The organism is Staphylococcus sp. HMSC071G07 (assembly GCF_001811435.1).
GTDB classification, from domain to species: Bacteria; Bacillota; Bacilli; order Staphylococcales; family Staphylococcaceae; genus Staphylococcus; species Staphylococcus pettenkoferi.
Map to the genome: position 1 here is coordinate 219,136 of NZ_KV804768.1, position 42,838 is coordinate 261,973.

The 42,838-nt window shown below is 39.2% G+C and carries 36 protein-coding genes (1 of these 36 cut by a window edge); 8 read left to right on the forward strand and 28 right to left on the reverse strand.

All coding sequences use genetic code 11. The features are described 5' to 3' along the window. The 5 genes in view from mgtE to HMPREF2802_RS05360 are tightly spaced (at most 30 nt apart) and all read right to left on the reverse strand, a layout consistent with a single transcriptional unit that may run on beyond the window. A protein-coding gene (gene mgtE / locus HMPREF2802_RS05340; RefSeq protein ID WP_070503007.1) for a magnesium transporter crosses the window boundary here: on the reverse strand, nucleotides 1-310 show its 5' portion. Its footprint begins 1,076 nt before the window's first position; the window shows 310 of its 1,386 coding nt (coding positions 1-310); the start codon lies at nucleotides 308-310; the stop codon falls past the left edge of the window. A gap of 25 nt (nucleotides 311-335) precedes the next feature. After that, entirely contained in the window at nucleotides 336-1,187 is an 852-nt protein-coding gene (locus HMPREF2802_RS05345) for an RluA family pseudouridine synthase (protein ID WP_070503008.1), read from the reverse strand. Further along, nucleotides 1,187-1,996 (reverse strand): NAD kinase, encoded by an 810-nt coding sequence (locus tag HMPREF2802_RS05350; protein WP_070503009.1) that lies wholly within the window; start codon nucleotides 1,994-1,996, stop codon nucleotides 1,187-1,189. Before HMPREF2802_RS05350 ends, HMPREF2802_RS05345 begins: the two co-directional genes overlap by 1 nt. A gap of 12 nt (nucleotides 1,997-2,008) precedes the next feature. Further along, nucleotides 2,009-2,644 carry a GTP diphosphokinase gene (locus HMPREF2802_RS05355; RefSeq protein WP_049406696.1) on the reverse strand — a complete coding sequence of 212 codons (636 nt, stop codon included), beginning with the start codon at nucleotides 2,642-2,644 and terminating at the stop codon, nucleotides 2,009-2,011. A 30-nt stretch (nucleotides 2,645-2,674) separates the two neighbouring features. After that, nucleotides 2,675-3,022 carry a UPF0738 family protein gene (locus HMPREF2802_RS05360; RefSeq protein WP_070503010.1) on the reverse strand — a complete coding sequence of 116 codons (348 nt, stop codon included), beginning with the start codon at nucleotides 3,020-3,022 and terminating at the stop codon, nucleotides 2,675-2,677. 284 nt (nucleotides 3,023-3,306) lie between these two features. Between HMPREF2802_RS05360 and HMPREF2802_RS05365 the strand changes: the two genes are divergently transcribed. The 3 genes from HMPREF2802_RS05365 to yjbH all read left to right on the forward strand — a co-directional run bounded on the left by HMPREF2802_RS05365 (nucleotide 3,307) and on the right by yjbH (nucleotide 5,200). Beyond that, entirely contained in the window at nucleotides 3,307-3,888 is a 582-nt protein-coding gene (locus HMPREF2802_RS05365; RefSeq protein WP_070503011.1) for a CYTH domain-containing protein, read from the forward strand. 135 nt (nucleotides 3,889-4,023) lie between these two features. Further along, entirely contained in the window at nucleotides 4,024-4,395 is a 372-nt protein-coding gene (locus HMPREF2802_RS05370) for a truncated hemoglobin YjbI (protein ID WP_049411997.1), read from the forward strand. Between the two features lie 16 nt (nucleotides 4,396-4,411). Then, nucleotides 4,412-5,200 carry a protease adaptor protein YjbH gene (yjbH, locus tag HMPREF2802_RS05375; RefSeq protein ID WP_070503012.1) on the forward strand — a complete coding sequence of 263 codons (789 nt, stop codon included), beginning with the start codon at nucleotides 4,412-4,414 and terminating at the stop codon, nucleotides 5,198-5,200. Nucleotides 5,201-5,765: 565 nt separating this feature from the next. Here the strand turns inward: yjbH and pepF are convergent. The 4 genes from pepF to spxA form a co-directional block, all read right to left on the reverse strand. Continuing rightward, nucleotides 5,766-7,574: an oligoendopeptidase F gene (gene pepF / locus HMPREF2802_RS05380; protein ID WP_070503013.1), complete on the reverse strand. Its 1,809-nt coding sequence runs from the start codon at nucleotides 7,572-7,574 to the stop codon at nucleotides 5,766-5,768. A 74-nt stretch (nucleotides 7,575-7,648) separates the two neighbouring features. Continuing rightward, nucleotides 7,649-8,623, reverse strand: coding sequence for a competence protein CoiA (locus HMPREF2802_RS05385; RefSeq protein WP_070503014.1), 975 nt, complete (start codon nucleotides 8,621-8,623; stop codon nucleotides 7,649-7,651). A 271-nt stretch (nucleotides 8,624-8,894) separates the two neighbouring features. Next, nucleotides 8,895-9,608, reverse strand: a complete 714-nt coding sequence (gene mecA, locus HMPREF2802_RS05390; RefSeq protein ID WP_002472268.1) for an adaptor protein MecA — start codon at nucleotides 9,606-9,608, stop codon at nucleotides 8,895-8,897. Nucleotides 9,609-9,890: 282 nt separating this feature from the next. Next, nucleotides 9,891-10,286, reverse strand: coding sequence for a transcriptional regulator SpxA (gene spxA / locus HMPREF2802_RS05395; protein ID WP_002472203.1), 396 nt, complete (start codon nucleotides 10,284-10,286; stop codon nucleotides 9,891-9,893). A gap of 483 nt (nucleotides 10,287-10,769) precedes the next feature. On the opposite strand from spxA, the gene trpS reads away from it, so the two are divergent. After that, nucleotides 10,770-11,762 carry a tryptophan--tRNA ligase gene (gene trpS, locus HMPREF2802_RS05400; RefSeq protein ID WP_070503015.1) on the forward strand — a complete coding sequence of 331 codons (993 nt, stop codon included), beginning with the start codon at nucleotides 10,770-10,772 and terminating at the stop codon, nucleotides 11,760-11,762. Nucleotides 11,763-11,878: 116 nt separating this feature from the next. Here trpS and HMPREF2802_RS05405 read toward each other — a convergent pair whose 3' ends face one another. From HMPREF2802_RS05405 to opp3b, 5 genes are read right to left on the reverse strand one after another with little or no spacing between them, the layout of a single operon-like run. Continuing rightward, nucleotides 11,879-13,549 carry a peptide ABC transporter substrate-binding protein gene (locus HMPREF2802_RS05405; RefSeq protein WP_070503016.1) on the reverse strand — a complete coding sequence of 557 codons (1,671 nt, stop codon included), beginning with the start codon at nucleotides 13,547-13,549 and terminating at the stop codon, nucleotides 11,879-11,881. Continuing rightward, nucleotides 13,530-14,504 (reverse strand): ABC transporter ATP-binding protein, encoded by a 975-nt coding sequence (locus HMPREF2802_RS05410; protein ID WP_070503017.1) that lies wholly within the window; start codon nucleotides 14,502-14,504, stop codon nucleotides 13,530-13,532. The genes HMPREF2802_RS05405 and HMPREF2802_RS05410 overlap by 20 nt, the downstream gene beginning before the upstream one ends. Next, nucleotides 14,494-15,576 (reverse strand): ABC transporter ATP-binding protein, encoded by a 1,083-nt coding sequence (locus HMPREF2802_RS05415; RefSeq protein WP_070503018.1) that lies wholly within the window; start codon nucleotides 15,574-15,576, stop codon nucleotides 14,494-14,496. The genes HMPREF2802_RS05410 and HMPREF2802_RS05415 overlap by 11 nt, the downstream gene beginning before the upstream one ends. Before the next feature lie 17 nt (nucleotides 15,577-15,593). Continuing rightward, on the reverse strand, nucleotides 15,594-16,655 hold the full coding sequence (gene opp3C, locus HMPREF2802_RS05420; RefSeq protein WP_070503019.1) for an oligopeptide ABC transporter permease: 1,062 nt from the start codon (nucleotides 16,653-16,655) through the stop codon (nucleotides 15,594-15,596). After that, entirely contained in the window at nucleotides 16,652-17,581 is a 930-nt protein-coding gene (gene opp3b, locus HMPREF2802_RS05425; protein ID WP_049406664.1) for an oligopeptide ABC transporter permease, read from the reverse strand. Before opp3b ends, opp3C begins: the two co-directional genes overlap by 4 nt. 207 nt (nucleotides 17,582-17,788) lie before the next feature. Here opp3b and HMPREF2802_RS05430 point away from each other — a divergent pair, with 207 nt between their 5' ends. Next, the gene (locus HMPREF2802_RS05430; protein ID WP_070503020.1) at nucleotides 17,789-18,166 is read left to right on the forward strand and encodes a DUF3899 domain-containing protein; all 378 of its coding nucleotides are present in this window, start codon (nucleotides 17,789-17,791) and stop codon (nucleotides 18,164-18,166) included. Between the two features lie 89 nt (nucleotides 18,167-18,255). Here HMPREF2802_RS05430 and HMPREF2802_RS05435 read toward each other — a convergent pair whose 3' ends face one another. The 3 genes from HMPREF2802_RS05435 to HMPREF2802_RS05445 all read right to left on the reverse strand — a co-directional run bounded on the left by HMPREF2802_RS05435 (nucleotide 18,256) and on the right by HMPREF2802_RS05445 (nucleotide 21,831). Next, nucleotides 18,256-19,488 carry an MFS transporter gene (locus HMPREF2802_RS05435; protein WP_070503021.1) on the reverse strand — a complete coding sequence of 411 codons (1,233 nt, stop codon included), beginning with the start codon at nucleotides 19,486-19,488 and terminating at the stop codon, nucleotides 18,256-18,258. 144 nt (nucleotides 19,489-19,632) lie between these two features. Beyond that, on the reverse strand, nucleotides 19,633-20,877 hold the full coding sequence (fabF, locus tag HMPREF2802_RS05440) for a beta-ketoacyl-ACP synthase II (protein WP_070503022.1): 1,245 nt from the start codon (nucleotides 20,875-20,877) through the stop codon (nucleotides 19,633-19,635). Nucleotides 20,878-20,889: 12 nt separating this feature from the next. Beyond that, nucleotides 20,890-21,831 (reverse strand): beta-ketoacyl-ACP synthase III, encoded by a 942-nt coding sequence (locus HMPREF2802_RS05445; protein WP_002472194.1) that lies wholly within the window; start codon nucleotides 21,829-21,831, stop codon nucleotides 20,890-20,892. A 401-nt stretch (nucleotides 21,832-22,232) separates the two neighbouring features. On the opposite strand from HMPREF2802_RS05445, the gene HMPREF2802_RS05450 reads away from it, so the two are divergent. Beyond that, nucleotides 22,233-22,427, forward strand: coding sequence for a YjzD family protein (locus HMPREF2802_RS05450; protein WP_002472229.1), 195 nt, complete (start codon nucleotides 22,233-22,235; stop codon nucleotides 22,425-22,427). A 346-nt stretch (nucleotides 22,428-22,773) separates the two neighbouring features. Here HMPREF2802_RS05450 and HMPREF2802_RS05455 read toward each other — a convergent pair whose 3' ends face one another. From HMPREF2802_RS05455 to HMPREF2802_RS05465, 3 genes are all read right to left on the reverse strand, one after another. Continuing rightward, complete coding sequence (locus tag HMPREF2802_RS05455) at nucleotides 22,774-24,264, reverse strand: aldehyde dehydrogenase family protein (protein ID WP_070503023.1); 1,491 nt, start codon at nucleotides 24,262-24,264, stop codon at nucleotides 22,774-22,776. Nucleotides 24,265-24,641: 377 nt separating this feature from the next. Next, nucleotides 24,642-27,254: an ATP-dependent chaperone ClpB gene (gene clpB / locus HMPREF2802_RS05460; protein WP_070503024.1), complete on the reverse strand. Its 2,613-nt coding sequence runs from the start codon at nucleotides 27,252-27,254 to the stop codon at nucleotides 24,642-24,644. 353 nt (nucleotides 27,255-27,607) lie between these two features. Next, on the reverse strand, nucleotides 27,608-27,916 hold the full coding sequence (locus tag HMPREF2802_RS05465; RefSeq protein WP_002472252.1) for a metal-sulfur cluster assembly factor: 309 nt from the start codon (nucleotides 27,914-27,916) through the stop codon (nucleotides 27,608-27,610). 158 nt (nucleotides 27,917-28,074) lie between these two features. Here HMPREF2802_RS05465 and HMPREF2802_RS05470 point away from each other — a divergent pair, with 158 nt between their 5' ends. Together HMPREF2802_RS05470 and HMPREF2802_RS05475 are read left to right on the forward strand one after the other, a co-directional pair. Further along, nucleotides 28,075-28,914 carry a Cof-type HAD-IIB family hydrolase gene (locus HMPREF2802_RS05470; protein WP_070503025.1) on the forward strand — a complete coding sequence of 280 codons (840 nt, stop codon included), beginning with the start codon at nucleotides 28,075-28,077 and terminating at the stop codon, nucleotides 28,912-28,914. A gap of 18 nt (nucleotides 28,915-28,932) precedes the next feature. Beyond that, complete coding sequence (locus HMPREF2802_RS05475) at nucleotides 28,933-30,255, forward strand: CoA-disulfide reductase (RefSeq protein WP_070503026.1); 1,323 nt, start codon at nucleotides 28,933-28,935, stop codon at nucleotides 30,253-30,255. 208 nt (nucleotides 30,256-30,463) lie between these two features. Here the strand turns inward: HMPREF2802_RS05475 and HMPREF2802_RS05480 are convergent, their stop codons facing one another. The 8 genes from HMPREF2802_RS05480 to lepB (HMPREF2802_RS05510) all read right to left on the reverse strand — a co-directional run bounded on the left by HMPREF2802_RS05480 (nucleotide 30,464) and on the right by lepB (HMPREF2802_RS05510) (nucleotide 42,656). Beyond that, entirely contained in the window at nucleotides 30,464-31,504 is a 1,041-nt protein-coding gene (locus HMPREF2802_RS05480) for an NtaA/DmoA family FMN-dependent monooxygenase (RefSeq protein ID WP_256277930.1), read from the reverse strand. Between the two features lie 12 nt (nucleotides 31,505-31,516). Then, nucleotides 31,517-31,762 carry an LLM class oxidoreductase gene (locus tag HMPREF2802_RS12315; protein ID WP_242249938.1) on the reverse strand — a complete coding sequence of 82 codons (246 nt, stop codon included), beginning with the start codon at nucleotides 31,760-31,762 and terminating at the stop codon, nucleotides 31,517-31,519. 213 nt (nucleotides 31,763-31,975) lie between these two features. Continuing rightward, nucleotides 31,976-32,368: a YisL family protein gene (locus tag HMPREF2802_RS05485; protein ID WP_002472215.1), complete on the reverse strand. Its 393-nt coding sequence runs from the start codon at nucleotides 32,366-32,368 to the stop codon at nucleotides 31,976-31,978. A 143-nt stretch (nucleotides 32,369-32,511) separates the two neighbouring features. Next, nucleotides 32,512-33,426, reverse strand: a complete 915-nt coding sequence (locus tag HMPREF2802_RS05490; protein WP_070503027.1) for a fumarylacetoacetate hydrolase family protein — start codon at nucleotides 33,424-33,426, stop codon at nucleotides 32,512-32,514. A gap of 240 nt (nucleotides 33,427-33,666) precedes the next feature. Continuing rightward, the gene (gene addA, locus HMPREF2802_RS05495) at nucleotides 33,667-37,335 is read right to left on the reverse strand and encodes a helicase-exonuclease AddAB subunit AddA (protein WP_070503028.1); all 3,669 of its coding nucleotides are present in this window, start codon (nucleotides 37,333-37,335) and stop codon (nucleotides 33,667-33,669) included. After that, on the reverse strand, nucleotides 37,332-40,793 hold the full coding sequence (gene addB / locus HMPREF2802_RS05500; protein ID WP_070503029.1) for a helicase-exonuclease AddAB subunit AddB: 3,462 nt from the start codon (nucleotides 40,791-40,793) through the stop codon (nucleotides 37,332-37,334). The genes addA and addB overlap by 4 nt, the downstream gene beginning before the upstream one ends. Nucleotides 40,794-41,548: 755 nt before the next feature. Beyond that, nucleotides 41,549-42,118, reverse strand: coding sequence for a signal peptidase I (gene lepB / locus HMPREF2802_RS05505; protein ID WP_002472196.1), 570 nt, complete (start codon nucleotides 42,116-42,118; stop codon nucleotides 41,549-41,551). A gap of 10 nt (nucleotides 42,119-42,128) precedes the next feature. Further along, nucleotides 42,129-42,656, reverse strand: coding sequence for a signal peptidase I (gene lepB / locus HMPREF2802_RS05510; protein ID WP_070503030.1), 528 nt, complete (start codon nucleotides 42,654-42,656; stop codon nucleotides 42,129-42,131). Nucleotides 42,657-42,838 lie beyond the last annotated feature (182 nt).

Below are 42,838 nucleotides of genomic sequence, written 5' to 3' on the forward strand. Positions count from 1 at the left end.
AAGACATGTTCTCTAATACTTTACTTGCATAGTTGGCATTCATCGTATCAAATAGAGGATCGTATTCTTCCTCTTCAAATTCGAGTTGTTCAAAGAAATCAGCAACTTCTTCAGGAGATAACACTTCGAAGATACGCTGTCTAATCTCGTCATCACTATCCTCGAAGTATTCACTCTGCTCATATGTATGCATGCCGAGGAATTCATCTCTAAATGCATCAATATCATTATCCAGCAAATGCTGATCTAACAGAGATTTATTGTAAACTTCTTCCTCATCAATATATTTATTATCGCGTTCGTTCGCCACAATACTCACCTCCGAATCACCACTATTATACCATATTAAATATAGTTTCTATTGAGTGGTAATTATCTTTAATTTCTATTTTTTTAGTCGTTATTGGATGTTGAAAATGCACACAAACACATCTTAGTAATTGGGTTGAATATTTAGGATGTGCTTCGCCATATAATGAGTCACCTACGATAGGGTGATTGATATGTGCGAAATGTACTCTCAACTGATGTGTACGCCCTGTGATAAGCTGAGCTTTACACAAACTATAGTTCTCGGTCGTCTGTAGCGTTTCATATTGAGTTAAAGCGCGCTTACCTTCAGCACACACTTGTCGTTCAATGATACTATTCTTGCGTCGACCAATAGGGGCATCAATGCGTTCTTGTGAAGGTGTTTGTCCCTCACAGACTGCTAAATACCACTTCTTTAAGTGACAAGAAGACATAAGGTGATGGATAAAGCCATGTTTAGCAAAGATAACTATTCCTAAAGTGTTACGGTCTAACCGTGTCACAATATGAGGTACCGTTCCATCTGTAGCTTGTAAGTACCCTAACACCTGTTCAATCAAACTGCCATGTGGATGTTCTCTCGATGGCGCACAGTTTTGATGTGCTCCTTTTGAAACAATCAGCAGAAATTGATCTTCGTACAGTATCTTTAAATCTTGTTGAAAAGGTTGAAGATAATCACTGTACTGTTCTTCTTGCAAGTGCACTTCGACGACATCACCTGGCTGTAACCGCTCTCTCACTGTAACGAAACGATTATTAACAAATAGAGCGCCATTACGTTTAATGGCGCTCAAAGTCTTCTTAGAATAGCGTTGTGCTTGAAGGAACTCACGCAATAATTGCGCAGACTCCACACGATAGCTTAACTTCATCACTCATCTTCCTCACTAGATATAAACGAGTCATGCACACGTTTCCAGAACGGGAAGGGTCTGAAACGCGCAAAACGGATCTTCTCATCAGCTACCCGGAATTGTATAGCATTGACATTCTTATGACGGATACTCACATGATCAATCGTCGTAAGAATGGTATCGATATTCACAGGCTTAATGAGACACGTATGATGCTTCGGTAACACGAGAGGTGAACCGACTGTTCTAAAGACTCTATTATTAATAGAAGCGATTTCTGTTAATTGCATCGCTTCAAGAGATGGATGGATGAGTGCGCCACCAAGCGCTTTATTATATGCTGTTGAACCAGAAGGCGTCGATACACAGAGACCGTCCCCTCTGAAACGCTCGAATTGCTTACCTCGAATGTTAACGTCCACTACAAGTGTCGAACCATTTTCAGTCTTCATCGTAGCTTCGTTAAGCGCGAGATGACGGGTTTCATAACTGTTGTCATTATAGCGTACAATCAGCTCGAGTAAAGGGTATTCAATCACTTGAAATTCTGAGTTCGTAATCTCTATGATTAGCTTTTCTACTTCGTGGGGTAACCAGTCAGCGTAGAATCCTAGATGTCCCGTATGTACACCGACAAATGCACATCGCGACAACATATGACTGTATTGATGAAAGGCCTGAAGTAATGTACCGTCTCCCCCTACTGAAATCACAATTTCAGGGTTGTCTACATCTTCGACCATTTCAAAGTCTTGCATATAATTCATCATCTTATGCTTTAACGCATTAGACTTTGAATCCCCTTTCGATAAGATTGCATAACGCATATTCACACCCCACTACTCATTATCATGCTTTTTTGCTCTTTTTTTCGAATAATATTTCTGCGCTTCTTGAATTTCATCTTTAATCTCTGACATTTCTTCATCAAGCAAATACGCCGCTTCTGCCGCCCTTTCAAGACGATGTTGAATTTCTGGTGGGTAATCCCCATCATACTTATATCGTAGAGTATGCTCGATTGTTGCCCAGAAATTCATCGCTAACGTGCGAATTTGTATTTCAGCTAAGATCTCAGTTCCCCCATTGAGTGTTTCTATAGGGTAACCAATGATGACATGATATGACCGATATCCACTTTGTTTAGTATTATTAATATAATCTCTTTCTTCAACTACACGGAAATCCGTTCTTTGACGTAGTAAATTTACCACGACATCGATATCATCGACAAATTGACACATAATACGCAATCCAGCGATATCGTACATTTCTTCATGTAAACGATCGAACGGGATACGGCGTTTATTCGCTTTATCGATAATACTCGTCATGGGTTTCACACGTCCTGTGACGAATTCGATCGGAGAAGCTTGCTCAGTGACATCGTATTGCTTTCGTAAACCTTTTAACTTTATCTTCAGTTCATCTACAGCTTGCTTATATGGAGCTAGAAACTGATCCCATTGATTCATAATGCTCACTCCGCTTCGTACTACTTATCTTTAATTCAATTCAAATGTTTCTTCTACAGCACTGACAAATTCTTTGCCGTAGTTAGAATTACCTTCAATATTATCTAATATATAACTTAATTCTTCATCGAAATGTTCAAGTTCTAAGTCGTCGTTAACAATCACTTTCTTACCTTTATTATTATGTAACATCGACCAAGTCTCTTGAACGAATAGTAAATAAGAATAGGTTTGTCCATCATCAAGAATATAGGCAAAGGCATAGTTATCACTATCGACTAACATTTGCCCCGCTTCAGTTAATCCTTCAGTTGGTTCTTCTGTATAGCAACGAATACTATCATCAGTTATTTTAATCTCATTAACATATATACGCATGCTCTTCCTCCTTATTCGTAAATCATTTTAACATAATTTAATCTTACATAACACGTAACATGTCATGCGTTTAATATAAGATTATAGTGTATGTTAGTTAAGTAAAAATCACTTCACAGTCGCTTTCTAAAGTTAAAAATATTTAATGTATCTCCCGATTATACTTTATCCACTCATCAAATAACTATGCTTCAATGATGAGAATATGCTACGCTACATCGCATGAAGCGATTCCTATATAATATGATTAAGTGCGAATATACTAACATAGAGGAGTGAAGTTTATGGCTACTAATAATGAAATCGAATTTAAACAGCTTCTATCTGAAACGCAATACACACAGCTCAAAGAAGCATACTTTCAACAGGCAACCCCCTTTACACAAACGAATTACTATATAGACACACCCGATTTCGTACTTAAAGAACATCTATTTGCACTGCGCATTCGTGAGAAAGATGACAGCCTTGAGATGACACTTAAAGTTCCAGCAGAAGTGGGATTACTTGAATACAATTTCGAGACGACGATACGCCCTGAAATGAATGATGTGCTCGACCCGAGTGATGTACCCCAAGATATCATTGACGAATTGAAATCAATCGATGCAGATATCGAGCGTCTCACTGTTCTGGGCTCTCTTACTACACAACGTATGGAAGTTCCTTTAGATGAGAATTTTTTGGTACTGGACCGAAGTGAATATCTAGATATGACAGATTACGAACTCGAATTTGAAGTTGAGAATCATGATAAAGGTCGCAAAGAATTCGAACGTATATTAAATCAATTTAATATTGATTATCACGAACCAGATAACAAAGTGAAACGTTTCTTCGACCGCAAATCTGAACTTTTAAATTAGATTCTTGTGAGTCGGGTCGCATATTGTCCTAGTCGGTTAAACCTTGTAACCGCCTAGTCTATGCAGAGTCGAATTACTTCCATATGTAAAAATTCATGTTATATTAGTAGTAGATTAATTAAATTTGGTGAGGTTATGGCACAAACACCCTATAATATTATTGGTCAAGATGCATTGTATGCAATGATTGATCATTTCTATAGATTGGTCGAACAAGACGATCGAATTAATTATTTATTTCCTGGAGATTTTAAAGAAACGAGCCGAAAACAGAAACAATTTCTCACGCAATTTCTAGGCGGTCCACAACTCTACACAGAAGAACATGGGCATCCGATGTTAAAGATGCGCCACATGAACTTTCACATTTCACCTTACGAACGTGATGCATGGCTTGAAAACATGCATGAAGCGATTCAAACTGCTGACTTTCCTGCAGGCGTAGGTGACTACTTGTATGAACGCCTGAAGTTAACCGCTAATCACATGGTCAATTCCGAAAAATAATTGTAGGTGAAACCACATGACTGGAGAATTAAAAATGTTACAACCGAATAGTCGTGAAGATACGAATCTTTCACCTGTGACTAAGATAGAGATATACTCATTTTTCGATCCATTTAGCAAAGATTGCTTTAAACTCTCCGCTATACTATCCAAACTCCGTATAGAATATAAGCAATATATACGCGTGAGACATATTCTTAATCCTTCGTTACGCGTCTTAACGAAATGCCAAGCACAAAGTACTTCAGAACTCGATAATATTGCCTTAGCTTATAAAGCAGCCGAACTTCAAGGACGTGTGAGAGCTGAACGCTTTATCCATCTCATCCAGAATGAGATTATTCCGAAGCGCGATATTATCACTGAAGAAATGGTGAACGATTGCATTTGTAATGCAGGATTAGACTACAGTGTATTCAAAGAAGATTTGAAGCACAATAAACTTAAAGAAAGCTTGCAAGTTGATTTGCATATTGCACGAGAAATGGAAATTAATGAGGCACCTTCCCTCGTCTTCTTTAGTGAAGATGTTCATGAAGAAGGATTGAAGGTAGAAGGACTTTATCCATATCATATTTATACTTATATCATTAATGAACTGATGGGACATTCTATTGAGAAAGAATTGCCACCATCTATTGAAAGATATATTCAATATCAACAATTAGTAACGAAAGAAGAGCTTTTAACGATTTATGAGTGGCCTGAAAAGGTTCTTGATAAAGAGTTGAAAAAGTTAGCGTTACAACAAAAAGTTGAAAAGATGGATTGTTTAGAGGGTAACTTCTGGAAATCAAAGATCTAATTATCGCTAGTTAATAATAAAAGCCAGATGTCCAAATCGACATATAAAATAAATCGTTAATGTTGGAAAGCCGCTCCATAATGAAAATGGAGTGGTTTTTTTTTGCCTGTCTTTAGTAGAAATGCGGACCCGAGCAATCACAGGAGTCACCTTATAAGTGTCTATGCTCTGAGAGTCACTTTATGATTGAAAGATTTCTTTTACTCTGACCAGAGAATATCTTAAGTTGTTGCGACGATCGCCATAAGTAACAGAAAAATTTTAAAGTGTAGTCATTTACTCAATACATTAAAACTGTAATTTATTTCCACACGCATGCATATACATCTATGTGAATAAGCAGGACAGCATTTAAAAAAGGATATAAAAAAACGCCGTGTCTGTTATACACGGCGCTAAACAAAGGGGATGGGAGAAATTTTTCACTTCAAACAAAGGGGTATGTTTGTTATGTGATTAATTTCATGTTCATAATATAACACGCCCCCAACCCCTTTTCAACCTAAAAATTAACTTTCATTGTATTTGTCACAAACTGTTCATATTGTAAGCGAATACAATGAAATTAAGCTTTCATAAGCTTTTCAAAAGCATCTAATTTTTCTTCAAATACCTGACAAGCTTGTTCGATAGGTTCTGGAGTTGTCATATCTACGCCAGCGTTTTTCAGAATTTCAATTGGATAGTTAGAGCTACCTTTTTTCAAGAACTCATTAATATATCTTTCAACTGCAGGTTGACCTTCAGTTAAGATTTGATGACTTAAACTTTGAGCCGCACTGTATCCTGTTGCATATTGATACACGTAATAGTTCATATAGAAATGAGGAATACGTGACCATTCTTTACTAATCGCTTCATCCGTTTCAACTGCATCGCCGAAGTAAGTACGGTTTAATTCTGCATACTCTTGATTCATGCGCTCAGCAGTTAGTGGTTCACCTGCTTCTTCGATTTGGTGAATCTTATGCTCAAATTCCGCGAACATTGTTTGACGGAATAACGTCGCACGGAAACGTTCTAACTCTTGGTTAAGTAAGAGTAAACGACGATCGTCATCTAAATGTTTATCCATATAATCACTTAATAATGCTTCGTTACATGTAGATGCTACTTCTGCTACGAAGATTGTATAGTCACTTGAGTTAGACGGTTGATGTTTACGACTGAAGTAACTGTGTGCTGAATGACCAAATTCATGCACAAGCGTATATAAATCTGAGACAGTATTAGACCAGTTTAGAAGGATGAATGGATTCGTTAAGTGAGCACCAGAAGAATAACCGCCTGAACGTTTACCTTTATTCTCGTAAACGTCGACCCAGCGATTCTCTAATCCTTCTTTAACCACTTCCATATACTCTTCGCCCATAGGTTGAAGCGCTTCTAACATCCATTTCTTCGCTTCTTCATATGGCATTTCAAATTTAACGTCTTTAACGAGTGGTGTATAAAGGTCATACATCTTCATATCATCGAGACCAAGTAACTCTTTTCTCAATTGAGTATATCGGTGTAATAATGGAAGATATTTATGAACTGTTGCAACTAAGTTGTCATAAACTTCTTCAGGAATATGGTTATTACTTAATGCTGCTTCACGTGCAGAGTTATAGTTATGTGTACGCGCATTAAAGACATTCTTCTTAACTTCACCAGCAAGCGTTGAGCTTAACGTGTTATTGTATGCACCATATTTAGCATATAAATTATCATAAGCTGATTGACGTAACGTACGATCATCAGATTCTAAGCACTTGATAAATGTACCTTGTGTTAGAGGATGACGTTGTCCATCAGAGTCTACAGCGTCTTCAAATTCTAAATCTGCATTACTAAACATTCCATAGACATTCTCTGGTGTAGATAAGGCATCTTGTGCTTCTGTAAGCAATTTCTCTTTATCCGCACTTAACACGTGTGGACGTTTCTCATTGATGAGTTTCAAATCAAACTCATAGCGTTGAAGTCCTTCATGTTCTTTAACGAACTGTTCAATCTTCTCTTCATCGATTTGTAAGATTTCTGGAATTAAGAAACTCCAACTTGAGCTAAACTTAATCACAAGTTGATGCGCGCGTGCTTCAAAGCCCGTATATTTACTATTAGCCGTATCTTGGTCTTGCTTTAAGTGCGCATAAACGTAGACTTTCTCAAGTTTAGATACAAGCTCATCTTCAAGTGCTAACGCTTGATACAACGTTTCTGCACTATCTCCGAGATGACCTTTAAACTCTTGTTCTTCACCAATTTGCTCTTCAACTTCTTTAAAAGCTTCTTCAAAAGCTTCGTCACTTTCAAATATTGTAGTTAGATCCCATGTATATTCTGGATATTTACGTTCTTGTTCTTCTCTCGTTAATTGTTGACTCATAACTGTAAACCTCCTACATATTCATATTAATACAATTTTCTCACGTCACTCTGATTTTTGCACGTTAAAAGCGACTATTGTCTCATTCCTATACTTTGAATCACGCTACGATAACTATCAAAGAGTTCTTTCTCAATTTCTTGGTAATTCGGGCTTGGATGAATAAAATGACGAAATTGAAATAACCCATGAGCATGATGAGATGGTGCTATCCCTAACTTCCGCATATAACAGTATTGCAATTGCCAAGCGACAGAATGCGTTCGAATGTACAATTGATGAGGTAGGATAAAGCCTGTCATTGTATTCACTTGTCGTTGGCTCCACTGCAAATGATACATCGCATTTAAAGTAGGTTCATGTACGTTGTTCTGACGTCGACACATTTGTATATAGCGCTCCACCCGTCGGTCACTTAATTTGTACAGTCTCGTTGTCGCTGCTTCCTCACTTTTACGAAATAACTCTTCCACTGTCATCGGCCGTTTATTACCTATAAACCACTGGCCACCTATATATTGAATTTCCGAAATACCCACAAGACTCTGGTGTTCATCCGACCACGCTATTAATCGCCTTGTCACAGGATTTAAACATGCGCTTTGAAATTGCTGTAGTTTCATTCGCCTTTGATAAATCTTTGGCTCAGGCACAATCCACATCACTTCATAACCTTGATCTTCCAACCCTGTCGTTCGCGCTTGCAGAACTTCTAGAGGGATGGAAGAGAATTGGATTTCAATCGCATATGTACCATTGACTATGAGATCAGGTCGCTGTTGTATTTGAGCTATAGGTTGTTCCACTGCCACATGATACCCTTTTTGTAACAACCGTTGCGCAAGTACGTATTTCGCATTATAGTGCGCCATAGATTCTGAACTGTTGTTTAAACATACATTTTTTACTTTGTGCGCAAAATGGGGCTTCACCTTTGTTCCTCTTCTAAAAATCACCGTACCTCGACAGTCTGGGCAACAATAGCGCTCTCCTTTCATTGCATTAAAAGCGAATACTACTTCTCCTCCTGTATTCAATGCACATAACATTGTGTCTCACCTCACTTATATACACGGAGAAGTGACGCAAATTACTTTTACAAAAATTAACTTTCTTAAAATGATGGAGAATAGCGATTCGCCGCGCCTGCTCAACTCTCCCAAAACATAAAAAAAGTGGAAGTGAGACAGAAATCTAATTGATTTCAAAGTCTCACCCCCACAAGGATGTCTAGAATCGAGACAGCGATAGCTATCTCAAGTGCAGACAGCTACGGCACGAAATATCAGTTTCGCACACTTAGTCATCTATATTGATTTATTATTCTGCATTATCGTCAAAGTAACGTCTTACCTGTGCAGTGACATTGTGACTCATAATAATCTTAGCATAGTCGTTTAAGAATACTTCGGTCTTGTCAGATGGACTCGCAAATTCGAGCAACTGACTATAACTGTCATTAATAACTTCTTGGTTAACCGTATCGTCGAAGTGAATCATATAATAGTATTCGTTATCTAAGCTATAGAGTAAGTCTTCGAAGTCACGCGTTGGTAAGTTGTGATGATGTGCAAAGTAAATTAATTCTTCTAAGTCATTGAACTTCACGAGTAAAGTTTGAACACTTCGTGGTTGTGAAGCTTGTTCTTCTGATTGACCTTTAGAAGATGAAGATTGTTTCTGTTCAAAGATATCTTCTAAGCTTGCGTCTTGATCAAGTGTTTGAGACAGTAAGTCCGTCACTTGATGGTTAAGATTGTTAGCGTCATCATCAGACATGTTCATCATATCATCATTTTTAGATTTAGAAATTGTTACTTCTACGCCCTTTTCAAATGCATGTACTTGTATCCATAATGGGCCTTCCACTACGAAGTCTTCTTCCTCATTAATCTCTTCCATCATATTCCAGAAGAACTCTTCTCCGCGTTTACGGTCTGCCCATAAATCTTCTTTTTTAAAACCTCTGGCTTCGATATCACTATAAGTTATATATAATTTGACTGTTGTGTCATCAACGCGTTCTATTCTCATTATCATCTCACTCCTTAACAGTCGATGAATAGTATCATTATTGTATTAGAACGTTCGGAGAAATACAATTGTTTTGTTTGATTAAATTTCACTATTGATTTATGACTTCTCACTATAACATATACCCTTCGCATCGCCCAAAAAAACAGCACTTCCTACTGAGTGCTGTCGACAGAAGAGACGTGCTATATGCTTGTTAAAAATCTTAAAACAATGAAGAAACCACAAAGTATGTACGACGTAGTACAGACTTCATGGTCCCGTGAATTTAGTGTATTGAGATTAGTCCACCATACGTTGCGCTTCTTGTAATTGGAAAGTACGAACCTTTCTCGGTAAGAAACGTCTGATTTCATCTTCATTGTAACCCACTTGAAGACGTTTTTCGTCTAAGATAATTGGGCGGCGTAATAAGCCTGGATTATCTTGAATAATAGTATATAAGTCTTGAAGTGGCAACGCATCAATATCTACATTTAACTTCTGATATGTCTTAGAACGTGTAGAGATGATTTCGTCTGTTCCGTCTTCAGTCATTTTAAGAATTTGTTTAATTTCGTCTATTGTTAAGTGTTCAGAAAAAATATTACGCTCCGTATACGGAATGTCATGTTCTTGTAACCATGCTTTCGCTTTACGGCAAGATGTGCAACTTGGTGAAGTAAATAATGTTACCATACATCTCACTCTCCTATTATATGAATCTTATTTCTAATTATTCACATTATTTATTTGACTAAGAAATTCAAGGGTTTAACCCGACTGCGATTGCCTCTAAATTTATCATAAAGTCCTTGACTTGAAATCTTAGGCTGTACATCTTAAAGTATACTACATAGTTCAAATAAGACATCGTACTTAAGACCTAGTCTATGAATATCAGTACAAGCAACCTTTTATGAAAATCTATCAACAATCTATACCACTCATTTCAAATGATATAGTCTTCTTAATCATACAATTACATTCTACCCTGATAACATTAAAATTAAATGAGAATTAGTTAGTAAAAACTAAAGAATTGTTAAAGTCTCATTAATCTTGAGTTTCAAGTCATCATAAGCCTCTTATCTATAGTCTAACATAACTTACAAACGATTGAAATACTGTTATAATGAGTATCATACTTAGAAATTATTTGTGAAGGCAGGCATCAGATTTATGGAAACTTTATTCTCAGGGATTCAACCTAGTGGTATCCCTACAATTGGTAACTACATAGGCGCACTCAAACAGTTTCGTGATGTACAAGATGACTATGATTGCTACTTCTGTATCGTTGACCAACATGCAATCACTGTCCCTCAAGATCGACTCAAGTTACGTAAACAGACACGTCAACTTGCTGCAATTTACTTAGCTTCAGGTATCGATCCTGAGAAATCCACATTATTTATACAATCCGAAGTTCCAGCCCACGTTCAAGCAAGTTGGATGTTAACGACGATATCTTCAATCGGCGAACTCGAACGCATGACTCAATTTAAAGATAAAGCTCAGAAACAAACAGAAGGCATTCCAGCCGGTCTACTGACTTATCCTCCACTCATGGCTGCTGATATCGTGATCTACAACACGAATATCGTCCCTGTTGGTGAAGATCAGAAGCAACACATGGAGTTAACTCGTAATTTAGTTGAACGTTTCAACAGCCGTTACAATGATATACTCGTTAAGCCTGAGATTCGCATGCCCAAAGTTGGTGGTCGTGTGATGAGTCTTCAAGATCCAACCCGTAAGATGAGTAAAAGTGATGATAATCAGAAGAACTTTATTTCACTACTCGACGAACCACGTCTCGCTGCGAAGAAGATTAAAAGTGCAGTGACGGACTCTGATGGCATCATCAAGTTTGACCGTGAGAATAAACCTGGTATCTCTAACTTACTATCTATCTATGCAGGTCTTACTGATAAGACAATCGACGAACTTGTAGAACAGTATAAAGATTCTAATTACGGTACATTTAAAGGTGATCTTGCAGAAGTCGTAGAAGGCTTCCTTACAGATTTCCAAGAAAAGTATGAGTCATTCTATAATTCAGAAGAACTTGATGACATTCTAGACCTCGGTCGTGATAAAGCACAAAAAGCATCATTCAAGACATTGAAAAAAATGGAACGTGCGATGGGCTTAGGTCGTAAAAGAAAATAACTAATTTAAAATACCTTCGCTTGTTGGAGTGCATTAATGGCGCTTCCAATGGCGAAGGTATTTTTGTGCGTAGAAAAGCGCTCCGATTACCATGAACCGGAGCGCTTTTACCTGAATTAGTTTTCGTCTTTTTTCTTTTTGCCCGTTTTGCGGTCGATGCTTTTATCGATGTAGACATGTTTAAGTGAAATATCTCCGCCAATTTGGTGATATTGAATACCTTTAATTTGAGGATTTCTTAAACTTGCTCCACCTTGTTGATAAATTGGTGCGACTGGCGCTTCATTTAATAAGAGTTCCTCAGCTTCACGCAATTTGTTGATACGCTGCTTTTCTTTAGTAAGCAGTGGTCCATTCGCTTCTTTAAGCATCGCATCAAATTCTTGGTTACTCCAATCTGTATTATTCTGTGCATTACCTTTTGTCATCGTCTCTAAAAATGATGTTGGATCTGGATAGTCTGGCCCCCATCCTGATAATGACATTTGATAGGTCATAGAGAGTTCTGAATTAAGTCTCTGTTTAAATGGCATTTGCTTAATTTTCACTGTAACTCCTGGTAGATTTTTCTCAATATCTGATTTAATGTATTCAGCAGAGATTTTCGAACTAGGTGTATCCTCAGTATTTAACGTGAAAGTAAATTTATTTTTACCTAATGCTTTTTTAGCTTTATCTAAGTGACCTTGAGCTTCCTTCACATCATACTTCAACGGCGACTTCACCGTTTCTGCATAGTCTTTCGTACTATTCGGTAATAACGCAGTTTCTTTTGATGTAAAGTTATCGAATGGTTTCGAGCCATCACCCAATACATTATCTACGTATGCCTGTTTGTTAACAGATTGTGCAATAGCATAACGTAAATCTTTATTTTTAAACTCAGGCACTTCTTTTTCATTCATTTTCAAGTAAAACGTGGATGCTTTTAACTTTTTAAATAAAGCTGGACTGTCTTTATATTTGTCAACTTGTTCTGCACTAATACCAGTACTGTCTACAGAGCCAGTTTCATATAGTGAAGCACCTGCTTGTTGGTCTTTCAGGATTTTATAATTTACTCTATCCAGTTTCACATTCTTTTTATCCCAATATTTGTCGTTTCTGACCATCATGATCTTATCTTCAGCTTTCCAGTCTTTCATTTTAAAAGGACCGTTATAAACAGCTTTTTCTGCGCCTGTACCATATTGGTCTCCCTCTTTTTTAGCAACTTTTTCATCTTGTGGCATATATGTACCAAAAGCAAGGAGTTCTTTGAAATAAGGTACCGGTTTTTCAAGATCAATTTGAAGTTTATATTTATTAAGTGCTTTAACGCCTAGGTCTTTCACTGGCTTTTTACCACTATTTACATCTTCTGCATTCTTAAGATAATTCATGATAAATGCGTATTCTGAACCTGTCTTCGGATCGACTGCTTTACGCCAGCTATAAACGAAGTCGTTCGCAGTTACAGGATCTCCGTTAGACCACTTTGCATCGTGACGTAAATCAATTGTATAACGCTTTTCATCTTTAGATATTTTAGGCTCACCTTTCGCTACACCTGGAATTGCCTTATCATTTTTATCTAATACGTATAACCCTTCATACACTTGAGTAAACATACGGAACGATACATTATCAGATGCCATAACATTATCTAATGTACTCATATCCTGGGATAAGGTACTTCGATAAACCTGTCCTTTATCATCGTAGAGACCACTGCCTTTACCACACCCACTCAAGACGAAAGCTGCAGCAATGAGGGTGCCAACAATCTTAGTGCACTTGAACTTCATCTGCGTCCCCTCCTTTATCTTGTCGAGTGTTGATATACTTTCTTAATTCAGCCGCTTCTGCATCTGTCGTAAAGACGTAATGACCGTTCTCAATTTCGTTAAGTTGACGTTCTCCATCTTTACCATCTTCTTTATAAGTCATTCGCGTGCGTGTACGCTCACTTTCTGGATCAGGTTGAGGTACTGCTGACAATAGAGATTGCGTATAAGCATGTAATGGATGATTATAAATATCTTCGGCTTTCCCTATTTCGACAATTTTACCAAAATGCATCACTGCGATACGGTCTGAAATATATTTCACCATCGATAAATCATGGGCGATAAACAAGAACGTAATATTGCGTTCACGTTGAAGTTTCAACAACAAGTTAACGACTTGTGCTTGAATCGATACATCAAGCGCAGAAATCGGTTCGTCCGCGATGATAAACTCAGGTTCCACCGCTAGTGCACGCGCAATACCGATACGTTGACGCTGTCCACCAGAGAATTCGTGTGGATAACGATTGGCATGTTCTTTATTAAGTCCTACCGTTTCCAGCAAATCATACACACGGCGCTTACGGTCCTTGCGACTCGTCGCTAATTTATGAATATCAATCCCTTCAGCGATAATGTCCATAACTTTAAGACGCGGATTCAACGAAGCGTATGGATCTTGGAAGATCATTTGAATTCTCTTATTAAATTTCAACGATTGCTTACGTGATTTGATATTTTTAATATTAGTCCCGTCGTAGAAGATATCTCCGCTCGTAATATCATTCAATTTAATAATCGCTTTCCCTGTCGTTGATTTACCACAACCCGATTCGCCAACTAGTCCAAATGTCTCACCTTTAAAGATATCAAAGGAAATATCGTTGATGGCACGGACTTCGTTACGTTTACCTTGGTTAAAGTATTGTTTTAAATGCTTGACTTGTACGAGCACTTCTTGATTATTCTCCATCAAACGACACCCTTTCTACCTGCTTCGGTTGAGTATAGTTGTTTGGCATAGTTCTCAATCGTTTACGCACCATCTCAGGTGGTTCAACATGCGGTGCACGAGAATCGAGCAACCATGATCTGACGAAATGTGTAGGTGACACTTTGAACCATGGTGGCATGAGCTTGAAGTCAATTTCTAAAGCATAAGGACTTCTCTCTGCAAACGCGTCACCTTTAGGTGGATGTAATAAATCTGGTGGTGTACCAGGAATCGCAAGTAATTCTGTATCTGAACCCGTTTCTAAGTCTGGCATTGATGATAGTAATCCCCATGTGTATGGATGCTTCGGATCGTAGAAGACTTCATCCACTTCTCCTGTTTCCACCATTTGTCCGCCATACATAATTGCGACACGATCAGCTACGTTTGCTACTACTCCCAAATCGTGTGTGATAAAAATAATCGAAGTTTCGATCTTTTTCTGTAACGATTTCATCAAATCTAAGATCTGCGCTTGCATCGTTACGTCTAGTGCTGTCGTTGGCTCATCGGCAATCAATATCTTCGGTTCACACGCCAGAGCTGTTGCGATAACGATACGTTGGCGCTGACCTCCTGAGAATTGATGCGGATAAGCATTAAATCGATGTTCTGCGTGGGGTAGACCCACTAAATTTAGAATTTCTAACGCACGTTTTTTTGCTTCACTTTTACTATAATTTCGATGTTTCATCAGTGGTTCCATAACTTGTTTCCCAATCTTCATTGTCGGATTGAGTGACGTCATCGGATCTTGGAAGATCATCGAAATATCTTTCCCTCTCAATTTAATGAGTTCTTTCTCAGTCTTCTGAGTTAAATCTTCACCGAGAAACTTTATACTTCCCTTTTTAATACGACCTGTGTCGCCTTGGAAGAGTTTCGTAATCGCTTTCGTCGTCACGGATTTACCAGAACCCGATTCGCCGACAATCGCTAAGGTCTCCCCTTTGTTTAAATAGAAGTCAACACCACGTACTGCTTGCACTTCCCCTGCGCTAATATCAAAGGACACATGCAAATCATTGATTTCTAATATTCTCTCTGACATAATTTCTGCCCCCTTTATTATTTACGCATCTTCGGATCGAATGCATCACGCAGTCCATCACTAAATAGATAGAAGAAGAGTATGAGTAAACTCAATAAGATCGCTGGTATAAAGAGCTCATGTGGATGGATTAAGAGCATTTGACGTCCATCGTTAACGAGCGAGCCAAGCGATGTTTTTGGCGCTGGTACACCGATACCGATAAAGCTAAGGAACGCTTCAAAGAAGATTGCACTAGGTACGGTAAACATTGATGTAACGATAATAGAACCTAAAGCGTTCGGTAAGATATGTCGGAATATCAGTTTGAGCTTAGATGTTCCCAACGTACGGGACGCTAGAACAAATTCTTGGTTTTTCAACTTTAAAAATGATCCACGAACGACACGGCTCATACCTATCCAACCTGTCACGGTCATCGCTAGGATAATCGTCCATAAAGAAGGTTCGAAGATGAGCACGAATAGGATAACGACAATTAAGTTTGGAATCGACGCGATAATTTCAATCAACCGCTGCATAAAGTTGTCTATCCTATCCCCAAAGAATCCTGAGATTGCGCCGTAGACTACGCCGACGAAGATGTCGAGTAAGGCAGCTGCTACACCAATAAAGAGTGAAACTTGCGTACCTTGCCATGTACGCGTCCACATGTCACGGCCTAACTGGTCAGTCCCAAACCAGAAGTTCTCTTTCACGCCTGCTTTCTTATAAGCGTCGTGTCCGTCAGCACCTTGACCATCAAACGGTAAAAAGTGGATATGGTCTAATACTGGGATCTTCGCTGGTAGGTTGCGTCGTTGCACATCTTGTTCTGCATAATCATGATCACTCAACAGTGGACCTACAAATGCGAATATAATAATGAGTAGCAAGCCAATCATACCGATAACTGCTAATTTGTTACGTCGTAGTTGGTCCCACGCGTCTTGCCAGAAACTTTTACTTTCACGTTGTAACTCTGGCTCTTTCTCTAAATTACGTTCACTTCTGATGAAATCATCTGCCATAATCCCTTCAGAGGTATGCGTCATCACTGAATTCGCTTCTGGAGTCCCTGTATCTTTCTTTTTCATCATGACTTATTACCTCCTTCGACACGGATACGTGGGTCAATGATTCCGTATAGAATATCAACCACGAAGATTGAAACGATAAATAGCGTACTGAATAATAATGTTGTTGCCATAATCACGGAGAAGTCATTCGTCGTAATTGATCGTACGAATTGATCCCCTAGACCCGGCACACCAAAGATTTGTTCAATCGTTAATGTCCCTGTTAAGATTCCGGCTAACATTGGAACAATAATTGTGATAACTGGAATCAAAGCATTTCTAAGTGCATGTCCGAATAATACACGCATCGTTGAATTCCCTTTTGCTCTCGCCAGTAATATGTAATCTGCGCTGAGCACTTCTATCATTTCTGCACGGATGTATCGAGCTACCGTTGCGATAACTGAAGCCGATAACGCTAAAGATGGTAACACTGCTGTAGAGAAACCTTCCCAACCAGCAACTGGGAACCATTGTAAGCGTACAGAGAAGACGTATTGTAACAACACTGCAAGTACGAATGACGGTACAGATACTGCGATAACTGAAATCACTGTAGCTGTATAGTCTACCCAAGTGTTCTGTTTCGTCGCTGCAGCAACACCAAGGATTAATCCAAGGATGACACCGATAACCATCGCTGAGAGTCCCATTTCCATCGATGGTATTAATCGCGGTTTAATCAATTCCCATACCGGCTGATTGTGATATTGGAACGAGTAACCGAAGTCTCCCATCACAACGTTCTTGATGTAGTGTAAGTATTGAACTGCGACTGGGTCGTTGAGCCCATATTTCTCGTTTAAAATATGCTTTTGAGCCGCGCTAAGTTTAGCATCGTTAAACGGAGATCCAGGCATCAGCTTCATTAAAAAAAACGTAATCGTTATGATGATAAATAAAGATAATATCATATAACCAAAACGCTTTAAGACGTATCTAAGCATATAACATCCCCCTTGTTTAAGTAGTAAACATTCCCTTCACAATTTTCAGAAATATTTAACAATATTATATAGTTAATTCAGAATGAAATCAATGATAAATCACCTAATTTTTCTTCTCTATCACTTTAATTCATAGCAGAAATCTACACTAAAACCATGATTTGAGCTATACTTATACTAAATTTCTCAAGAGCTAGGATGAGTTCGATGCGCAATTTATCACAATTATTGACGTTTATTCTTTTAACACCTATCATATCGCTAATCATTTGGCTATTCACTTCCCACCATTGGGTAGAGTACGTCAATATCGTGTTCTACGTGGCGATGATACTAAGCATTGTCACCTTTATCTTAATTCTGATTCAGGAAGGCGTATTTGATGCGACGAGTTATGGTATGCGACGTATGAAGTATCGCTTGTCGAGTAAAAAGCATCAAGCTTCAGTTCAAGATGACGACTTCTTTAACCCGCAACAAGCGAAGAAAAATGATTACCGTGTAGCGCGTTGGGTCAAAGTCGCATTCGGTGTTAACGTATGCTATTTAGTCCTAGACATTATCATGGCTTTAATGACGATGTGAGTCAGGTCAATTTATTTATGAAATTATGTAAAATGAGAGTGGATCGCTTAGTATAGCTCACTCTCAAAAATATAATACTGATGCACGCTTTATTTACTTGGAATATGTGGATTTTTAAACAGGGCGATATACATCAATGCGCCGCCAAGGAGAATCAGTATGACAACGTAAATTGACATTTGCCACGATAATAAGATTGACCCAAGTATCAATCCAAAGCGAGCAAGAATTTCAGATCCGAAAAAGCATATCGTCTCCATCGCTGAATAAGTACCTCGTTTATCAGCAGGTATCATCAGAAAACGCTGTGCGTTATGAATAGGTGAATAAATGAGCTCACCAATTGTGGCAATGACCATAACGAGACAGAGCACCCAGAATGAATTCGACATAGTGAGCACACCATATCCTACTGCATAAAGAAGAATTCCTACTATAAATGCTCGGCCTTTTCGCATGAACGTCATCCACTGATTCACTTTGAAAGTCATCGTTACGACAACAATTGCGTTAATAATCATGATAATCGTAAAAATGCGAACGCCATCAATTGGAATCCCCCATAACTGTATCGTCTGAAATTCGTCTCTTAAACGAACAATAATATAAGAATTCAAACTCAGTTCAGCCATCATAGTTAAGATAAAACCACTGTTGAGTAACATGTAATACTTATCCTTAAATACAAGTGCTAAATTCTGCAAGAAATGCTTCACTTTTCCTAAATCCTCAGCCCCACGGCTCATCACTTGCTCCACACGATAGTATTTAATAAATAAATACCAACTCACCAGCATAGCGACAAAGAACAAGCCAAATAATAAGTGTTTATGATGATGATAAAGTGCTGCACCCAGTAACATACCAAGCGCTAAACTAGCGTTATAAACCCAGTAATTCAGTTGATAGACGTACTCACGCACATCCTCATAAATTGCATCCATAATTGCCGCATTCAGAATAGTTTCACCTATCCCAGTGAGATTGCTAAAGATAAAAAGGGTTACGCAAAAGATGACGAGCCCGATTCCGTCTAATGTCACTGTAATTGCTAAGAGAATTAAACAGATACTGTAAAGCAAATAAGTGATATGAATCAATTTCTTACGATTATAATGATCACCAAGATAGCCACCTATAAATGAAATCACCATGTTTACTAGAATATTCACGATAAAGAACACACCGGCAAAGATAGCATTAATCTTAGACGTTAAGTATAAAGCGATAAACGGCATAATCGCATTCATCGTGGTGCTCAGTAGAAAGTCACCAATAATTCGACTTTTTAACGTGGCCGATAAAGTGAAAAATTTTCCCATCGACTTTTTCTCCTAATTTTCTGACTTTTAAATACTTTACCTAATTTTTGTCATGATTACAACACCTCTTTTACCAATATCGAGAAAGTCCCTTTACAGCACAAAAATCCCCAGCCGTACAGCCGGGGAAACTTGGTCTAGCTATTATCCTTCAAACTTTTTAAATAATAACACTGCGTTGTGGCCACCGAAACCTAAACTGTTGCTCATCGCATAGTTGATATCTAAGTCAGCAGCTTGGTTAGGTGTAAAGTCTAAGTCACACTCTGGATCTGGGCTATCTGCATGAATTGTAGGTGCGACACGACTATCACGAATAGATAGCGCTGAGAAGATCGCTTCTAAACCACCTGTGCCACCGAGTAAGTGACCTGTCATCGATTTCGTTGAACTGATCTTCAACGATTTCGCTGCGTCGCCAAAGGTATTCTTAATCGCTTGAACTTCTGTTAAATCGCCTACAGGTGTACTTGTACCGTGCGCGTTTAAGTATTGAACTTGGTCTGCTGTAACACCTGCGTCATCTAAAGCGAGTTGCATCGCACGTGCACCGCCCTCACCTTCTGGAGCTGGAGCCGTAATATGATATGCATCACCCGTAGAACCATAACCTACGATTTCTGCGTAGATTTCAGCGCCACGTGCTTGCGCTGACTCTAGAGATTCGAGCACCACGATACCTGCGCCTTCACCCATTACGAATCCGTCACGGCCTTCTTGGAATGGGCGACATGCTGTTTCTTTGTCATCATTTGTAGACAATGCGCGGCTCGCACTAAATCCTGCTACAGCCATATGTGTAATCGGCGCTTCAGTACCACCTGCGACCATCGCATCGGCATCGCCACGTTGAATAATCTTGAATGCATCGCCGATAGAGTTAGTACCTGTAGCACAAGCAGTGACCGTCGATCCGTTTGGTCCCTTCAAACCTAAATCGATAGACACTTGACCTGTAGCCATATCAGGGATCAACATTGGCACGAAGAATGGACTGACACGTCTAGGGCCACGCTCATTCAATTGATTATGCGCTACCTCAAACGTTTCCATGCCACCGATACCTGAACCGATCCATGTACCGATACGTTCAGCATTATCGTCAGTCACTTCTAGTTTCGCATCTTTCACCGCTTCTCTAGCAGCAACCACCGCATATTGTGTGAAACGATCCATACGGCGCGCTTCTTTACGTGGAATATGGTCTTCAATGTTAAAATCTTTGAGCTCTCCTGCTAAGCTCACGTTGTATTTAGAAGTATCAATACGTGTAATCGTATCAATACCATTCATACCTTCTAAAGCATTCTTCCAAGTTGTCTGCGCGTCATTACCAATCGGCGAAAGTGCACCTACGCCAGTTATTACCACTCGATGCTTATTACTCATATGTTTATCCTCCTATTTACCCCATTTTAAAGTGATAGCGCCCCAAGTTAAACCGCCACCAAATCCGACAAGGACTAGGGTATCGCCATCTTGAATCTTTCCGTTCTCTAACTCTTGTGCAATACTCAATGGAATAGATGCGGCTGAAGTGTTACCAAATTGATCTACTGAAACGCTCATCTTCTCTTCAGGAATACCTAAGCGTAAACGTGCAGATTCCATGATTCGAATATTTGCTTGATGTGGTACGAACATATCTATATCCTCAGCAGTCAGACCTGCTTTCTCTACTGCTTTGGTAGACGCTTCGCCCATAATACGTACTGCAAACTTAAACACTTCACGTCCGTTCATCACAATCTTATGTGTCTCTTGATCTTGGTAAAGATATTTACCGCCGCTACCATCAGAACCTAGTTCATAACTTAGAATACCATGTCCTTCTGATACTTCTCCAATCACAGCGGCGCCTGCACCATCACCGAAGAGCACTGCTGTTGAGCGGTCACTCAAATCTGTAATTTTAGACAACTTATCCGCACCAACGACAAGAATATTATGGTAGTCGCCAGATTGAATAAACTGTTTCGCATTGATCATCGCATACATAAAGCCACTACACGCAGCTAACTGATCCATCGTCGCGACTTTCTTTGTTCCAAGACGTTCTTGAAGCATGTTCGCCACAGTTGGGAAAGGATAGTCCCCTGTGGACGTTGCTACCATAATCATATCTATATCTTCAGGTTGAATTCCTGCATCTTTAATCGCTTTCACGCTCGCTTCGTAAGCCATATCTGATGTATCTTCGTCATCAGCGGCCCAGCGACGTTCTTTGATTCCGGTCATCTTTGAAATCCATTCGTCTGATGTATCTAAAAATGACTCGAAATAAGCATTATCAATTACTTTGCTTGGCGCATACGCACCAAATCCCTTAATACCCACATTCATGGTTGTACACCTACTTATTTTAATTTTGGTACCAGGTCTTAATTTAACATAGTCTTTCTCACAAGTACAATTACAAATCCTCGTACAATAGTCATATGTTCACTAAATTATAAGTTATCTCTATAGGGATGACAATTGATAAGACCTTCCTAGGTAAAAGTTGATAGAGTCATTATAAGCTTGTTGTATACTAGAAGGACACGCATATGTCACATCACTTTATATTCTGCTCTATACAAAACGCTTTATCTTCTATATAATTGTATCTGAATGGATAGTGTCATTAAACTTATACATAAGTCATCTCAACATGACATTTTCAAACAATGACATCACTAATTATAACCTTAATTATCATACAAGTTATGACTTGAAATATTGGAACGATAGGAGGCATAGCCATGAAGTACATTATGGTACTTATTTGGTCAATACTCTTGCTTGAAATGGTAGGCTTCGTACTTACAAGTCTCGATGGCGGTTCTTCTGTTAACTGGATTCTACCTATCATCGTAGCAGTAGTATTTACAATTTTTGTAGCGATCTTTACAGCAATTATCAAACCTACACACAAATCATATCAAGAAGAACAATAATCTTTAATTGATTGAGAGCCAGCTGATAAAGCTGGTTCTTTTTTTGTCTAAATCTTCTTTATCCCTATTTATATGGAGAGGTACAACGACATCTAAGATTTCTGTCTCAATAAAGTGTAAATATTGAAAGTAAAGGTAAGCTACTAATCGTTCTAAACAAGCAATTACGCAGTAGTTGACTGTACTTGAGACAGCTGACGTTGTCTCAAATACTAGTCAACCTTGCAGGGGCAAGACTACAAAATCAAATAGATTTCTGTCTTGCTCCCAAAAAAGCTCGATGGCACAATGCCACCGAGCTTTCTACCTATTATTTCCGCTCATAGCTATATGAGCTATAACCTAATTAATACAAGCCGTTTTTCTCATTACTTGTATCAATAAAGATATTTTTAACTTGTTGATAGTTCTTAATCGCTTCTTTATAAGTCTCGCGACCGATACCTGATTTTTTATAACCGCCGAATGGTGCACCTGCAGGGACTTGGTTGTAAGTGTTGATCCATACACGGCCTGTACGCATTGCTTTAGCAACGTTTAACGCACGGTTGATATTTGTAGTAAAGATACCACCTGCTAAGCCATATTCAGAGTCGTTCGCAATCTTCACAGCTTCTTCTTCGTCTTCGAACTTAATCACTGTTAAGACTGGACCAAAGATTTCTTCTTGCGCTAACTTGTTATTGTTGTCATCTACTTCAATGATTGTTGGTTCAAAGAAGTAGCCTTTATCCATGCCATTGTCAGTGATACGTTTACCGCCTGTAATGATACGCGCATCGTCTGCTTCTTCAGCATATTTCACGTAAGACTCGATCTTCTCGATTTGTTCTTGACCTGTTTGACTACCCATGAGTACATCTTCGTCGAACGGGTCGCCAACTTTGATGCTTTCGAACGCGTCTTTCAAGCGATCCATCACTTTGTCATATACGTTAGATTGAAGTAGTAATCTTGATCCGGCACTGCAGACTTCACCTTGGTTGAGTAAAATACCAATTTGAATGCCTTCGATGGTTTGTTCAAGGTTCGCATCATCAAAGACGATGTTGGCACTTTTACCACCTAACTCAAGTGTAGCTGGCACAATGCGATCTGCACCGGCTTGCGCGACTTTGTAACCTACGTCGGTAGAACCAGTGAATGACAACTTGTGCACGCCTTCGTGATCGAAGATAGCTTGACCAGATTCAGAACCTTTACCAGTCACGACATTTACTACGCCTTTAGGTAGTACATCTTGGAAGATCTTCGCTAACTCAATAAGTGATAACGGTGTTGAAGATGATGGTTGAATCACGACTGTGTTACCTGCCGCTAATGCTGGACCAAGTTTCCAAGAAGCGAGTAATAATGGGAAGTTCCATGCCACTACGGCACCTACAACGCCAATTGGTTCGTGACGTACGATACTCATGTGGTCTTCGTTCAAGTCGTTCACTGTACCTTCGTCAGTTTGTAGAACGCTCGCGAAGTATTTAAAGTGTTGCGCAACGAATGGTAAGTCGAAACCGCTTGTTTCACGATAAGGTTTACCATTCTGTAAAGATTCAATTGTAGCGAAATGTTCCATCTTGTCTTCGATGCGGCGACTAATTTCGAGTAAATAGTTCGCTCTTTCGTCTTTAGAAGTCTTACTCCAAGAATCGAAAGCTTGTGTAGCCGCTTCGACTGCTTTATCTACATCTGACTTAGATGCTTTCGCAATCTTAGATAACACTTCACCGTTAGATGGGTTCGTCACCTCTAAAGTGTCACCTGATTCACTAGATTGAAATTCGTTATTGATAAATAAACCATATTGTTCATCTAAATAATCTTTCACATTTACAGCCATAATAGACCTCCTCTATCTCTATTTCGGACTTTGCGTGATGTGACATTATCTATATAAGTCGTTAATGCTTTTGGAATATCTATTATGGTATATTCCCTCTTTACGCTATTTTTAAAAGTAAGAAGCTTAAATTACTAATTTTCGGTGATTTTAATAGTGACTATGTAAATGGATTTGCCGTTGAAATCGTGATAGCTCAAACCTTGCTAAATCATTCCAAAAACCACTCCCCTTTCTCCTCCCCCTTTTACTTCAAACGCAAAAAAGAAGCCGACCGATGAAAGCCTTGCGCTTCCAAGTCGACTTCTTCTCGTTTAAGGAGCTAATTTAATTTATCATGGCAGAGTACAATTACTATTCACACTCTTCTACACCGTTTACTCAACCGTTTCTGGTTTCTCTACATCAAATGTTAAACCATCGTCTGTAAGGTCAACATTCACATGTGTACCTTCTGGAAGGTTCTCACGAATCATACGACGTGCTAATGGTGTTTCAATTTGACGTTGTACGAATCGTTTCAATGGACGTGCACCGAATTGTGGTTCGTATGCTTCTGAACCCAACCATTGTTTTGCTTTATCTGAAACATCGATACTTAGGCGTTGATCCATCAATCTGATGTTCAATTGAGCGATAATTTTATCAACGATGTGGCTCATATCTTCTTCAGATAATGGTTTGAATAAGACGATATCGTCCATACGGTTCAGAATTTCTGGTTTGAAGTAAGCGTTCAAGCTATCCATTACAGCTTTTTCAGTATCCTCTGTGATCACACCAGAATCTTTCACATTTTCTAGTAAAATTTGTGAACCAATGTTACTAGTCATAATGATAATCGTGTTCTTGAAGTCCACGCTACGACCTTGTGAGTCAGTTAATCGACCTTCATCGAGGATTTGTAGTAAGACGTTGAACACGTCTGTATGTGCTTTCTCGATTTCGTCGAGTAAGATAACTGAATAAGGGTTACGACGAACAGATTCAGTTAATTGACCCCCTTCGTCATGACCTACGTAGCCTGGAGGGGCACCGATGAGACGTGAAACGGAGTGTTTCTCCATGTACTCACTCATGTCGATACGAATCATGTGTTTTTCTGAATCGAATAATGTTGAAGCGAGTGATTTAGCTAATTCGGTCTTACCTACACCTGTTGGACCTAGGAATAGGAAGCTACCGATTGGTCGGTTAGGGTCTTTGATACCTGCACGTGCTCTGACAACAGCGTCAGAAACAAGGTCTACTGCTTTATCTTGACCTACGACACGTTCGTGAAGAATATCAGATAATCCTAATAATTTCTCACGTTCGCTTTCGACCAATTTAGACACAGGAATACCTGTCCAAGAGCTTACGATGTCACCAATTTCTTCGTCAGAAACAACTTCACGAATGATGCGATCAGTGTCGCCACTTTGTTCATCTTGGAAAGCGTCCTCCATTTCACGTAATTCTTTCTCTAATTGTGGAATACGTCCGTGCTGTAATTCAGCTGCTTTTTCAAGATTGTAGTTATTTTCAGCATCTTCAAGTTCTTTACGGCTTTCATCTAATTCTGCACGTTTTTCTTGAAGTTTGGTAATTTTTTCTTTTTCTTGTTCAACACGAGATTGAATTTCAGATTGTTTTTCTTTTTCATTTGAAAGCTCTTCTTGAAGTTCTTTCAAGCGTTGTTGACTGGCATTATCTGACTCGTTCTTCAAGGCACTTTCTTCAATTTCTAATTGCATCACACGACGGTTAACTTGATCTAACTCAGTAGGGTTAGAACCCATTTCTGTACGAATCGTCGCACATGCTTGGTCAACCAAGTCAATCGCTTTATCTGGTAAGAAACGATCAGTGATATAGCGGTCAGAAAGTTCTGCTGCAGCGACTAACGCACGGTCTTGAATACGCACACCGTGGTAGACTTCGTAACGTTCTTTCAGACCACGTAAGATAGAAATCGTATCTTCTACATCCGGTTCGCTAACTTGAACTTTTTGGAAACGACGTTCAAGTGCTGAGTCTTTCTCGATATTTTCACGATATTCGTTCAGCGTAGTCGCACCAATACAGTGCAATTCACCGCGTGCCAACATCGGTTTCAACATGTTGCCGGCATCCATGGAGCCTTCTGTCTTACCTGCACCAACGAGCATGTGAATTTCGTCGATGAATAGGATGATACGACCATCTGATTCTTTGACTTCTTTCAAAACAGCTTTCAAGCGTTCTTCAAACTCACCGCGATATTTCGCACCTGCAACGAGGGCACTTAAATCGAGCTCGAAGATCGTTTTATCTAAGAGTGATTCAGGCACGTCTTTCTTCACGATACGTTGCGCTAAACCTTCTACAATCGCAGTCTTACCTACCCCAGGTTCACCGATGAGGACTGGGTTGTTCTTCGTTTTTCTGCTGAGAATACGTATCGCATTACGTATTTCTTCGTCACGGCCGATGACTGGATCCATGTTACCTTGTCGTACTTCTTCAACTAAGTCACGACCATATTTCTCTAATGCTTCGTAGTTTACTTCAGGATTTTGTGTCGTCACATGATTTCCCCCTCTAACTTTCTTGATTATCTCTTCAATAACTTCTTTCTTATATTGTGTCGCTTGTTGCGTTGTACCATCAATATCCATCGCTGCTAGGAGGAGATGTTCCATTGAGATAAACTCATCTTCGTACTGCTTCATGTATTGTTCTGCTTTGTTGATGAGTTCGTTTGCTTTAGCACTAATATACTGTCCGTATTGGACGTTATCTCCTTGGACAGATGGATAACCTTGTAATTTCTTGTCATATTGTTGCGCGAGTGCATCTACATCGATGTCTGCGCGTTCTAGCACGCTTTTGAAGAGACTTTCGTCCGCTTCTACTGCTGCTTTTAAAATGGCTTCAATTTCAATATTTTGATTTTCATATTCTTGAGAAAGTCCAATTGCTTTTTGTAAGGCTTCTTGGACTTTGTAAGTCATTTGATTGATATCCAAATTATTCACCTCTGTACAGCCGCTTTCTATAGATAATTCAACGTAATTGAAAGCAGGCCTTAAGCTTCATTTTAGATAAAATTACTACTCGGTTTGATCAAAGAAGTTGTTTTGACTTTGACTTTCTTTGACCTTAACTATATTATACGACGCCTTTTACGAGAATTCAACCCTAAAGGTCAAAATTAGTTAAACTTTTTCAAACCCGTTTTAAAACGGATAGTGGCACTCATCATTCGAGCTCATTTTACTATAAACCTTTTACCTAAAATATAAAAATCAAAACATCAAACTGCATAAAAAAGAACTAACAACAGCTTGTGATTTATCAGCCATTGCTAGTTCTGGTTGGATTATCCAATACCTAGCGCAATCTTCGCATAGCGAGACATCATTTCTTTGTCCCAAGGTGGATCCCAAACAATATTAACCTCTGTATCTTGAATTTCTGGAATATCTGCTAATACGGTCTTCACTTGGTTAACGATCTGTGGTCCAAGCGGACAACCCATAGATGTTAGCGTCATTTCGACAGTACAGAGACCATCGTCATCGACATCAACTTTATATACTAAACCTAAGTTAACGATATCAATCCCTAACTCAGGGTCAATAACCATTTCTAACGCATTCAGTATACTGTCTTTCAATGCTTCATCCATTCGTCTCACCTCTCAGAATTTAATGATATACACAATATATCAAATATCTTACAAAACGCCAATAAAATGCTATGATGTTAGTGCAATATTGCGCGTACGAGTAATAGTTTCCGACTATGAATTGCGCAGTTGTAATCACTGATAAGGAGCAAGTAATAATGAAGACAACGAACCCCTATCTTATTTGTTTAGACCTAGATGGTACACTACTCAACGATGAAAAGGAAATTTCACCTTATACTAAGCAAGTATTGCTCACTTTGCAAGAACAAGGTCATCATTTAATGATTGCTACAGGTCGACCTTACCGCGCTTGCGATATTTACTATCATGAACTCAAGATGCATACGCCCATCGTTAATTTCAATGGCGCTTACGTTCACCACCCAGATGACACAGCATTTGAGATGATTCATGATGAGCTAGACTTAGATGTCGCGCATGAAATGATTCGTTCACTCAAAGAATACGACGTGTCCAATTTGGTCGCAGAGGTACGCGACCATGTGTATATCGACAATTACGACGAAACACTATTCGAAGGGTTCTCTATGGGTAACCCAAATATAGAAATCGGTAATTTACTCGAGAACTTAACCGAAGCACCGACTTCTCTATTAGTCGAAAGTCCTGAAGCGCAAATTCCTCAGATTAAAGATATGTTAAATCACTTCTACGCTGAGAATATTGAACATCGTCGTTGGGGTGCCCCATTCCCAGTTATCGAAATCGTGAGAAAGGGTATTAATAAAGCTGGCGGCATTGACTACGCACGTCAGTATATCGATATCGATCGCGATCACATCATCGCTTTCGGAGATGAAGATAACGATAGTGAAATGTTGAAGTATGCGACACATGGCGTAGCGATGGCTAATGGCTTAGATGAGATTAAAATGATTGCGAATGAAGCAACATATTCCAATAACGAAGATGGTATCGGTCGTTATTTAAATGACTTTTTCAATTTAAATATCCCTTATAATGCAGATAAATAAGAAAGGACATGACAAGTGATGCGTAAGATTGTAATCGTAGGTGCTGTAGCCGGCGGAGCGACAGTAGGAAGCCAAATTCGACGTTTAGACTCAGAGAGTGAAATTGTTATTTTTGAAAAGGACCGTGATATGAGTTTCGCCAATTGCGGTCTTCCTTATTATATTGGTGGCGTCGTTCAAGATAGAGATCAAATATTAGAAGCCACACCTGAGGCATTTTACGATAAAAAGAAAATTACAGTGAAGCCCTATCATGAAGTAACCGCAGTCAATACCGAAGCACAAACAGTCACGGTGTATAACCGTGAGTCTGACCGCACGTTTGAAGAAAGCTATGACACGTTGATACTGAGTCCGGGTTGTCGCGCTAACCGTCTAGATGTGGACAGTGACATGATCTTCACGCTACGCAATATGGAAGATACAGATGCGATTGACCAGTACATTCGTGAACATCAAGTACAGCGTGCGCTCGTGATCGGTGCTGGATATATCAGTTTAGAGATTCTGGAGAATTTGTATCATCGCGGTATCGATCCGACGTTAATCCATCGTTCTGAAGAAATTAATAAATTGATGGATCAAGATATGAATTCACCTATTATAGATGAATTAGAAAAACGTGGTATTTCCTATAGATTCAATGAAGAAATGACTAGTGTGGATGGCCATACTGTTACTTTCAAATCTGGTAAACAAGAAGATTATGATTTAATCATCGAGGGCGTAGGCGTGAAACCGAACTCTGAATTTCTTAAAGGTTCTGGGCTTCAACTCGATGATCAAGGTTACTTACCGGTGAATACACGTTTCGAAACCACTGTGCCAGATGTCTATGCTTTGGGTGACTTGATTACACAACGTTATCGTCACGTTGACCTACCTGCACATGTTCCTCTAGCTTGGGGTGCACATCGTGGCGCTAGTATTATTGCTGAACAACTTGCTGGCGATAGTAACGTAGTGTTTCCTGGCTTTTTAGGTGCCAATATCGTGAAATTCTTCGATTATACGTTCGCGAGTGTGGGTGTGAAACCGCAAGAGCTCAAACACTTTGATTACACGATGGTTGAAACAAAACAGAGTCAGCACGCAGGTTATTTCCCAGGAAATGAGCGCTTACATCTTCGTGTATATTTTGAGAACGACTCACGCAAGATCATTCGAGCTGCTGCAGTGGGCAAAGACGGTGCAGATAAAAGGATCGATGTCTTATCAATGGCTATGCAGAATCAACTCACTATAGATGAACTTACTGACTTTGAAGTGGCTTATGCGCCGCCATATAGCAGTCCTAAAGATGCGATAAATATGATCGGATATAAAGCAAGAAATAAGTGAGCAAAACAGAACGCTGAATAATTTCTTTGTCTTGCTCACGCCTCGCTGCCTCACATTCGAGATAGCGCTAATTTTTTCAAGTAACACAGCTACTGTAAAAACACGATGTCGTAAAGAGGATGACGTCGTGTTTTTATTATTCTATGTAGTTATTTTAAAATTGTTTTCACGCTCGTATTTCGTTATCTGTTGAAGGCTTCGTTTAAATTTAGTCCAAAGCTTCTCGATTTAAATGTCCTTTTAAAGTATGGTCTGAATATTCTTTTCTGAAATAACCTCGTTCTTGAAGAATAGGGATAACTAAATCGACGAACTTTTCAAACGATTCAGGATAGGTTGGTGGCATAAGCATAAAGCCGTCACAACCCTCTGTTTCAGACCAGTCAATCATTTCTTGAGCGACCTGCTCAGGTGTTCCAACAATTGTCTTGTGGCCTACCCACGTACCGAAACGATCTAGTAACTGCCTTAATGTTAATTCTTCTTCCTCACATGCCCTTTTAATCGCCTCATATAATGAACGTGTCACTTTACGAGTTAACTTCGAATAATCCGGAAGTTGAGGTACACGCGCATCTAAATCCCAATCGCTTATATCCCTTCCTAGCGCTTTACTCAATTGCATTTTACGCTTAGCTAAAGGTATAAAATCATCAAGTTGTGTTTTCAATTGTGCTGCCTGTTCGTAAGTTTCATCCACATAAACCGTTAAACCAGGAAGAACGAGCGGTGGACGACGATGTTCCAACTCTGCTCGATGATGAATATCTGCTCTGAAATCTTGTGCATCCTGTCGATTCCAGGCGATAGAGAAGATTGCTTCTACATGTTTGGCCGCTAAAGCACGTCCTGGAAGAGAGGTTCCTGCTTGAAATAATAAAGGTCTATCGTAGGTGCTCGTAGGGATATTGATTGCACCATCAACTTTAAAGGAGTCACCTTGATGTTGAATCGGACGTATGTAGTGATTATCGAGCCCCTCGCCCTTTTCCCTATCATTGATAATTGCCTCAGTTGTAAAGGAATTCCAAAGTTTCTTCATCACTGTAATAAATTCGTCAGCCCTCGCATAGCGTTGTTCAAGAGGAGGTAAATGGTTCATTGAAAAGTTATGCGCTTCCGCATCAAATTGAGAAGTCACAATATTAGCACCAATTCTTCCGTGAGAAAGTTGTTGTAAACTTGATAACATGCGTGTTGCAAGATAAGGTTCGTAAAAGGTTGAAGAAATGGTTGATATCAAGCCGATGTATTGCGTTTCTCACGATAGTGCTGCTAAAGCAGTTAAGGGTTCAAAGTAATAAGAAATATGTCCTGTTTCTTCTCCAGAAATGTATTGACCGTCACCTAAAAAGAAAGCATCTAATTTACCTTTTTCAGCTAACTGAGCAATTTTAACTTGAAAATCAATATCTCCCACTTCGTCGATATGAGAATGAGGTAAGCGCCAAGATGCTGGATGTAAACCTGTACTATAATAGAGCACCGTTAAATGCATTTCTGACATGCGATTGACTCCTTTCACAATAGTTTGATATTTAACATGAGTATAGCAAACTATTTTACTAAAATTAATATATGAAAGGTGAACTTTTAAAAAGGGCATCAATAACAAGACACGGATTACTTTTATCCTATGAAGTTCTTTCATCACATAAAAAAACCGACACTCATCGATAAGTTAATCATCGACAAGCATCGGCAAGATACGCACTTATACTTAATGAATGCCAAAGAGTGAAGAAATTGGGCCCCATGGTAGGATTACACCAAGAATCATTGTGATAATGATCATGATAATCGTCCACCATAGCAGACCGTGGCTCGCTTCACCTTTCTTACGTTTAGCAATTGTCACTTCCATTAAAGCTACAACGACGATACCACAAAGCATCTTGATTGTAAGTAACAAGTGACCGCCACCATCATCGGCTGTCATTTCTTGCATTAATGACCAGAAACCAGAGATGAGGACTAATACCATAAAGATACGTAATAGAATATGTGCTATCTTGAAGAATGGCGTCGCACCTTCTCTAGCCGAAAAGTTGAAGTATGCCGCAAAGAATAAAATAATTGCGAGCACCCAACTTGTAATATGAATGTGTAACACGAATATACCCCCACACTAATCTAATATTTACCATGTGCTATTATAATAGATACCCTATTATAATGCGAATTAAAGATGCTACGAACACGAAATAAAAAAGCGAGTCACCCGTAAGCAACCCGCTCATCATTAATCGTATCTTATTATTCTTCACTATCCGCAATGAAGTTCGTTAAAGTTCCGATATTATCGATAGTAATCTTCACTTCATCGCCAGGTTGTAAGAATTGTGGTGGTTCCATACCTGCACCTACACCTGCTGGCGTACCTGTCGCAATAATATCCCCTGGATGTAATGCCACGTATTTAGAAATTTCTTCAATTAATTCATCAATATTTAAGATCATTTGGCTCGTATTACCGTCTTGACGAATATCGTTATTCACTTTAGTTACGATATTGACATTATCAGGCTCTGGTAATTCATCTTTCGTCACGATGTAAGGACCCATTGGGCATCCACCTGTTAAACTCTTAGAAAGGAAAGCTTGATCGTGAGCTTTCTGCGCTTTACGGTCAGTAATATCGTTAATAATTGTATATCCATATACGTAGTCTAAAGCCAAGCCTTTAGGAATCTTCTCACCGGCCTTACCTATAACAACGCCAAGCTCGCCTTCATAGTCAAGCTGATCTGTAATATCTTTATGATTTGGAATCGTTGTATTATCACCTGTGAGTGATGACGCCGCTTTAGTGAAGACGTACAGACGTTGCACTTCATGATTCAACTCGTCTGCATGTTCTTGATAGTTACGACCAAACGCAATCACATTGTTGGTTGGAGTGACTGGTGGTAGAAACTCAATATCGTTAAATTGAACTTTGTATGCTTCACCATTTCCACTTTCCTCAGCAGCGACTACAGCTTTACGTACTGTTTCTTGAAAATCTACTAATTGATTATGTTGTAAGCCTTGTAATAAAGTCTTAGGGTGAAAGTCCGATTCTTGAGCGAAATCAGCGAAGACTTTCTTTAAATCCCACGCCGCTTCTTCACGCTTTACTTTCACTCCGTAAGATGTTTCTCCTTCGTATCTGAATGATAGGAATTTCATTCATCATCAGCTCCTCACCTTAATCTTAATCACATTATAACTAAATGTTGTGAGAAATCACAAATATCTGAGTATCATAATTTTCAAAATTTTATTGTTCACAAGTCAAGTTTGCGACATGGATTAATTAACCTTTTAAATGTGAAAAAAGCACGCATTACCCTTAAATGATCACGGTAATGGCGTGCTTGAAGTCATTTACATGATAGACCGATTTTTTATCATTTTACCAAAATGACCTTAACCCTCACTATCTTCAATGGACAGTGTCTTGAATTTAAAGAAGTAAAGATAGCCTTTCACTTCAGTGTCTAGAATCGTTTCTAACGTATCTTTATAATACTGCATTTGCACACGGTAACGCTCACGTAGCTGTTGACCTATTTCTTCATCTGTCATTCCTTTACGGCGGTTAAAGGCATCGGTCTTGTAATCGAGGAAGTAATAACAACCGTCCTTGAGGTAAATCAGGTCAATCATACCTTGAATAATAGACACATCTTCTTCATCTGTGTCGATATGATCCACACTGGCTTGGTTCACTACAAACGGCAATTCTCGATATACTTTCTCACTATGTGCGATATCTTGGTAAATATCACTCTGAATAAACTTCATAATATCTTCGTAACTGATATCCCGTTTTGCATCGTCTTCGATAATATTTTTATCAATCAACGTATCGATATAGGCATCGAGTTGATCCTTAGTCAAACCTTCAGGACGGAAAGGTAAATGTTGCATGACGGTATGCATCAATGTCCCTTTCTCATTGGCTTTACGACGTTTTTGTTCATGCATAAAAGCCGGTCTCTCGTACGAAGCATAACCAATTTGATACTGTCTCACACGGTCATAGTTGGTATCTGCTTGTTCTGTCTCTAATTGACGCTTCAACTCTGACACCGATTGCTTGGAAGGTTTCTCAATATCTGCTTGGTATGGATAATGATAGCTTAATTGGCGATGAATTTGTGACTTCAACTCATCATCTCCACTATTAAGTGCTTCGATGTCTTCAACTGTGCGTTGTTCTGTATTATGAATTTCACTTTCTGTAGCGATATCAGCATAATACGTCGTATTCACTGTTACATAAGGATGCATCGCGTCAGGCAAATCATCAATATGGTCCTCGAAACGTAAATTTCTAGGCAGTTCAGGTGATTGATGTTTAGACAATATAGGATAAATCAACTGAATCGGTGATTGTGCAGTCAAACGATCACTAACAGGTAAGTGCGTACCTGATACCGTTTGTTTCGCCATGTTATCCAATTCTTTATCCTCTTTAACGCGTCCAATGAGGAAAAGCTGTTCTTTCGCACGTGTTAAAGCTACATAGATTAACCGCATCTCTTCAGAAACCATTTCTTTCTCAGCAATCGCACGATAAGTTAATGAAGCGAGAGAAGGATAAGCGATATAATCCTCCATATCGAAATATTTCATACCTAAACCGTATTCTTGGTTAAGAATCACAGCTTTATTTAAATCATTGCGTTGGAATCGACCGCTAAGATTACCATAAATCACAAATGGAAACTCGAGACCTTTACTGCTGTGAATCGTCATCATACGTACGACATCATCGTTAGGCCCAACGACTTGTTCCTCACCGAAATCTTTTCCACGTTCAATCAATTCATCGATAAAACGGATAAATTGATACAAACCTCTAAAGCTAGAATTCTCGAACTCTATCGCTTTGTTGAATAGCCCATGGAGATTGGCGCGGCGTCCGTTACCGCCAACTAAACCACTAAAGTACTGTATAACGTAGTGATCATTGTAGAATTTATCGATGAGCTGATACACCGGATGCGATTGACTATAATTCTGATAATGTGCGATATCCGCAAGGAAACGCTTCAATTTATCTACGAGCACTGGGTCAGCTTCCTCAGACTGTTGATATTGTTTGATAGATTGATAAAAGTAATCATCATTCGGGCTTACGACACGTATTTGAGACAACTCATCTTCTGTAAATTGATAAATCACAGAACGCATTAAGCCGACGAGATAAATGTCTTGAAGCGGATTATCCACTGTTCTCAAGAAAGAGAGTATGAGTTGAACTTCCGTTTGCGCAAAGTACCCTTGCTTACTGTTTACAAAGAACGGAATATCATGGTCTTTAAACACTTGTTGTAACGTGTTCGCCTGTCCATAACTACGCTCCAGAATAACGATGTCTTTATATTCAGGTTTACGATAAGTTCCCGTCTTCATGTCATAAACTTCTTTATGTTCCATGATATATTCCACTTGTTGCGCAATATACTCTGCTTCCTGTTCACTCGCCGTGAGCTCAGAATCCTCATCTTTCACGAGCATGTTTAACTGTAGTGGATGCTCACGCTCGTCAAATGGCGCGCCGTAGTAAAGTTGCGCGGCATCATCATATTCTATTTCACCGACCGCTTCATCCATCATATGTTTAAACAGATAGTTCGTCGTCGAGAGGACTTCTTTACGAGAACGGAAGTTTTGAGACAGGTCAATACGTAATCCTGTCCCATCACCTTCCGTGGTAAAACGATTGTATTTATCGATGAATAATCCAGGATCTGCCTGTCTAAATTTGTAAATAGATTGCTTTACGTCCCCTACCATGAATAAGTTACCATCTGCTTCGTCGCCTTGTTTGATACTTTGTAGTATCGTCTCTTGCACACGGTTCGTATCTTGGTACTCATCCACGAGTATTTCCGCAAATTGATCACGATAAGTTTCTGCCACTGCTGAAGGGCGACCGTCTGCTTTCGTCAGAATTTGTAAGGCAAAGTGTTCATAATCTGAGAAATCAAGAATGTTACGTTCACGTTTTTTCTTGTTAAAACGCTTAATGACATCTTCAGCGACTTGTGCTAAATAACGGACACGAGGCGCTAAGCGTTGCATATCTTCAGTCAAATCTTCAACTGAGCGAGAAAGATATTCTTCTTTTACTTTTGTCAGTTGCTTTTTATATGCATCATATTGTGCTTTGCCGTCCGTCAACATTTCTTCCATACCGTCGTTCGCTTCTTTAATTTTTTTAGTAAGCGTTGGAAAGCGTTTAGGCAATTCATGTTCAGTAATAACATCAGGATGCACTTGACCGCCTTCTAATGCTTTATCGAGGAATTTAAGCTCTGCTTCCACCGTTTCAATTTGTTTCTCAGTATCAACCGCCATTGAAAAAAGTTCATGACTTTTCTCTAAAGCTTCTTTACCAGCCTGTAAGAACACTTTTACGAACGTCTTCATCGTCTCAAGCATGGATTCAATACGTTGGTCATCTTGGTAAGCCTCATCGAGTTGTTGTAACCAAGCATATGGCGTAGGATTAGCCACACTAAAGAAGTACAACTGTTTCACGATTTGGCGTAACTGGTCATCGCTACGGTCAGAGGCAAGATGTTCAGCGAGCTCGATAAATGCTGGATCTAACTTCTCATAATGTTGTTCTAAGACCTCATCTATCGTCTGTTCGAGTAATAGGATATTCTCTGCCTCACTGCTCGTTCTGAAGTTCGGGTCGATATCCAACACATCATAGTGTTGCTGAATGAGTTTCAAACAGAAACTGTGTAACGTTGAAATTTGCGCTTGATGAATCTTCACACGTTGTGCTTTCAAATGAGCGTTAGAAGGGTCGGCGATCGATGCTTCTTGAATACGCGCTTCAACACGTTGTTTCATCTCTCTCGCACTCGCATTAGTAAAAGTCACGACGAGAAGACGATCGACATCGATGCCGTCACGTAATATACGTTGGATAATACGTTCAACGAGCACCGCAGTCTTCCCTGAACCTGCTGCTGCAGCGACAAGAATATCTTGATCCTTGGCATAAATACTCTTCCATTGTTGATCGGTCCATTGAACATCATGGGGTTTGTCAGGAATTACACTTCTCATTGATCTTCACCTTCTAACTTCTCATCTTGAATCGCTTGAAGTGGATCAATCGTTTCATCCACACTGCGATAATGTTTACTATCGATTAAACTATCGACGTGACACACTGCACGATAATTACAGAATTCACATGGTAATTTGTCGTCGTAACGAAGCGGTGCCACTTCCGTATGACCATCCATAATATCAGAAGCAATATCGATAAAGTTCTGACGATTATGCTTCAAGAATTTATAAATTGTCTCTTCATTTGCGACTTTACTAGAATAATGTAACGCGCCGTCTTTTTTCGCTCTCAAAGGCACGATATCTGATTTGAATTGAGGTTCGAAACGTGTGTCAAAGGCATCGAGCACCTCTTCGTCATCATTAAGTAAGCCATTCAAACGGTAAGCACCTAGAAATTCTTGCCCAAAGTCCTTTTGTAACAACTCATTTAGCTGATATGACGGACGTGGTTGATGCACATGGAAATACAGCAGCCCACCTGGTTTCGTCATCTCTGTGAGTCCTAAGCGCATCTTGTTCTGAAGCACAACATCCATATACGTCATCATTTGCATTTGTAGACCGTAATACACTTTCGTTAAGTCTAACGTACCACTTGTCTTTGAAGATTTATAATCGACGACATTGACATAACTTTTATCCTCTTTTTGATACGTATCAATGCGGTCAATTTGGCCACGGATATTGATGGGAATACCTTGTCGCGTTTGTAGCGGTGTTGCCTCAAGTTCATTGTTATTACGCGGCTTACGTCTGAATCCTGCTTCAAAGCGTTGTGGCACAAACTTGGAGTGCTCACCTTGATATTTCAACGCTTTCAACGTACTTTCGACAATCGTGCCAATTCGTTGTGACAGATAACGATAGTAGGCTGTTGAGTTTAACACGTTGAATTGCACTTCTGGCAGAATTTCATTCAGTGCCTCTACAGTTAATTGGTGAATCTGATTAGGTTGTAAGTTGGTAAAATCACCATTCAAGCGTTCTGAAATATAACGCAATACTTGGTGGAAGATATCTCCTAAATCAAAGTTCTCCAATTTATACTTCGTACGTTCGTTTAAACGCAATCCATGAGAGGCATAGTGTTTAAATGGACAATTCTGATAACCTTCAAAGCGAGACACACTGGCATTTATTGTCTTACCATAAAGCTTTTTAGAAAGCTGATTGGATAACTGCACTGTCTCGTTATTGTAAGTTAAAGCTGACAGTAAGTAATTGAGTCCGTCATTAAGCTCAGAATCATCTCTCAACACTTGATACGTATCCAGCCATGTGTCCGCGACAATTTCTTCGTTGAGCCATGCTTGTAGAGATTCGAATAAAGCCGTCTTCGTTTGATGCGGATGCTGAATCAACGCAAGTGGCTCACGGTGGTGGTAATGATGGATATTTGTTGTCGGTAGTTGATTGAACAATGCTTGAATTTGTGCAAGATAGGGACTCGGTTCTTTCTCTTCCCCGCTATTGCCCATCAAACTGTACGACATCGTGAGTTGTTGGCGTGCACGCGTCATTGCGATATAGCAGACAAATGCTTCATCCATTTGTAAAATGTCTGATGTAGGGCTGAGTTCGATATCTGCATTTTCTTCAAAAAGCCGTTTCTCATCATCTGTAATGAGACTCGATGAATTTACAGATTGAGGTAAGCTACCATCATTGACGCCGATTAAATAGACATGTGCTTTGTTGTCTACTTTCGCTAAATCCATCGTACCGATGCTAACTTGATCTAATGTCTGAGGAATCATGACAAACTCAAGTTGATCTAAGCCGATATCTAAGAGTTCAAGGAAACGTTTCACTGTCATCGAGGACGTATCAAATACACGCACCAAGTCATCAAGCGTTTGGATAAAACCTTGCCAAATCTGGTCAATTTCTTCCGCTTTCTGCGTTTCTCCGTCAACTTCAAATTCATCACGCTCTGTCATGAGTTGATTCGGCAAACCAAAGTCTTCAATCGTTTCATAGAAAGCCGTCGCGTATTCTACAGCTGTCGTCGCTGCTTTCAAGTTACGTTCAAGCTGCAACACGTGATCCATGACATAGGATTTGAGTTGGACTACCTTTTCAAACGTTTCACGATCTTCTTCAGTTAATTTGTGATGTTTTAGACCCATTTTACTAAACTGCTCAATAGTAAAATAACGGTCATCAATCCAACGTTGACCATAAATGCCGCGCTCGAGAACGAAATTCTCTAGTAAATCAATGAGATAGTGGTCGTCTTTCGTATTTCGCGTAAGTACACCTGTCTTAAATAAGCGCATAAGTGGCTCAAAGTTCCAGTTCGTCTGCACGACTTCGATGAGCGAGCGGAACATTTCCATCACGGGATGATGTGTCATCGAACGTTTCACATCGATATGGTACGGAATATCATATTGCGGAAGAATCGACTCCAAGAGGTAGGCATAACTCTCGTCACGGTAGAGAATCGCCACATCTTGATAACGACGTCCATGCTCACGATTATCTTTAATAATTTGTCGCGCGACCTCGTTCACCTCTTCGCGCATAGAAGACGATTCAAGAATACGAATATTGCCTTGCGCATTCATTGTTGAGGGTTGTAAGGCGTCAAATTGGTGCTCAAGATGACTTAAATCTTGAGTGAGAAAGCGCTGTTGTTGATTGAACTGACGCTTATGTAGTGTCGTGCCTAAATCGTGCGCAATGTCTTCAAGATGCGTTAACACCTCTGAAGGCTTTCTGAACAGACTAAACGTGTCTTTGTCGCCATCCGTCGTCAGCAAGACACTCACGCATTTACAGTTCTGAGCTAGTCCACGGATGATTTGATACTCCAATGTAGAGAAGTTGTGGAAACCATCTATGTAAATCTCAGCACGTGACAACCAATCTGATTGTGGCATCATTTCGATAAAGCGTTGTAATGTATCTTCAGCAGAAACATAATTACCTTGAATACGGTCTTCTAGACGCTGATAAATATGCGCAATATCGTGTAATTTATGTTTCATGCGCGTTTGCATAGGATGCGTGGCAATGAGTTCAGTTATTTGTTCTGGACTTACTGCATATTTTTTAAAATCTTGAATTTGTTCGTAGAGCTTTTCACTAAAACCATAATAGTCAATTTGAGAACCGTAGAGTTGAAGTTCAGATTTCTCCTGATGCAAAATATCATAAATCATCATTTCTGTAGCTGCTTTAGATAATTGTTCTTCGTTCAGTCCTCCTACTTCTTGGAACACGCGATGACTCAGACGCTCAAAGTGAAGTACCTCTGTACGCAGACTTCCTCGAAGATCTGGGTCATTCACAAAAGCTTGTTCAAGCTGAAACGTATTCTGCGTAGGCGCAATGAGAATAATAGGGTCTCCCAATGGATTCTCACGCATCTTCTCTTTAATTTCTTCGAGCATCGCATAAGATTTACCTGTGCCCGCTTTGCCGTATAACACATCCAAAAACATAAAAAACACTCCTTCAAAAGATAGTTTAACACGCATAGGACCAGCGTAGAAAAATTTTTCTCTATGTATCAGTATGGGACATTGAATTCAATATAGGTGGTTGGAATTGAAGTCTTAGATAAAAAAGATTGAGATAAAAAAATATGTGAAGAATTAGATGATTACATACGTTTCTAATATGTATAAAAGGAAGAACGTGTAAACATTTTAAGTACATCTCTAAATAATTAAACATATACGAAGACACGATAAAAAATAGTCCTTGAGTTAGGTAAAGAAAAGATAGTAAGCGTCGCAGTAGATGTCTGATTTCGTAATTGCTCTCGCTGTTACGAACCCTAGTCATCCTTGCGGCTGAAACACGACGAAATCAAAGATTTCTGTGCTATTTTAGTTCTTTATTCTATATCAATAATTGTATGACCTTAATATCTGTTCTTATCTTTATTATTTGCGCAGTAGATGTCTGAGTTCGTAATTGCTCTCGCTGTTACGAACTCTAGTCATCCTTGCGGGTGAAGCACGACGAAATCAAAGATTTCTGTGCTATTTTAGTTCTTTATTCTATATCAATAATTGTATGACCTTAATATCTGTTCTTATCTTTATTATTTGCGCAGTAGATGTCTGAGTTCGAAATCGCTTTCGCTGTTTCGAACTCTAGTCATCCTTGCGGCTGAAACACTACGAAATCAGAGATTTCTGTGTTTCTAGCAAAACTACTCCATAATTTAAATTATGGAGTAGTTGCTCAATTATTCATATTTTGTATCTGGATTGAAATTCGCTTTCCATTGACTAAATGGCCAATACCGTAGCGCGACTTTACCCACTACTTTATCTTTGTCGATTAAACCGAATGAACGGCTATCTTTACTTACTTCACGGTTATCCCCGAGTACAAGAAGCTTGCCTTTAGGAATTTCGGCCTTACCGTTGTTGATTTTTTTCGTACTCCAATCTTCGGAAGTAATATAATCTAGGTGTTTATGTTTTTCATTATAATCTAAGTAAGGTTCTTTTACCTTTTTACCATTAACATAAAGTTGGTCTTTCTTATATTCCACTTTATCGCCAGGTGTACCAATAATACGTTTCACGTAGTCATCTTTCTCTTGAGAATGGAAGACGATAACATTTCCTTTCTCTAGATGGCCCATTTTAACACCTGCGATATTAACGATAACGCGCTCTCCATCCTTTAAAGTAGGATACATGGAATCACCACGTACCGTATAGGATTTCCCGACAAATTTAGTAATTACAACGATGAGGATAACTGCAATCGCTATCGCTATAATCCACTCTTTAATTTCTTTCTTCACGTTCTACACCTCAATCTCCTTTAAATTGCCAAGTCATGCGTTGCAACGGATAGTATCTGAAACTCACATGACCGATAATATCTGAATGTTGTATATAACCGTATGTTCTAGAGTCTCTGTGGTCTTTACGCTGATCATTCAATACGAAGTAGGCATCTGGCGGCACGATATCGCCTTCAGACCCTTTCACATGTCGCAATTCTAAATGTTTAATCTGCCCTTGTGTTGCATAGGGTTCATCCACTTGTCGATCGTTGCGATATAACTGCCCTTTCTTAAACTCAATCGTCTCACCAGGTTGCCCGATAATCCGACTTATATGTAACTGTCCATGTTGCCGATACAGTATCACATCGCCACCGTGCAGTCGATTAAACATCGTATTTACTTTATTAATAATCACGCGATCATCTGGAGACAACGTCGGTTGCATTGCTTTATCTTGCGCCACGTAGCCTCTGATGAGAAATGTCTGAATCAACAGTACAATAATAATTGCTATGACGAGAGAAATCAAATGTTTTAGTATTCTAGGCATTGCATAACCCCTTAAGTAGAACGTTGAAATTCCCGTTCTACTACAATAAATTCTCCTCTATTATAAAATGCGAGCCATATAATGAAAAATATTACATCTGAATCTCAGATAAATCAGTCGCGAGATGTAGAAAAATGAAATGAGTTGAGCGTTCGCGGTAGCTGACTGAATTCGAGAAGGCA

Coding starts and splice junctions, on each gene's coding strand:
- yjbH (WP_070503012.1), top strand. CDS start 4,412: ATGACTGGAGAATTAAAAATGTTACAACCGAATAGTCGTGAAGATACG.
- lepB (WP_070503030.1), bottom strand. CDS start 42,656: ATGCCTAGAATACTAAAACATTTGATTTCTCTCGTCATAGCAATTATT.
- HMPREF2802_RS05435 (WP_070503021.1), bottom strand. CDS start 19,488: ATGGGAAAATTTTTCACTTTATCGGCCACGTTAAAAAGTCGAATTATT.
- HMPREF2802_RS05450 (WP_002472229.1), top strand. CDS start 22,233: ATGAAGTACATTATGGTACTTATTTGGTCAATACTCTTGCTTGAAATG.
- HMPREF2802_RS05465 (WP_002472252.1), bottom strand. CDS start 27,916: ATGGATGAAGCATTGAAAGACAGTATACTGAATGCGTTAGAAATGGTT.
- addB (WP_070503029.1), bottom strand. CDS start 40,793: ATGTTTTTGGATGTGTTATACGGCAAAGCGGGCACAGGTAAATCTTAT.
- HMPREF2802_RS12315 (WP_242249938.1), bottom strand. CDS start 31,762: ATGTCAGAAATGCATTTAACGGTGCTCTATTATAGTACAGGTTTACAT.
- HMPREF2802_RS05490 (WP_070503027.1), bottom strand. CDS start 33,426: ATGAAATTCCTATCATTCAGATACGAAGGAGAAACATCTTACGGAGTG.
- mecA (WP_002472268.1), bottom strand. CDS start 9,608: ATGAGAATAGAACGCGTTGATGACACAACAGTCAAATTATATATAACT.
- HMPREF2802_RS05350 (WP_070503009.1), bottom strand. CDS start 1,996: ATGCGTTATGCAATCTTATCGAAAGGGGATTCAAAGTCTAATGCGTTA.
- HMPREF2802_RS05445 (WP_002472194.1), bottom strand. CDS start 21,831: ATGAATGTGGGTATTAAGGGATTTGGTGCGTATGCGCCAAGCAAAGTA.
- HMPREF2802_RS05370 (WP_049411997.1), top strand. CDS start 4,024: ATGGCACAAACACCCTATAATATTATTGGTCAAGATGCATTGTATGCA.
- HMPREF2802_RS05365 (WP_070503011.1), top strand. CDS start 3,307: ATGGCTACTAATAATGAAATCGAATTTAAACAGCTTCTATCTGAAACG.
- trpS (WP_070503015.1), top strand. CDS start 10,770: ATGGAAACTTTATTCTCAGGGATTCAACCTAGTGGTATCCCTACAATT.
- HMPREF2802_RS05475 (WP_070503026.1), top strand. CDS start 28,933: ATGCGTAAGATTGTAATCGTAGGTGCTGTAGCCGGCGGAGCGACAGTA.
- HMPREF2802_RS05430 (WP_070503020.1), top strand. CDS start 17,789: ATGCGCAATTTATCACAATTATTGACGTTTATTCTTTTAACACCTATC.
- opp3C (WP_070503019.1), bottom strand. CDS start 16,655: ATGATGAAAAAGAAAGATACAGGGACTCCAGAAGCGAATTCAGTGATG.
- HMPREF2802_RS05470 (WP_070503025.1), top strand. CDS start 28,075: ATGAAGACAACGAACCCCTATCTTATTTGTTTAGACCTAGATGGTACA.
- HMPREF2802_RS05385 (WP_070503014.1), bottom strand. CDS start 8,623: ATGTTATGTGCATTGAATACAGGAGGAGAAGTAGTATTCGCTTTTAAT.
- HMPREF2802_RS05455 (WP_070503023.1), bottom strand. CDS start 24,264: ATGGCTGTAAATGTGAAAGATTATTTAGATGAACAATATGGTTTATTT.
- addA (WP_070503028.1), bottom strand. CDS start 37,335: ATGAGAAGTGTAATTCCTGACAAACCCCATGATGTTCAATGGACCGAT.
- HMPREF2802_RS05405 (WP_070503016.1), bottom strand. CDS start 13,549: ATGAAGTTCAAGTGCACTAAGATTGTTGGCACCCTCATTGCTGCAGCT.
- HMPREF2802_RS05345 (WP_070503008.1), bottom strand. CDS start 1,187: ATGAAGTTAAGCTATCGTGTGGAGTCTGCGCAATTATTGCGTGAGTTC.
- opp3b (WP_049406664.1), bottom strand. CDS start 17,581: ATGCTTAGATACGTCTTAAAGCGTTTTGGTTATATGATATTATCTTTA.
- pepF (WP_070503013.1), bottom strand. CDS start 7,574: ATGAGTCAACAATTAACGAGAGAAGAACAAGAACGTAAATATCCAGAA.
- HMPREF2802_RS05355 (WP_049406696.1), bottom strand. CDS start 2,644: ATGAATCAATGGGATCAGTTTCTAGCTCCATATAAGCAAGCTGTAGAT.
- HMPREF2802_RS05360 (WP_070503010.1), bottom strand. CDS start 3,022: ATGCGTATATATGTTAATGAGATTAAAATAACTGATGATAGTATTCGT.
- HMPREF2802_RS05410 (WP_070503017.1), bottom strand. CDS start 14,504: ATGGAGAATAATCAAGAAGTGCTCGTACAAGTCAAGCATTTAAAACAA.
- HMPREF2802_RS05415 (WP_070503018.1), bottom strand. CDS start 15,576: ATGTCAGAGAGAATATTAGAAATCAATGATTTGCATGTGTCCTTTGAT.
- fabF (WP_070503022.1), bottom strand. CDS start 20,877: ATGAGTAATAAGCATCGAGTGGTAATAACTGGCGTAGGTGCACTTTCG.
- spxA (WP_002472203.1), bottom strand. CDS start 10,286: ATGGTAACATTATTTACTTCACCAAGTTGCACATCTTGCCGTAAAGCG.